Source organism: Marinobacter sp. UBA3604 (genome assembly GCF_002375325.1).
Taxonomy (GTDB): domain Bacteria; phylum Pseudomonadota; class Gammaproteobacteria; order Pseudomonadales; family Oleiphilaceae; genus Marinobacter; species Marinobacter salarius.
Genome location: NZ_DFMB01000013.1, coordinates 57672 through 114470, shown reverse-complemented (window position 1 = coordinate 114470; position 56799 = coordinate 57672). Strand labels below are relative to the sequence as shown.

The 56799-nt window shown below is 57.6% G+C and carries 58 protein-coding genes and 1 tRNA gene (1 of these 59 cut by a window edge); 40 read left to right on the top strand and 19 right to left on the bottom strand.

The window, feature by feature from the left end; genetic code table 11:
* The 11 genes from B2590_RS03605 to B2590_RS03555 form a co-directional block, all read left to right on the top strand.
* On the top strand, positions 1-698 hold the 3' portion of the coding sequence (locus B2590_RS03605; RefSeq protein WP_041332574.1) for an ABC transporter permease. The gene continues 232 nt to the left of window position 1, outside the view; only the last 698 of its 930 coding nucleotides appear in the window; the start codon falls outside the window, past its left edge; the stop codon is at positions 696-698.
* 62 nt (positions 699-760) lie between these two features.
* Positions 761-1537, top strand: coding sequence for an outer membrane protein OmpK (locus tag B2590_RS03600; RefSeq protein WP_041332575.1), 777 nt, complete (start codon positions 761-763; stop codon positions 1535-1537).
* 69 nt (positions 1538-1606) lie between these two features.
* Entirely contained in the window at positions 1607-2296 is a 690-nt protein-coding gene (locus tag B2590_RS03595) for a TetR/AcrR family transcriptional regulator (protein WP_041332576.1), read from the top strand.
* Positions 2293-3225 (top strand): allantoinase PuuE, encoded by a 933-nt coding sequence (gene puuE / locus B2590_RS03590; RefSeq protein WP_041332577.1) that lies wholly within the window; start codon positions 2293-2295, stop codon positions 3223-3225. The genes B2590_RS03595 and puuE overlap by 4 nt, the downstream gene beginning before the upstream one ends.
* Positions 3226-3240: 15 nt before the next feature.
* Positions 3241-4266 (top strand): allantoicase, encoded by a 1026-nt coding sequence (gene alc / locus B2590_RS03585; RefSeq protein ID WP_041332579.1) that lies wholly within the window; start codon positions 3241-3243, stop codon positions 4264-4266.
* Positions 4263-4766, top strand: a complete 504-nt coding sequence (locus B2590_RS03580; protein WP_041332580.1) for an ureidoglycolate lyase — start codon at positions 4263-4265, stop codon at positions 4764-4766. The genes alc and B2590_RS03580 overlap by 4 nt, the downstream gene beginning before the upstream one ends.
* Before the next feature lie 9 nt (positions 4767-4775).
* On the top strand, positions 4776-5609 hold the full coding sequence (locus B2590_RS03575) for an FAD binding domain-containing protein (protein WP_082040492.1): 834 nt from the start codon (positions 4776-4778) through the stop codon (positions 5607-5609).
* The gene (locus tag B2590_RS03570) at positions 5599-7842 is read left to right on the top strand and encodes a xanthine dehydrogenase family protein molybdopterin-binding subunit (protein ID WP_143071183.1); all 2244 of its coding nucleotides are present in this window, start codon (positions 5599-5601) and stop codon (positions 7840-7842) included. The genes B2590_RS03575 and B2590_RS03570 overlap by 11 nt, the downstream gene beginning before the upstream one ends.
* Complete coding sequence (locus tag B2590_RS03565) at positions 7839-8342, top strand: (2Fe-2S)-binding protein (protein ID WP_052479366.1); 504 nt, start codon at positions 7839-7841, stop codon at positions 8340-8342. Before B2590_RS03570 ends, B2590_RS03565 begins: the two co-directional genes overlap by 4 nt.
* Before the next feature lie 8 nt (positions 8343-8350).
* Positions 8351-9697, top strand: a complete 1347-nt coding sequence (locus B2590_RS03560; protein ID WP_041332582.1) for an amidohydrolase family protein — start codon at positions 8351-8353, stop codon at positions 9695-9697.
* Between the two features lie 25 nt (positions 9698-9722).
* A complete protein-coding gene (locus B2590_RS03555) occupies positions 9723-10670 on the top strand; it encodes an isopenicillin N synthase family dioxygenase (protein ID WP_041332583.1) in 948 nt (315 codons plus the stop codon).
* A gap of 243 nt (positions 10671-10913) precedes the next feature.
* On the opposite strand, the gene B2590_RS03550 is transcribed toward B2590_RS03555, so the two are convergent.
* The 9 genes from B2590_RS03550 to rutR form a co-directional block, all read right to left on the bottom strand.
* Complete coding sequence (locus B2590_RS03550) at positions 10914-11555, bottom strand: isochorismatase family protein (RefSeq protein WP_041332584.1); 642 nt, start codon at positions 11553-11555, stop codon at positions 10914-10916.
* Between the two features lie 2 nt (positions 11556-11557).
* Positions 11558-12343 (bottom strand): SDR family NAD(P)-dependent oxidoreductase, encoded by a 786-nt coding sequence (locus tag B2590_RS03545; RefSeq protein WP_041332585.1) that lies wholly within the window; start codon positions 12341-12343, stop codon positions 11558-11560.
* Positions 12344-12386: 43 nt separating this feature from the next.
* A complete protein-coding gene (locus tag B2590_RS03540) occupies positions 12387-13313 on the bottom strand; it encodes an ABC transporter permease (RefSeq protein WP_091644521.1) in 927 nt (308 codons plus the stop codon).
* Positions 13314-13315: 2 nt separating this feature from the next.
* Complete coding sequence (locus B2590_RS03535; protein WP_091644518.1) at positions 13316-14407, bottom strand: ABC transporter permease; 1092 nt, start codon at positions 14405-14407, stop codon at positions 13316-13318.
* Positions 14400-15920 (bottom strand): ABC transporter ATP-binding protein, encoded by a 1521-nt coding sequence (locus B2590_RS03530; protein ID WP_091644515.1) that lies wholly within the window; start codon positions 15918-15920, stop codon positions 14400-14402. The genes B2590_RS03535 and B2590_RS03530 overlap by 8 nt, the downstream gene beginning before the upstream one ends.
* Entirely contained in the window at positions 15917-17005 is a 1089-nt protein-coding gene (locus B2590_RS03525; protein WP_091644512.1) for a BMP family ABC transporter substrate-binding protein, read from the bottom strand. The genes B2590_RS03530 and B2590_RS03525 overlap by 4 nt, the downstream gene beginning before the upstream one ends.
* Positions 17006-17037: 32 nt before the next feature.
* Complete coding sequence (locus tag B2590_RS03520) at positions 17038-17424, bottom strand: VOC family protein (protein ID WP_041332587.1); 387 nt, start codon at positions 17422-17424, stop codon at positions 17038-17040.
* A 1-nt stretch (position 17425) separates the two neighbouring features.
* The gene (locus B2590_RS03515) at positions 17426-18436 is read right to left on the bottom strand and encodes an isopenicillin N synthase family dioxygenase (protein WP_091644509.1); all 1011 of its coding nucleotides are present in this window, start codon (positions 18434-18436) and stop codon (positions 17426-17428) included.
* Positions 18437-18674: 238 nt separating this feature from the next.
* A complete protein-coding gene (gene rutR / locus B2590_RS03510; protein WP_041332588.1) occupies positions 18675-19367 on the bottom strand; it encodes an HTH-type transcriptional regulator RutR in 693 nt (230 codons plus the stop codon).
* Between the two features lie 299 nt (positions 19368-19666).
* Between rutR and rutA the strand changes: the two genes are divergently transcribed.
* From rutA to rutF, 6 genes are read left to right on the top strand one after another with little or no spacing between them, the layout of a single operon-like run.
* Positions 19667-20758, top strand: coding sequence for a pyrimidine utilization protein A (gene rutA, locus B2590_RS03505; RefSeq protein ID WP_041336425.1), 1092 nt, complete (start codon positions 19667-19669; stop codon positions 20756-20758).
* A complete protein-coding gene (gene rutB / locus B2590_RS03500) occupies positions 20755-21525 on the top strand; it encodes a pyrimidine utilization protein B (RefSeq protein WP_052479367.1) in 771 nt (256 codons plus the stop codon). The genes rutA and rutB overlap by 4 nt, the downstream gene beginning before the upstream one ends.
* 16 nt (positions 21526-21541) lie before the next feature.
* Positions 21542-21928: a pyrimidine utilization protein C gene (gene rutC / locus B2590_RS03495; RefSeq protein ID WP_041332589.1), complete on the top strand. Its 387-nt coding sequence runs from the start codon at positions 21542-21544 to the stop codon at positions 21926-21928.
* The gene (rutD, locus tag B2590_RS03490) at positions 21928-22761 is read left to right on the top strand and encodes a pyrimidine utilization protein D (protein ID WP_091644507.1); all 834 of its coding nucleotides are present in this window, start codon (positions 21928-21930) and stop codon (positions 22759-22761) included. Before rutC ends, rutD begins: the two co-directional genes overlap by 1 nt.
* The gene (locus B2590_RS03485) at positions 22758-23348 is read left to right on the top strand and encodes a malonic semialdehyde reductase (protein WP_041332590.1); all 591 of its coding nucleotides are present in this window, start codon (positions 22758-22760) and stop codon (positions 23346-23348) included. Before rutD ends, B2590_RS03485 begins: the two co-directional genes overlap by 4 nt.
* 10 nt (positions 23349-23358) lie before the next feature.
* Positions 23359-23886, top strand: coding sequence for an NADH-dependent FMN reductase RutF (gene rutF, locus B2590_RS03480; protein WP_091644504.1), 528 nt, complete (start codon positions 23359-23361; stop codon positions 23884-23886).
* A 48-nt stretch (positions 23887-23934) separates the two neighbouring features.
* Here rutF and B2590_RS03475 read toward each other — a convergent pair whose 3' ends face one another.
* Entirely contained in the window at positions 23935-25296 is a 1362-nt protein-coding gene (locus B2590_RS03475) for an 8-oxoguanine deaminase (RefSeq protein ID WP_091644502.1), read from the bottom strand.
* A gap of 236 nt (positions 25297-25532) precedes the next feature.
* Here B2590_RS03475 and B2590_RS03470 point away from each other — a divergent pair, with 236 nt between their 5' ends.
* Positions 25533-26492, top strand: a complete 960-nt coding sequence (locus tag B2590_RS03470) for an isopenicillin N synthase family dioxygenase (protein WP_041332591.1) — start codon at positions 25533-25535, stop codon at positions 26490-26492.
* 9 nt (positions 26493-26501) lie between these two features.
* Positions 26502-27488 carry an ABC transporter substrate-binding protein gene (locus tag B2590_RS03465; RefSeq protein ID WP_213479946.1) on the top strand — a complete coding sequence of 329 codons (987 nt, stop codon included), beginning with the start codon at positions 26502-26504 and terminating at the stop codon, positions 27486-27488.
* A 53-nt stretch (positions 27489-27541) separates the two neighbouring features.
* Here the strand turns inward: B2590_RS03465 and B2590_RS03460 are convergent, their stop codons facing one another.
* Positions 27542-28297: an alpha/beta fold hydrolase gene (locus B2590_RS03460; protein ID WP_213479984.1), complete on the bottom strand. Its 756-nt coding sequence runs from the start codon at positions 28295-28297 to the stop codon at positions 27542-27544.
* On the bottom strand, positions 28290-29255 hold the full coding sequence (locus B2590_RS03455) for an isopenicillin N synthase family dioxygenase (RefSeq protein ID WP_041332592.1): 966 nt from the start codon (positions 29253-29255) through the stop codon (positions 28290-28292). The genes B2590_RS03460 and B2590_RS03455 overlap by 8 nt, the downstream gene beginning before the upstream one ends.
* 424 nt (positions 29256-29679) lie before the next feature.
* On the opposite strand from B2590_RS03455, the gene B2590_RS03450 reads away from it, so the two are divergent.
* From B2590_RS03450 to B2590_RS03410, 9 genes are all read left to right on the top strand, one after another.
* Positions 29680-30684, top strand: a complete 1005-nt coding sequence (locus B2590_RS03450) for an ABC transporter substrate-binding protein (protein ID WP_041332593.1) — start codon at positions 29680-29682, stop codon at positions 30682-30684.
* Between the two features lie 2 nt (positions 30685-30686).
* Positions 30687-31472: an ABC transporter ATP-binding protein gene (locus tag B2590_RS03445; protein ID WP_091642182.1), complete on the top strand. Its 786-nt coding sequence runs from the start codon at positions 30687-30689 to the stop codon at positions 31470-31472.
* A complete protein-coding gene (locus B2590_RS03440) occupies positions 31456-32244 on the top strand; it encodes an ABC transporter permease (RefSeq protein WP_041332594.1) in 789 nt (262 codons plus the stop codon). Before B2590_RS03445 ends, B2590_RS03440 begins: the two co-directional genes overlap by 17 nt.
* A gap of 62 nt (positions 32245-32306) precedes the next feature.
* Positions 32307-32771 carry a nucleoside deaminase gene (locus tag B2590_RS03435; RefSeq protein WP_213479986.1) on the top strand — a complete coding sequence of 155 codons (465 nt, stop codon included), beginning with the start codon at positions 32307-32309 and terminating at the stop codon, positions 32769-32771.
* An 11-nt stretch (positions 32772-32782) separates the two neighbouring features.
* Positions 32783-33436 (top strand): NAD(P)H:quinone oxidoreductase, encoded by a 654-nt coding sequence (wrbA, locus tag B2590_RS03430; protein ID WP_091642187.1) that lies wholly within the window; start codon positions 32783-32785, stop codon positions 33434-33436.
* Between the two features lie 257 nt (positions 33437-33693).
* Positions 33694-34689: an ABC transporter substrate-binding protein gene (locus B2590_RS03425; protein ID WP_041332596.1), complete on the top strand. Its 996-nt coding sequence runs from the start codon at positions 33694-33696 to the stop codon at positions 34687-34689.
* 61 nt (positions 34690-34750) lie between these two features.
* Entirely contained in the window at positions 34751-35629 is an 879-nt protein-coding gene (locus B2590_RS03420; protein ID WP_213479983.1) for an ABC transporter ATP-binding protein, read from the top strand.
* The gene (locus B2590_RS03415) at positions 35626-36429 is read left to right on the top strand and encodes an ABC transporter permease (RefSeq protein WP_041332598.1); all 804 of its coding nucleotides are present in this window, start codon (positions 35626-35628) and stop codon (positions 36427-36429) included. Before B2590_RS03420 ends, B2590_RS03415 begins: the two co-directional genes overlap by 4 nt.
* 2 nt (positions 36430-36431) lie before the next feature.
* Complete coding sequence (locus B2590_RS03410) at positions 36432-37397, top strand: DMT family transporter (RefSeq protein ID WP_082040495.1); 966 nt, start codon at positions 36432-36434, stop codon at positions 37395-37397.
* A 153-nt stretch (positions 37398-37550) separates the two neighbouring features.
* Here the strand turns inward: B2590_RS03410 and B2590_RS03405 are convergent, their stop codons facing one another.
* From B2590_RS03405 to B2590_RS03375, 7 genes are all read right to left on the bottom strand, one after another.
* Positions 37551-38252 (bottom strand): 2-hydroxychromene-2-carboxylate isomerase, encoded by a 702-nt coding sequence (locus tag B2590_RS03405; RefSeq protein ID WP_258955194.1) that lies wholly within the window; start codon positions 38250-38252, stop codon positions 37551-37553.
* 334 nt (positions 38253-38586) lie between these two features.
* Positions 38587-38663: transfer RNA gene (locus B2590_RS03400), tRNA-Arg, on the bottom strand.
* Between the two features lie 197 nt (positions 38664-38860).
* Entirely contained in the window at positions 38861-40699 is a 1839-nt protein-coding gene (locus tag B2590_RS03395) for a protein kinase domain-containing protein (protein ID WP_286811059.1), read from the bottom strand.
* A gap of 9 nt (positions 40700-40708) precedes the next feature.
* A complete protein-coding gene (locus tag B2590_RS03390; RefSeq protein WP_286811060.1) occupies positions 40709-42319 on the bottom strand; it encodes a dihydrolipoyllysine-residue acetyltransferase in 1611 nt (536 codons plus the stop codon).
* Positions 42320-42345: 26 nt separating this feature from the next.
* A complete protein-coding gene (locus tag B2590_RS03385) occupies positions 42346-43323 on the bottom strand; it encodes an alpha-ketoacid dehydrogenase subunit beta (protein WP_286811061.1) in 978 nt (325 codons plus the stop codon).
* Position 43324: 1 nt separating this feature from the next.
* Complete coding sequence (locus B2590_RS03380; RefSeq protein ID WP_286811062.1) at positions 43325-44509, bottom strand: thiamine pyrophosphate-dependent dehydrogenase E1 component subunit alpha; 1185 nt, start codon at positions 44507-44509, stop codon at positions 43325-43327.
* Positions 44510-44681: 172 nt separating this feature from the next.
* Positions 44682-45224: a YaeQ family protein gene (locus B2590_RS03375; protein ID WP_286811063.1), complete on the bottom strand. Its 543-nt coding sequence runs from the start codon at positions 45222-45224 to the stop codon at positions 44682-44684.
* Between the two features lie 75 nt (positions 45225-45299).
* Between B2590_RS03375 and B2590_RS03370 the strand changes: the two genes are divergently transcribed.
* From B2590_RS03370 to B2590_RS03315, 12 genes are all read left to right on the top strand, one after another.
* Positions 45300-45665 (top strand): CidA/LrgA family protein, encoded by a 366-nt coding sequence (locus B2590_RS03370; protein ID WP_286811064.1) that lies wholly within the window; start codon positions 45300-45302, stop codon positions 45663-45665.
* Positions 45658-46383: an LrgB family protein gene (locus tag B2590_RS03365; protein WP_286811065.1), complete on the top strand. Its 726-nt coding sequence runs from the start codon at positions 45658-45660 to the stop codon at positions 46381-46383. The genes B2590_RS03370 and B2590_RS03365 overlap by 8 nt, the downstream gene beginning before the upstream one ends.
* A 154-nt stretch (positions 46384-46537) precedes the next feature.
* A complete protein-coding gene (locus B2590_RS03360) occupies positions 46538-48100 on the top strand; it encodes an ABC transporter substrate-binding protein (protein ID WP_286811067.1) in 1563 nt (520 codons plus the stop codon).
* Positions 48101-48175: 75 nt separating this feature from the next.
* Complete coding sequence (locus tag B2590_RS03355; RefSeq protein ID WP_286811068.1) at positions 48176-49225, top strand: ABC transporter permease; 1050 nt, start codon at positions 48176-48178, stop codon at positions 49223-49225.
* Positions 49222-50154: an ABC transporter permease gene (locus B2590_RS03350; protein WP_286811069.1), complete on the top strand. Its 933-nt coding sequence runs from the start codon at positions 49222-49224 to the stop codon at positions 50152-50154. The genes B2590_RS03355 and B2590_RS03350 overlap by 4 nt, the downstream gene beginning before the upstream one ends.
* A 4-nt stretch (positions 50155-50158) precedes the next feature.
* On the top strand, positions 50159-51157 hold the full coding sequence (locus B2590_RS03345) for an ABC transporter ATP-binding protein (protein WP_286811070.1): 999 nt from the start codon (positions 50159-50161) through the stop codon (positions 51155-51157).
* The gene (locus tag B2590_RS03340) at positions 51154-52173 is read left to right on the top strand and encodes an ABC transporter ATP-binding protein (protein ID WP_286811071.1); all 1020 of its coding nucleotides are present in this window, start codon (positions 51154-51156) and stop codon (positions 52171-52173) included. The genes B2590_RS03345 and B2590_RS03340 overlap by 4 nt, the downstream gene beginning before the upstream one ends.
* Positions 52174-52230: 57 nt before the next feature.
* Positions 52231-53145 (top strand): LysR family transcriptional regulator, encoded by a 915-nt coding sequence (locus B2590_RS03335; protein ID WP_286811072.1) that lies wholly within the window; start codon positions 52231-52233, stop codon positions 53143-53145.
* On the top strand, positions 53138-54430 hold the full coding sequence (pepQ, locus tag B2590_RS03330; RefSeq protein ID WP_286811073.1) for a Xaa-Pro dipeptidase: 1293 nt from the start codon (positions 53138-53140) through the stop codon (positions 54428-54430). Before B2590_RS03335 ends, pepQ begins: the two co-directional genes overlap by 8 nt.
* Positions 54431-54526: 96 nt before the next feature.
* Positions 54527-54733 carry a bacterioferritin-associated ferredoxin gene (locus tag B2590_RS03325; RefSeq protein ID WP_007153573.1) on the top strand — a complete coding sequence of 69 codons (207 nt, stop codon included), beginning with the start codon at positions 54527-54529 and terminating at the stop codon, positions 54731-54733.
* A 121-nt stretch (positions 54734-54854) separates the two neighbouring features.
* Positions 54855-55331 (top strand): bacterioferritin, encoded by a 477-nt coding sequence (gene bfr / locus B2590_RS03320; RefSeq protein ID WP_286811074.1) that lies wholly within the window; start codon positions 54855-54857, stop codon positions 55329-55331.
* Between the two features lie 12 nt (positions 55332-55343).
* Positions 55344-56696: a phosphomannomutase gene (locus B2590_RS03315; RefSeq protein WP_286811096.1), complete on the top strand. Its 1353-nt coding sequence runs from the start codon at positions 55344-55346 to the stop codon at positions 56694-56696.
* Positions 56697-56799 lie beyond the last annotated feature (103 nt).

Here is a 56799-nt window from a genome sequence, read left to right as displayed (position 1 = left end):
TGTTGTTCGCGTTTATGGCGGTGTCCCTGGCTGCAAACCAGTACGCTGCAGGATTGGCACTGACCATTTTCGGGACCGGCTTAAGTGCCTTCCTCGGAGCAGGCTTTGTGGGACAATCCATCGATGGCTTCACGCGTGTCGCAATTCCCTTCCTGAGCGATATCCCGGTGCTGGGGCGTGTTCTGTTTGATCAGGATCCATTAGTGTACCTGTCCCTGATGGCCTTTGCCGGTGTGGCCATTTTCCTCCGTCAAACCCGTGGTGGCCTGTTGTTGCGCGCGGTTGGGGAAGACCCGGAAGCGGCCAACGCCAACGGCCTGAACGTGTTGGTTTTACGGTATCTCGCGGTGGCGTTCGGCGGCGGCATGGCCGGCTTGGCTGGTGCGTACCTGTCACTTGCCTATACCCCACTCTGGACCGAGAACATGACGGCCGGGCGGGGCTGGATAGCCCTGGCGCTGGTCGTTTTCGCTACCTGGCGCCCTGAGCGGGTAGTTCTCGGCGCCTACCTGTTCGGGGCAGCCAGTATTCTGCACCTGGTTCTACAGGGTCTTGGTTGGAAGAGCTCCACGGAACTGCTGGCGATGTTGCCCTACGTCGTCACTATTCTGATGCTGGTTCTGTTGTCCTGGAATCCTGGCCGAACCCGATTGAATACCCCCCTTTCCCTAGGCCAGCCCTATCGGCCGGGACGCTAACAATAACCATCAAATGTGCACCAACAATGACTCAAAAAGAACGTAAACTGAGAGGTAAATCCATGAAAGCATTTAGTAAAATACTGATCGCCGGCTGTGTGGCCGCAGCGTCTTTTGCCCCAGCAGCCCAGGCGGAGAAATTCTTCGGCTCATCGAGCATCTCCATTCTGCACAGTGACCAGTACCAGGGTGTTCAGTTCGACGCCGGCGGTAACGGCGGCTTTGAATACGAAGCCACCTATTTCACCTTCGAGAACGCGACGGCTCACAACTGGGGAAGCACCTTCTTCTTCATCGACCGTGATCAGGGACAGGGCGATGTTGAAGGCTCTGACAATGTGTACGGCGAATTTGCGCCCACCCTGAGCACAAGCTGGTTAACCGGTGCTGACATGAGCTTTGGTCCGGTCAAGGACGTCACTTTGGGCGCTCAATACGAATTCGGCGGAAGCACGCAGGTCAACAACTACATGGGTGGTTTGGGGCTGGCCTGGGATCTGCCTGGCTTCATGTATTTCAACACCTCCGTTTACTACGTCGATAACGATCAGGTCAGTGATGATTATCAGTTGACCGTTACCTGGGGTGCTCCGTTAGAGATGGGTTCGGCCCTCTTTCTGATTGACGGCTACATTGACTGGTCCACAGCAGAATCTGACCACAAGTCGGAATTTCAGTTCGTGCCTCAGATCAAGCTGGATGTGAGTAACTTCTGGGGAGCTCCGGGGGTTCTCTACGCTGGTGTTGAATACCAGTACTGGAACAACAAGTACGGTCTTGGCGATACGCTGATCGATGATCAGAGCTCCGTCAGTGCACTGGTGAAATTTCACTTTTGATCCTGAACAGGAGTCCGGCAGAATCTTATTGCCGGATTCCTGAACAACTGGACAACAAGTGAGAGGCTCATGACCAACATTTCTGTTGCAGAAAGCTCCGTTGCCGTAAAAAAAGACAGCAAAGGAAAGAACCGGACGTATCGCCCGGGAAGGATACGGGAGCGTAACCGGGAAAGAATACTGATTGCCGCCGAGGAAGAGTTCGCTCTGAACGGCTACAAAGGTACGACGATCCAGAATATCGCCGAGCGGGCCGGGCTGCCAAAGTCCAACGTACTGTACTACTTCAGCAACAAGAAGCGCATGTACGGGGCTATGTTTGACGACATTCTCGCGCGCTGGAACAAGGTGTTCACGGAGATCAGTCCGCAAGACGACCCGTCGGAAGCCCTGGCGACGTTTATCCGGAACAAGGTGGAGATGTCCCGCAAGTACCCGCTGGCGTCCCGATTGTTTGCCATGGAAATTATCCAGGGTGCACCGTTCCTGCTTGAGCACCTGCGCACGAATATGCGCGAGTGGGTCCGGGGCCGGGCGGAGGTTATCCAGTCCTGGATCGACGACGGGCGCATGGCTCCGGTCGACCCAGTGCAGCTGATTTTTCTGATCTGGTCTTCAACCCAACATTACGCCGACTTCCAGGTGCAGATCCTGATGGTGGAAAACAAAGCCGAATACGAGAAGCGCGACTTCGACCATGCGGCGGATTTTCTGACCGGTGTGATCCTCCGGGGGTGTGGTCTTGAGAGTCCGAGATGAAAAAATGTGTTTCATATCCAAGGGATATGCGGGGCTATGGTGAACACCCTCCTCATGCCCAGTGGCCCGGAAATGCCCGGGTTGCGGTCCAGTTTGTACTGAATTACGAAGAGGGTGGGGAAAACTGTGTGCTTCACGGTGATGAGCACTCAGAAACCTTTCTCTCTGACATCATTGGCGCGGTTGCCTACCAGGACCGGCACATGAGTATGGAATCCCTCTATGAGTACGGATCCCGTGCCGGTGTCTGGCGTATTCTGAAAGAATTCCGGAAGCGGGAACTGCCGTTGACTGTTTTCGGGGTCACCATGGCGTTGGCCCGTCATCCGGATGTTGTTCAGGCGTTCCTGGACGACGGCCATGAAATTGCCTGCCACGGTCAGCGCTGGATCCATTACCAGGACATGAGCGAATCGGAAGAGCGCCGGTACCTCGAACGGGCAATCGAGCAGCATGCCGAACTCACCGGAGAGCCTCCTCTGGGCTGGTATACCGGTCGGGACAGCCCGAATACCCGTCGACTTGTCGTGGAGCAGGGCGGCCTGGAATACGACAGCGACTACTACGGTGATGACCTGCCATTCTGGACCACCGTCGAGACCAGCACGGGCGAACAGAAGCCCCATCTCGTGGTGCCCTATACGCTGGAGGCGAACGACATGCGTTTTTGTTCACCCCAGGGGTTTAATTCCGGAGAGCAGTTCTTCCAGTACCTGAAAGACAGCTTTGACGTGCTTTATGAGGAAGGTGCGGAGGCTCCGAAAATGATGTCTGTTGGCCTGCATTGTCGGGTTGTCGGGCGTCCGGGCCGGTTCCGTGCGTTGCAGCGATTCCTTGATTATATCCAGCAACAGGACCGGGTCTGGGTATGCCGGCGTATCGATATCGCCCGCCACTGGAAGCAAGTGCACCCTTACCAACCCGATTGATACCGGAGTGTTCGAATGACCGATGCAGTTGTGGCCCCTGTTGTGGATGGGCCGGAGTTTACCCGCTTGGGCCTGAATCTGGCAGATCGCAGTCTGGGAGCGGAAGTGACCCGGGTGACGGATGAGTTTTTTGCACCCAGGGATCGCATGCTGAACCCGGCACAGCCTGTATTCTATCCCGACCGCTACGACGACCATGGCAAGTGGATGGACGGCTGGGAAACACGTCGCCGAAGGACAACCGGCCACGACTGGTGCATCGTGCGTCTGGCCATGCCGGGCGTTCTGATGGGCGTTGATTTTGATACCAGCTTTTTTACCGGAAACTTTCCTCCGGCGGCCTCTCTGGAAGCCTGTTTCAGTCCGGACGGCGATCCGGATGAACACGCAGGCTGGCAAGTTTTGGTGCCCGCTACCGGGCTGAGCGGTAATGATCACCGGTTTTGCGCCATTGAATCCGGTCAGCCATGGACGCACCTGCGCATGCATATCTATCCGGATGGCGGACTGGCGCGCCTGCGAGTCTATGGCAAACCCTTCTGTGACTGGGAAATAATGCTGGCGGCCGGTGAGAGCCGAAATCTTCTGGCACTGGAACATGGCGCAGATCAGGTGGCCTGGAGCGACGCCCACTACGGCGAGCCGCGCAAATTACTGAGACCGGGACGAGGCCTTAATATGGGCGATGGCTGGGAAACCCGCCGGCGGCGCGAACCCGGTAACGACTGGTGCATTCTGGCCCTTGGTCACAAGGGGGTTGCTGAACGCATAGAGGTGGATACAGCGCATTTTAAAGGCAACTTTCCGGCCGCCTGCTCCATTCAGGCGGCCTGCGTGGAGGATGGAGCCAGCACGGCACAGTCTCTGATTACCCAAAGCATGTTCTGGCCGACCTTGATGGATCAGCAGCCGTTGACGGCTGACCGTATCCATCAGTTCCAGGCGCTGGAGGACCTCGGGCCGATTACCCACATCCGGTTCAATAGCATTCCTGACGGTGGCGTCAGCCGCGTTCGCCTGTGCGGAACACCCGTGTCATGAAACAGTTCCGACGTCTTGTTGCCGAGCCTTTGACCCGCGAAGCTTTCGCTCCGTTCGGAGATGTGATTGATACCGATGGTGCCGAGTCTTTTCCCATTAACCAGGGGCGTACCGAGCGTTTTCATGCCTTGTCCACTGTGGCTCTATCGGGTGCTACAGATCGGGGCATTCTTTCGATTTTTCGTGGCCAGCCTCTTGTTCCTCTCGAACTAGATCTGATGGAACGTCACCCGTTGGGGAGTCAGTCATTCATACCCATGAACAACGTCGACTTTCTGGCAGTCGTTGCACTGCCAGGTGATTTCGACGAAACCGCCGTCCGGGTATTTCTGGTCAAAGGCCATCAAGGCGTCACATACCACGCCGGCACATGGCACGCACCGTTGCTACCTCTGAAAGCCGATGCCGATTATCTGGTGGTTGACCGTAAGGGGCCGGGTCAGAATTGTGATGAGATCAACCTGCAGCAAGTCATCAGACCCATTCTGGCTGCTGTTTAGGGTTTCCCCATGTCAGACCCTCTATCCGAACTGAACCCGGTGACCGAAAGGCGAGCGATTCGGGTTCTACGCCCCGATTCTCCCAGTGAAGCAGTCAGTCTGGCCCGGCGATTCAAGGTGCCATACATGGCGGGCGGGACATGGCTTCAGCCGACCCATGAGCGGGATCAGTGCTGGCCGGAAAAACTGGTGGCCCTGAATGCTGCCTGGCCTGCTTTCCGGGGGCTGGAAGATGATTCACGGGGGCTCACCGTGGGTGCGCTGACGTCTTTGTCGGAGATGGCTCGGCATCCTCTGGTCCGAGAATATCTGCCTCCGCTGGCCTTGTTTCTGAATCGGGTGGCAGGGCCGGGTGTCCGGGCCCTGGGAACCGTTGGCGGCAATCTGGCTGTGGGTGGAGATCTGTCTGCCCTGGCCATGGCGCTTGATGTTCGGGTGGACGTCCTCAACCGCACCGGAGAGCGGACACTGCCACTTTCCCGGTGGTTGAGGGAGCGGGCATCGGACGATCTGTTGCGTGGCTTTACGATTCCGGATTGCAGGGGTTGGCGGATCTCGCTGGAAAAACTCGGCTATCGGGAAAGGTTCAGTCCGACTCGCGCTACTCTGGTTTGTGTTCATGATGGTGATCGGGTGCGCCTTGCGGTGTGTGGCGAGGGCGGCCTGCTTCGCCTGGTGGCGCCGGAAACGTTTGTTAATGATCGGGCTGATCTGGCATCGGGTGATGTCGGGGCGGTGATCGACCGCGAATTGGCTGCTCATGGTTGGCAGGACGCCCATCTGCGGATGGCGTTGCGACGAATGACAACGGGGCTTCTGTCGGAGGTGGCTCTTGGAACTTAAACCCCAACCCGGTATGGCGGAAACCAGTGTTCTTGAACGTATAGAGGGGCGGTTTGGCTACGCCACGGATCAGCAGCACCTTCCCGGTTTATTGCACGGGGCCATCTTGCGCAGTCGGCATGCGCACGCCCGTTTGCTGCGGGTAGATACCTCCCGGGCCCGATTGATGTCCGGCGTCAGAGCGGTGGTGACGGCAGCAGATGTGCCGGGCCTCAACCGCCTTGGCATTGTTGTGCGTGATCAGCCTGTGTTGTGTGAAGACCGCGTCCGCTATGAGGGCGATGCCATTGCGGCGGTGGCCGCCGATACGGTGGAGCAGGCCCGGGCGGCGTTGGAGGTGATTGATGTCGACTACGCGCCCCTGGCGGTCGTCGATCAGGCTGAAACGGCAGAACAGATGTCGCCCCTGCATGGCGAGAGCAACCTTCTGGCCCGGGAGGCCTTTGAGCGGGGCGATACCGACGCAGCCTTTGCCCGATGTGCCGTGATCGTGGAGCATCACTACCAGACGCCCCGGCAAATGCACGCTTTCATGGAGACCGAGGGCGGTGTGGCCATTCCGGATAACAACGGTGGTGTGATCTTTCGGGTCGGTTGTCAGTCAGGCCACCGTGATGCCGAACAGCTGGCCGACATTCTCGGACTCAAACCCTCTCAGGTGACGGTGGAGGCAACCCCGACGGGGGGCGCATTTGGTGGTAAGGATGAGCTGACCATTCAGCCGGCGGCCGGCATCCTGGCCTTACAGACCGGTTCCCCGGTTCTGATTCATCTGGATCGTTTCGAGTCCTGTCGCACCGGAATCAAGAGACACCCTGTGTCGATGATCATGACCACCGGGTGTGACCGCCAGGGCCGGATTCTGGCCCACCGTGTCGACGCGCTGCTCGATACCGGTGCCTACGCAAGCCTGGGGCCGGCGGTGCTGGAAAACTTCCTGGATCATGCCACGGCGCCCCTGTACCGGATCGAGGCGTATTCGGTTTCCGGACGGTTGGTTTACACTAACAATGGCGTTTCCGGAGCCTTTCGGGGGTTTGGCGGAAATCAGGCAACGTTTGCCGTGGAATCACAACTCGACGCCCTGGCCGAAAAGCTGGCTATGTGCCCGTTGGCGCTTCGCAGAATCAATCTGCGCACGGTTGATGAACCCGGCAGCCGGGGCCAGGTGGTGCGCTGGAGTGCACCGCCGACCGATGTTCTGGCCGAGGCTGGCGCCTCACCCCTCTGGGCGCCCGCGGTTTCGGATGCCCGTAGGCGTTGGCTGACCGGTACCGGCATGGCGATGGGGGCTCAGGGTAACGGACTTGGCGACGGCTTGCCCGACAGAGGCGGCGGTCGGGTGAGTTTGAGCGCTGAAGGCCGGATCCGCCTGGAATTTGGCTTCTCCGACTATGGCCAGAACCTTGCCGAAGCGATCACCTGCCTCGTTTGTGAGACCCTGGGTTGCGTGGCCGGCGATATCGACGTGGTGCTGGGGAACTCGCGGGGGCCGGATTCCGGTCCCACCAGTGCTTCACGCAGCTCTGTTCTGATTCATGGTGTTCTGGCCGACATTCTCCCCCGCTGGAAAGACCGCGTGCGGGATCAGGCTGCAGTGCTGACCGGCCTGCCTTGTGATCAACTGTACAGCGGCCCGGGAGGCTTGTTCGCCGGGGGGCGCCAGGTGCTGAGCTACAGGGAACTGGCTGAAAAAGGGCAACCTGAACAGACTCGGGTTGATGCCAGTCAGGCCTTTCCTGTTGCTCCGGAAGGAAATCAACTCGTGGGTCGTTACCTTCAGTTGCAGATTGCGACGGTGGCCAGGGTTGCCGTAGACCGCCTGACCGGTCGGGTCCGGGTGACTGATCTTCACCACATAACCGCGGCGGGCCGTGTTATCTATCCTCCCGGCTATCTCGGCCAGATTGAGGGAGCAGCCATCATGGGGCTGGGCATGGCGCTCAGCGAGGACATGCCGACCCGGCAAGGACGCTACCTGGCTGACAATCTGGACCAGTACATAATCCCCACCCTGCAGGATGTGCCTGACCAACGTGTGGATGTTCTGGATAACACACCGACGACTGATCGCTTTCCGGTTCGAGGAGTTGGAGAACTGGGTATTGAGGCGGTGGCGCCGGCCATCTGCTCGGCGATTGAGGCGGCCACCGGTATCCGGGTCCGGCACCTTCCGGTGGATGCCGGATACCTGTTGGCCGAGCTTTGTGCCCAAGAGGAAACCTGTTCATGACCAGACAGACTCAGCCGGAACCCTGCGCGCCGGAACACGTGACGTTTGAACTGAACGGCGACGTTATTTCACAGTGGGTATCGCCGGCAACCACGTTGCTGGACATCCTGAGGGGCTCCGGGCGGATCACCTCTGCCCGGGCCGGTTGCCGTATCGGCCGGTGCGGGGCCTGCACGGTGTTGTTGAACGGTCAGGCGGTTCCCGGGTGTCTGGTGATGGCCTGGCAGGTCTCGGGATGCACGGTGGAAACGGCTGAAGGTTTGGCCGAAGCCTCTGATTTTGCTCAGGTAAGAGACGCCCTGGCGACCGAAAGCGCGTTGCAGTGTGGCTATTGTACGCCGGGTGTCGCGGTATCGCTGGTTTCAGGTTTGCGTCAGCAGCAGAACGGTGATGTCGTTGATCTTGAAGAGGCGGTGGCCGGCAACCTATGCCGATGCACCGGATACGGTGGTCTGAAACGTGCCATTGCTGTGCTCACAGAGACGAGTTCTGAAACCTAGGGGGAGCTATGTCCAGTTTTGCAATCCGTCACGCCGCGATCTTCACTGTGGACCCGGACAATCGGGTGATTGCCGATGGTGCACTGGTGGTCGAAGACGGGATGATTCGCCAGGTTGGCGATGTCAGGGAAGTGACTATCCCGGAAGGCGTAGAGGTGATCGATGCCGGCGGCCACGCCTTGCTGCCCGGCCTGATCGACTGTCATTCCCACTCCAGCCTGATGCGTGGTGTGACCGAAAACATGCCTCTGATGGACTGGTTGCCCTGGTACCAACTGGAACACCGGGCCATGACCGAGGAGTACGCTTACCATTCCGCCCGCCTCTGCTACCTCGAGGCTCTGCAGTCCGGCATTACCTGCGTGATGGATATGTTCCGGTACATGGATCGCTGCGCCGACGCTGCGGCTGACCTAGGGCTGCGGGTGCAGTTGGCACCATATGTGGCCGACCGGCCCGGCAAGGATTTCTTCTCGACCCGGGAGGAGAACCGGCAACTGATCCGGTCTCACCATGAAAGCCAGAATGGCCGCATTCGTGTCTGGATGGGGCTGGAACATCTGTTTTACTGCACGGAAGATGCCTACCGGGACGCCGCCCGATTAAGTCGTGAGTATGGCGTGGGCATCCATACCCACTGCAGTGAGCAGAAGGAAGAAGAGCAGGCAGTCACGGCCGAGTTTGGCCGTCGATCCCTGGCGATGCTGGATCACTACGGCATTCTTGGGGAGCGGACCCTGCTGGCCCACTGCGTGTGGCTCAATAATGAGGAGATCGCCCGGGTGGCGGATACCGGCACCAGCATCGCTCACTGTCCGGTAAGTAACGCCAAACTGGCCAGCGGTGTGGCCCGTGTGCCGGAAATGCTGGCGGCAGGTGTCACCGTGGGCCTGGGTACCGATGGGCCGGTCTGTAACAACAGCCTCAGCCTGTTTGAGGAGATGAAGTTTGCCTCCCTGATTCAGAAGGCAACGCGGCTGGATGCCACGGTACTTCCTGCCGAGCAGATTCTGAGGATGGCAACGATCAACGGAGCCAGGGCACTGGGCCTGGATCGGGAAATCGGCTCCCTTGAAGTGGGCAAGAAAGCCGATTTGCTGTTGCTGGATCTGGGTGGCGCCAATATGGCACCGGTGTCGGTGAACGAGCAGGGAGGAAACCTGATCTGGAACCTGGTGTTTGCGGCCGGTCCGGGCAATGTGTCCGGTGTCTGGGTGGACGGGCGGCAGTTGCTTCGCCGTGGTGAAGCGGTGCAGGTCAGCCAGCAGGCGGTCATTGCCGATGCCCAGCGGCAGGGGCTTGCTCTGCATGAGGCCTGTCGGAAACTGGCCCACACACGAATGTCCATGGTCTGACAGCGAGCATATTCAGGAGATCACGATGTCTGCATTACCCATTATTTCCCTGGCCGGCCTGCGCAGCGACGTCCCGGCTCAGCGTCGGGCCACCGCCGCTGAGCTGGGGCGGGCCTGCAGGGAAGTCGGCTTTTTCTACGCTACGGATCACGGAATCCCCCAGGCGGTCTGCGAGGATGCGTTTACCCTGGCAAAGGAACTCTTTGCGCTGCCGATCGCCGAGAAAGAAGTGCTGTCGATCAAGCGCTCGCCCCACAACCGCGGATACGTGGCGATGGCGGATGAGAAGCTGAATCCGGAGTCTGGTGCGGATATGAAGGAAGCCTTCAATATCGGAACGGACTTTCCGGAGGATCACCCGGATGTCCTGGCAGGAAAACCGTTTCGCGGCGTCAACTTCTGGCCCCCGATCGACGGCTGGCGTCAGCGTGCACTGGACTATTTCAACCACTGCCTGGAGCTGGGAAGAACTATTCATCGTGGTTTCAGTATGGATCTGGGGCTGGATGAAGAGTTTTTTGCCCGGCATCTGTCATCGCCGATTGCCACCCTGCGCATGCTGCGCTATCCACCGAGCGCCGGCACCAACACCCGGGAAGACGGTGGTGCTGGAACCCACAGTGATTACGGCAACATCACCATTTTGGCGACAGACAAGGTTGCCGGGCTGGAAGTGCTGAACCGACAGGGCGAGTGGATTCAGGCCCCCCACGTGCCGGGAGCCTTTGTCTGTAACATCGGTGATTGTCTGATGCGCTGGAGTAACGACGTTTACGTCTCCACCCCGCACCGGGTCAGGCCGCCTGCGCAGGAGCGGTACTCTATCGCGCACTTTCTGGAAGTAAACCCGGACTCGGTTGTGGATCCCCGGGATGTCGTACCGGACCAGGCGCCAAAGTATCAGCCGATTACCTGTGCGGATTATCTTGCGTCACGGTTGAACGCAACGTACGACCACCGGGAACCGGAGTGATCAGGATGCTGTCCGCATCACGCTGACGTGGGCAGCGACAACCTTCCAGCCATCCGGGAACCGTGCCAGGTTTGCATCTGTAAGCCCAGACCCGCCGGGTATGTGAGCTGGTGGGGAAAGACCGTCGGCAGTCTCCGGTGATGGATCTGGTGGACGGCCGGGACTTTGGTTTCGACCCTCCCGAGCGCAAGTATGAGTCCGGTCAGGAGTAGTCTCTGATTTGATGTCCTGACGGGCCGGGAGTTACTCCCGGCTCTGCAGCCTCTGCACAATATCGTCCGTGCTTGTCACCTCACCGAATTCGTAGGCAAAGGTGGTCAGGGCGACCTTTTGAACCTCGTCTGCAGTAACGGCCCCCCAGCCAAGATCGGGATAGGGCATGGCGGCGCTGGCATCGCTCAGCGCGATAACCTTGTATTCCCGGTGAACGGCGTCGCGAATGGTGGTGTCACAGCAAACATTGGTGACGGTGCCACAAACGATCAGGGTATCCACATCCCGGGAACGTAGTATGGTGTCCAGGTCGGTGCCGTGAAAGCCGCTGTAGAAGAGTTTGTCCACCACCACATCTCCGGTCAGCGGCGCAAGCTGCTCGATAATCTCAACCATGGGATTGTCACGCGCCAGAACCTCGTCGACATCCGGATACATATCGCTCATGCGCCCGGTGTCAGTGCCGTCACCGCGAACGATGTGACGCAGATAGATAACGGGGACTCCGTTCTTCCGGCAAACGTCGGCCAGTTGCTGAATTCGTGGCGTGATTGCTGTGGTCGATGGAACGTAAAGATCTCCCTCGGGCTCACAGAAGACTCGCTGCATGTCCACCACAATCAGGGCGGTACGACCCGTGACGACCGGCCAGGCATATCTGAGTTTCGGCATGTTCAGGCGTCCTGTTCGTGGCTCGGGCTCTGTTCGCGATGAATGGCATAGGGCCCCCAGGCTTGCCGTACCGGTACCATTTCCACACGATTGATATTGATGTGGTCGGGCAGGTTGGCGATGTGGGCAATCTGCTCGGCAATGTCTTCGGCAGACAACGGCACGGTTCCCTCGTAAACAGAATTTGCTGCGGCCTTGTTGCCGCTGTTACGAACTACCGAAAACTCGGTTTCGGCAATGCCGGGTGCCAGATCGGTGACGCGCACCCCGGTGCCCAGGAGGTCACAGCGGAGGTTGTAGGAGAACTGTTTGATAAACGCCTTGCTGGCACCGTATACATGGCTGCCAGGATACGGCCACTCACCGGCAGTGGAGCCGATGTTGATGATGTTGGTGCCGGCCCCGGTCTCAATCAGTGTGGGCAGCAGGGCATGGGTCACATTGACCACCCCGGTAATGTTGGTGTTGATCATGGTGTGCAGGTCGGCAAGCTGAACATCCTGCATGGCAGCCGGTGCCAGTGCCAGGCCGGCGTTGTTGACCAGGGTATGAATCCGACGAAAGCCTGAAGGCAGCGAGGCGATCGCCTGTGTCACCGCTTCGGCGTCCTGGACATCCAGTTTCAGAGGATGCACCGGTGTCAGGCATCCAAGCTCATCGGCCAGAGCGTAAAGGCGTTCTTCCCGGCGGCCGCAGATAACAATGGACCAGCCGTCGGCGGCAAACCGCCGGGCCGTGGCGGCGCCAAAGCCGGAGGTTGCACCGGTGATAAACAGAGTCTTGCTCAAGGTACTCTCCTGGTGATCGGTAGGGTGTCTGTTCTGCGCCGGATCAGGTGCGCTCTTCCCGGATAAAGGGTGCCCCCAGGGCGCCGGGCTGACTGTTGCTGTCCCTTTTTGATGCGGCCACCCAGATCATGACACCGAGGGTGATGGCGTAAGGGGCCATGAACACAAAGTATTGCGATAGCTTGATGCCGGAAGCGGCCAACTGAGGAATTAGTGCTTCAATGCAGCCGAACAGAATGGCCCCGGCCAGTGCTTTCCAGGGTGACCAGCGAGCGAAAATAACCAGTGCGACGGCAATCCATCCCCTGCCTGCGGTCATGTTTGAAATCCAGAGTTTGGTGCTCAGAACGGCAATGAATGCACCGGCCAGACCAATCAACGCGGCGCCGATCACAATGGCCGCCAACCGGTAGCTCAGTACCGGGATGCCGGCAGCGTCCGCTGCCTGTGGATTTTCGCCAACGGCGCGCATGCGCAGTCCGGGCGTAGTGCGATTGAGGGCCCAGACGGAAACCAGAAAAATCACAGGGATTAGATAGACCACGGGATTCTGAATGAAAAACCGGCCCAGGTAGGGCAACTCGGAGAGTGGCCAGAATGCGATGGTCTCCAGTCCGGGCACAGGCTGGTTGGTCCAGCCCATCAGTGTTCCGGTCAGGGTTGTCAGTCCCTGGCAGAAGAACACCAGTACCAGACCCGAGATTACCTGGTTCATGCGCATGACCAGAACCATCAGGGCAAACAGCAGGGAAACCACGCTGGCGGCAAACATGGCCATGATCAGCGCGAGCGCGGTGTGTTCGAAGGTCAGGTAGGCACCTATCCCGGCAACGGCCCCAACAAGCATCAGCCCCTCGGCACCCAGTGCCAGAACACCGGATTTCTCGGTGATGATCAGTCCCAGAGCCGCGAGGGCAAAAGGCACGGCAAACTCAGGGATGTTACCCATCCAGCTCGTAATCAGGTCCATGATCAGTCTTCCCCTTGCACGCGGCGAATACGATGTCGAATAAAGAAATCTGAAGAGGCGACGCAGATCACCAGTACGGCCTGGATCAGTTGCACCATGGCAAACGGGATTTGATAGAACACCTGAAGGCTTCTACCCGCAACGAACAGGGTGGCAATCAGCAACGCGGCGCAGGTGGCCGCAATGGGATTATTTCGGGCCAGAAACGCGATCAGAATGCCTGAAAACCCATAGCCCACGTAGAAGGAATGTGTGAGGCGACCCTCCTGGCCCGCGGCGACCATAAGGCCAGCCAGTCCCGCCAGGGCGCCGGAAAAGAGCACTGCCATCAGGATGGTTTTGGCAACAGGAACCCCAACGGCACTGGCGACTTTCGGGCTCTTGTCCACGAACCGTAGATAGAGACCGGCGCGGGAGATGTTGACGAACCAGAGTACGAGTAGGGCAATGACAATGGCGATGGGGATCGACAGGCTGAGGCCATTTCCCAACTCCGGCAGAAGCTCGAAGCTTTCATACTTGGGAGAGTATGGGAACGCGTCTTTGGGGTCTTTCCAGGCCCCGTACATCAGGTGCAGCAATACGTTAATCGCAATGTAATTGAGCATCAGGGTCGAAACAATTTCATTAACCTGAAGCTTGAGCCGAAGAAGTACCGGGGCAACCGCCCACAATAATCCGCAGGCCATGGCGGCGGCGATCATCAGTGGAAGACGCATGCCCGGAGCACCGATGTCCCACATGGTGATGGCAGTGGCGCCAATGGCCCCGAAGATCATCTGGCCTTCCAGGCCGAGGTTCCAGAACTTGGCCCGGAACGCCAGGCAACCAGCCAGGCCCACCATAATCAGCGGTGAGGCCTGAAAGAGCACCGATGTCAGGCTCTGGCTATCAAACAGAGTGAGGATCACAAACTCGTTCAGCAGTTCGCCTGCCGGAACTCCCGCGACCACGAGGATGGTGCCGGAAATCAGCAGGCCTAGGATCATGGACCCGGCCAGAATCAGTGCCTGCCAGTGCCAGGCCATCTGCTGGCGGACTTCCAGGGTATATCTGCGCTTTATGAGCGGGCGTTGTAATGCAAATTCAGACATGGTTCACCATTGCTTGGCCAATGGCCTGACGATCGGCAGGCTGTGAAAACTCGTTCACGATACGTCCAGCGGACATGACGCCTATCCGGTCGGCCATGGCCATGACTTCGTCCAGATCCTCACTGATAAGGAGAACCGCTGCGCCATTATCCCGGGCTGCACGCAGCCGTTTCCTGACAGCTTCGGTCGCTTTGACGTCGAGGCCCCGGCTGGGGCTGTGGGCGAGGACAAGTTTAGGGGGATGACTGAACTCCCGGGCGATGACCAGCTTTTGTGCGTTCCCTCCGGAGAGCAGTGCCGATTTCTGTTTCAGCGAACGAACACCCTGGACATCGAATTGTCGAACGGCTTCCGCCGCGTCTGCTTCGATGGCTCCGGTTTTGAGATACCAGAACGGGCCATATCGTCCGGAATGGATGTCGCCCAAGGCAAAGTTGTCAGCGATAGAGAGCGGGCCGGCAAGAGCAGAACCATAACGGTCTGCAGGGATGGCGGCGACGCCGATGGCGCGGCGCCGGGCTGCATCGAAGTCGGCCAGATCGCCTTCGCCGATCAGCTTCATGGTGCCTTCGACACCCTCTGGAATGCCCATCAGGGCGTTGGCCAGTTCGCTCTGGCCGTTCCCGCCGACGCCGGCGATACCGTATATTTCCCCCTTGTTCAGGGTCAGGTCCAGGCCATTCAGGGCCCGGTGGTCACCGGTGCTGGTGAGACCCTTGACGTTCAAATAAGGCTCACCAGATGTCCGTTCCTCTACAGGAATCCTCTGCTCCGGTGCTGATTCGCCGACGGTCAGCTTCACCAGTTCATCCACGGATACCGAATCCGGCTTCAGGCTTTTGATGGTTCGGCCCGAACGCATAATGGTGACCTGATCGGCATAGCGCAGCACGTCGTTCATTTTGTGGGTTACAAGGATGACAGCAGCGCCCTCATGGGCGAATCCCCGCACGGTCGTGAGCAGGTTTTCGGCTTCTTCTTCGGTAAGCACGGCGGTAGGCTCATCCAGAATCAGTATCTTGGCGCCGGCCAGAAGTACTTTAAGAATTTCCACGCGTTGCTGTTCTGCGATGGAGAGTTGATCAATGCGGGCGTCGGGATCAATCCTGAACCCGATGCGCTCGGCCATGGCACGGATGTCGTCAGACACCCGGCGTAGGCGTTCCCGATAAAGCCCGCTGGCCTGGATATGACCCAGGTTCAGCAGGATATTCTCGGCAACGGTGAAGGGAGTCACCAGTTTGAAGTGCTGGTGAACCATTCCGATGCCGAGTTTGGCGGCTTCTTTCGGGCCTTTCAGTTTTACTGGGTTGTCGTCGATGAACAGCGATCCGCCTTCGGGACCATAGAGGCCGGCCACGATGTTCATCAGGGACGACTTGCCGGCTCCGTTTTCGCCGAGCAGGGCGTGAACTTCGCCCCACCTGGCGGTGAAGTCAGCGTCGGACAGGGCCTTGAAACCGTCGAAGGTCTTGCTGACGCCGCTCAGCTGGATCGCGTTCTGTGTACTCATTGCTGGGTAATCACTCCGTCAACAAACCAGTCCATCTGCCACAGGGCGCCATCGGATACGACTTCGCCTTCTGCTGCGCGAACGGTGCCGTTCTGGTCTTTCAGCGGGCCGGCATAGACCTGTAGTTCACCATTCATCAGCTTCTCGCGGGCCGCCATAATCTTGGCTTCTTCTTCCTCATCAACGTTCGGCCCACAGCAGGCGATGTCGGTACCGCCTTCTTTCATGGACAGCAGCGCTCCATGGGGGGCTGGTACCCAGTTGCCGGCGATGATTTTTTCCAGTTCGTTCTTCAGGAAGCGATCCCAGACCCAGACTGACGAACAAACCGTAGCCTTCGGTGCGAACTCGCGGAAATCACGATGGTGACCTGTGCCGTAGACGCCATTTTCCTGGGCAACCAGTTGCGGTGTCGGGGTGTCTACGTGCTGGCCGATGACATCGGCGCCCTGATCGATCAGGGCCTTGGTTGCGGAGCGCTCTTTGGTGGGGTCATTCCAGGCGCCGGTATAGACCACGGTGACGGTTGCATCGGGGTTCATTTCACGGGCACCCATGGCGTAAGCATTGATGGTCCAGTTCACAACACCGAACGGGTTGGCAGCGACGAAACCGAGCTTGCCGGATTCAGACGCTGCGCCGGCTGCCATGCCACAAAGGTACTGGCTCTCGTAGGTACGGCCGTAGTAAGACAGCAGGTTGGGGCCGTTGGTGGTGCCAGAACCGTTCAGGAAGGCGACGTCCGGATAGTCTTCAGACAATGATTTGAATGTATCGGAGTAACCGAAAGCGGTACCGATAATAATGTTGGCGCCACGTTTGATAAAACGCTCGACGGCCGGCCGGATGGCCGAGGCAGATTCAGGAACGCTTTCCACGTACTGAATCTTGATGTCCAGTTCATCCTCCAGGCGCTGACGGGCTTCATCAAAAGCCTGAGTCCAGCCGCCGTCATTGGTCGGAGAGATATAGAGCATGGCGATCTTTGGGTCACTCTTGAGAGTGAAGCCTTCGGCGTGAGCGGTGTTCAATAGGCCCAGGAAACCGGCCAGTGCAAAGCAGGCACTGAATATGAGTTTTTTCATGTTGGTACTTCCTTTGGTTGGGAGAAACGGCTCTACATCATGTGATTGATTCGGAAAACGTTACCTTCCGGGTCCAGCATTACAGCCTGGTACCAGTTGTAATAGGTGGTGTAGGGCTCTTTGATGAGCGTTGCACCAGAGGTGAGAGCTTTGGGAACGTACTCGTCCACCTCTTCCTTGCTGTCCACATCAATGTTCAACAGGAACTTGCAGCCTTTTGTGTCCGAGTAATCATCGAGCTTGAGCAGTTCGTAGGCATCCAGCGCATTGAAACCGATGCAGGAGCGCCCCGTGTCCAGGCCGCGGAAGATGGGTGAACGGATCTCCGGAATTTCCTTGAATCCGAACAGATCCCGGTAAAAAACACTGAGGGCTTCTATATCTTTGGCGAAAACATTGACGTAAGAGAGCGTCCCCATATCAAGCCACCTCCTGGGTGCCACCAAAGGTTGTCTGTTTGACGAATTTGGATTTCAGGTGGTCACCGGAGCTGACAGCCGGGTATTTGCCTTTGCCAGCTTCGTCCAGACAACTGGGCAGACATTCGATCATGGCGTCGTAGTTTGGCTGGTGGAAAAAGACAATGGACTGGCGCGGCTCGGCGGTCTTGGCGTCCAGCGGCGGATTGACAACACGGTGGAGGGTCGAGATCCACTGGTCATTGGTCCATCGCATCATGAGGTCGCCAATATTGACCGCGAAACTGCCCTCCACATAGGGCACGCTGACCCACTCCCCGTTCTGGTTGCATACCTGCAAACCACCCGGTGAGTTGTCGGGTTTGACAATGGTCAGGCTGCCATAGTCGGTATGGGCCCCTGCACGCATCTGGCCAGCTTCAATGTTTGTCCCCATGTTGGGGTAGCTGAGGGTGCGCAGCATGCTGATTTCTTTGTCGATCTTGTCGTCGAAGAAATGCTCGTCCAGCTTGAGGGAGAGGGCAAAAATACGCATCAGCGAACGGGCCAGGTCGCTCATGGCATCGAAATAGTCTGAGTAGGCTTCTTTGAAGCCTTCAATGGTTTCCGGCCACACATTCGGCGCAAAGTGAGGGCCTGCGGCGGCGCCCCGGTGGTACTCGTCGTCCGGTACGTCTGTGGGCCCGATGGAAAAGGATTCTTTCAGGTCTCCCGGCGCGGCTTCTTCCATCGAATAGGACAGGCTTTCTTCGGCAATGGCACTATAACCGCGCACCATATCAGGGCTGGGACGATCCACTTTCCGCTTTTCGATCATGGGCTGGTTGAAAAACTTGCGGCTCAGTGAATAGACGCGATCCACCAGTTCGCTGGGAATTCCGTGGTTGGTGATGACCAGGAAACCAATATCCTTACAGGCCCTGTCGACCTCCTTCGCCACCTGGGCCTTCCCTTCAGGGGTGCCTTCGAAGTAAGGGGCAAGGTCGATCGTTGGTACGTGTTGCAACTGCATGGCACAACCTCCTTCAATTCAGTTTTGCGAGAAGGGCCCGGATAAAAAACAAAGGAGTCGTTCTCGCTCGCTGATTGACGTAGCAGCAAGCGTGCCATTTTTCGATTTTGTTAAAAAACAATCAGTTAGTGGTTTATGAAAAATTGACCCGGATCAAATGGTCTAAATTAGAGCGTATGGTTCTACTTTGAGCCCAAATTAGGGGCAGGAGAGTTTCGGGGAACGAGCTGCTCTCCGATCAGCGGGGGCGGACGCCGTTAAGAATGATGGTTTCGAGGCTACTGAGGGTTTCCTGAAAGAAGCCCGGATCTTCCAGCGTTTTCCCGGCAACGGCTTCTACCTGTACGCGAAAGTCGGCGTAGTGCTGGGTGGTCGCCCATAGCGAAAAAACCAGGTGGTAAGGCTCTACGGGCGCCAGTTTGCCCTGATCAATCCAGGTCTGGATAACCTCTATTTTGTTCTCGACCAGATCGTGCAGTGGCTGTTGCAGTTCGGTCAGCATTAACGGCGCGCCCTGCATGACTTCCATGCAGAACAGTCGGGATTCGGCGGGGTGGTCCCTCGAAAACTCCAGCTTGACCCGAACGTAGTCCCTGATGGCCTCTATAGGATCCTGCTCGACCGTGAATGCCCGCAGCGGTTTGAGCCATAAATCCAGAAGCTCTCGAAGTACGCTGACGTAGAGCTCTTCTTTACTGCTGAAGTAATAGAAGAGGTTGGTTTTGGATACATCGGCCTGAAGTGCAATCTGGTCGATACTGGCGCCGTGCAATCCGTATTTCGAGAAGGTGCTTAGCGCAGCATCCAGAATAGTTGCCCGTTTCTTCTCGCTATTGCGCATTCTTCTATTGAGCGCCGCAGCGGAGGGAACCCGCTGTGGCTTCCGTTTGCCCTCGCTGGCTGTTTCCTTGCCCTTTCTGATGACGCTCACGTAGTTCTCCGCTGGATTGACCGGACGCTCATTCTAGCACCGGATTTCTCGGTGAATAGGTCTTTTAGATGCGATCAGCCGGTTTGCCCCAAAAACGCCCGCAGTGCACAAACCGAGTGCTCTATTTCAGACCAAATGGTCTGAAATTATTAAGTGAAAAGTTGCAGGTAATTGATTTGTAATAATAAAAAGCATTATGGCCGACATTATGCGTTGCTGTTGGGGAACGTGAGTCACAGGTGGTGGCCCGAGTGCGCCATCAGACCGGAAACATCAAGGAGAACCCCATGAGCGAACAGATGAATATCGGCGTCTTCATTCCCATCGGCAACAATGGTTGGCTGATCTCGAAGAACGCGCCTCAGTACATGCCGACGTTCGAGTTGAACAGGGAGATTACCCAGAAAGCAGAGGGCTACGGCTTCGACTTCGCGCTGTCGATGATCAAGCTGCGCGGGTTCGGCGGTGAAACTGAATTCTGGGAGCACAATCTGGAGTCGTTCACCTTGATGGCGGGCCTTGCTGCAGTCACCAGCAAAATCCAGTTATTCGCCACTGCGGCAACACTGACCATGCCGCCGGCCATCGTTGCTCGTATGGCCTCCACCATTGATTCCATCTCCAATGGTCGTTTCGGGGTGAACCTGGTGACGGGCTGGCAGAAACCGGAATACTCCCAGATGGGGCTATGGCCGGGCGATGAATTCTTCGGCTCCCGCTATGAGTATCTTGGTGAATATGCCCAGGTGCTGCGGGATCTCTGGGCGACTGGCCACAGTGATTTCAAAGGCGAGCACTTCCAGATGGATGATTGTCGTGTTAGCCCCGTACCGCAGGCCGACATGAAAGTTATTTGTGCCGGGCAGAGTGAGGCCGGGATGGCGTTTACCGCCAAATATGCCGATTACAACTTCTGCTTTGGTAAAGGGGTGAACACGCCAACTGCCTTTGCGCCAACCGTTGAGCGCCTGGTTAAGGCTACCGAAGAAGCCCAGCGGGAGGTCAGTTCCGTCGCCCTGTTCATGCTGATTGCCGACAAAACTGATGAAGCGGCGCGGGCCAAGTGGGAATCCTACAAGGAAGGTGTCGATGAAGAGGCGGTGGCCTGGCTCGGTGAACAGGGTGCCGCGGACAAGAAGTCCAAATCCGATACCAACATCCGTCAGATGGCAGATCCGACGTCCGCAGTGAACATCAATATGGGCACCCTGGTAGGTTCCTACGAGAGTGTCGCTCGGATGCTGGATGAAGTAGGTACGGTTGAGGGTGTCAGTGGCGTAATGCTGACCTTTGACGATTTCGTTCAGGGCATTGAGGACTTCGGCAAGTACATTCAGCCGCTGATGAAAACGCGGGTACATATCAACCAGGAACTGGAGCAGGCCGTATGAACATCGAAACGGAGCAATCGGGCTACATCCTGAATACCGGCGCGGAACCTGTTCTGGAATTGCCGGGAAAACCGGAAGCCCTGAATGTCCGCGCCAGTGAGTCGGCGCTGGTCGTGGTGGATATGCAGAACGCGTATTCCACGATCGGAGGTTATCTGGACCGGGCCGGCTTCGACGTTTCCACAACCGGACCTGTCATCCAGCAGATCAAAAAGGCGATCGCTGTGGCGCGGGCGGCAGGCATTCCGGTGATTTTCTTCCAGAACGGCTGGGACCCAGAGTACGTTGAAGCTGGTGGCCCCGGTTCCCCGAACTGGTACAAATCCAATGCCCTGAAAACCATGCGTAAGAAACCGGAACTCAATGGCAGCCTTCTTGCCAAGGGTACCTGGGACTATGATCTGGTGGAGGAACTTCAGCCACAGCCCGGCGATATAGTCATACCCAAGCCCCGTTACAGCGGTTTCTTCAACACCTCGTTTGACAGCATTCTGCGCAGTCGGGGTATTCGCAACCTGATCTTTACCGGCATCGCGACCAACGTCTGTGTTGAATCGACCCTGAGAGACGGCTTTTTCCTGGAGTACTTCGGGGTGGTTCTGGCCGATGCCACGCACCAGGCTGGCCCGGAGTTCATCCAGCAGGCCGCGTTGTACAACATTGAAACGTTCTTCGGCTGGGTGTCCAGCACAGAAGATTTCTGCCAGACCTTCGGCGGCGCTACAGGCGACGCAGAAACAGCTCAAACTGAATCCACAGCTGCATAAAAGACGGAGATACACCATGCCAAAGACTTCCATTATTCCCGCAGGTTCAGGAAAACCGCTGGCTCCTTACGTCCCCGGCTCCATGGCCGATGGCGTTGTGTACGTTTCCGGGACTTTGCCGTTTGACAAGGACACCAACGTGGTTCACGTCGGCGACGCAGAAGCCCAGACCCGGCACGTACTGGAGATCATCAAAGGCGTTGTTGAAGCGGCGGGCGGAACCATGGACGACGTTACCTTCAACATGATCATGGTCACCGACTGGGACAACTACGCGGCGGTCAACAAGGTGTATGCCGAGTACTTTCCGGGAGAGAAACCGGCCCGTTATTGCATTCAATGTGGCCTGGTGAAGCCGGATGCATTGGTTGAAATCGCCAGTATTGCGCACGTAGGTAAATGATGACTGGTGCCGTAAGCTCACTTTATTGGGAAATCCATGGCCCGGCCGACGGTGAGCTCGTCGTGCTCAGTGCCGGGCTCGGTGGGTCAAGGAATTACTGGGCGGCTCAGTTGCCCGCTCTAACCAAGTATTATCGGGTGCTGGTCTATGACCATTTCGGCACCGGGCGCAGCCGGGGTGAAATCCCGGAGCTCTACACGGTTGAAGCGATGGCGGCAGAGCTTGGCGGGTTGCTGGAGGATCAGGTGTCCGGGCCGGTGCATTTCATTGGTCATGCACTGGGCGGGCTGATCGGTCTGGAGTTGGCGCGACGGTCGCCGGAGTTGGTTGCCAGCCTGCTGTTAATCAACGCCTGGTCAGAACCCAATGCGCATTCCCGGCGATGCTTCTCGGTGCGCAGGAAGTTACTGCTGAATTCCGGGCCTGAGGCGTATCTCGAAGCCCAGCCTCTGTTCCTGTACACGCCGGTATGGATAGCCGCCAACACTGAGTGGCTGGAGCAGGAGTCTTCTCATGCGTTGGCCAGTTTCCCGCCTCCGGCAAATGTTCTAAGGCGCATCGCGGCGCTTCTGGCCTGGCAACCGGCTGCGCAGGAGCTGGCCAAAGTGCGTGCAGAGACGCTCGTGCTTGCGACCCGTGATGACTCATTGGTGCCTTGGACCTGTTCCCAGAAGCTGGCGGCCCGTCTGCCAAATTCCAGCATTCGGCTTCTGCCCGAAGGTGGTCATGGGGTCAATGTCACAGAGGTTGAACGGTTCAATGAACTGATGCTCGATCACCTCAGGAAACATCGTTTGCCCGCAGCGGCGTTAACCACCCAGGAGGCCCTATGAGCCAACAACTTGATGAAAAGGCCCTCGGTCAACTGTTTACCGAGGCGCGCACCCACAATGGCTGGTTGGATCAGTCCATCCCGGAAGACACGCTCCGGGCGTTATACGACCTGGTGAAAATGGGCCCGACATCTGCCAACTGCAGCCCGGCTCGATTTGTGTTTGTCAGAAGTGCCGCTGGAAAGGAGAAACTGGCGCCCTGTCTGTCCAGCGGTAACCTGGACAAGACAATGAGTGCTCCGGTCACGGTGATCGTGGCTTATGACGAAGAGTTTTACGAGCGACTGCCCGAGTTGTTTCCCCATGGCGATGCTCGAAGCTGGTTTACCAGCAGCCCCGAAATGGCTTACGAAACTGCATTTCGTAACAGTTCAATGCAGGCTGCCTACCTGATACTGGCTGCCCGGTCGCTGGGCCTGGATACCGGGCCAATGTCCGGCTTTGATCCTGGCAAGGTCAATGAGGCGTTCTTCGCTGGGAATACGTGGAAAGTCAATCTTCTGATCAACCTTGGCCACGGCAATCCGGACAAGGTCTATGGCAGATTGCCTCGCCTGGAATTCGACAACGCTTGCCGACTGGCATAAGGAGAGAATGATGAAATCTCAACCGCAACTTCGTGAGGTGCTCACCATGCCGCCGCTCGTGGACAAGCAGTCGTTCCGCAATGCCATGTCCACCCTGGCCGCAGCCGTCAATGTTGTCACTACCGATGGGCCGGGTGGTCGAGCGGGATTCACTGCTACGGCTGTCTGCAGCGTTTGCGACGAGCCGCCTACCCTGTTGGTGTGCCTGAACCGTGGCGCATCGGTGTACGACGCCTTCCGGCAGAATGACAGCATCTGCGTCAACACGCTGGCTGATCACCAATCCGATTTATCGAATCTGTTCGGCAGCAAAACGACCATGGAACAGCGCTTTGCCGGCGCAACCTGGAGCACCGCGGTCACCGGCGCACCGGTATTGGAAGAGGCGCTGGTGAGCTTCGACTGCACCGTGAGCAAGCGGGTAAGTGTGGGTACTCACGACATTCTGTTCTGTGAGGTCGCGAACGTCCGCCATCAGGATGATATCGGTGGTCTGGTCTACTTTGATCGGGGTTACCACCGTCTGAAAAGCGAGTGACGGGGTCTCTTGCTGTCCGGTAACCGACCGCCCGGACAGCATGGAACGTTAAGCCATCAGTTGTTCCGCCATCCGGTTCTGTTCTTCAATGATGTGAGGCAGGGAACGGGTCAGCAGGTGGCCCTCTTCTATCACCACACGACCATTGATGATGCTCCATTGCACGCGCGGTGGTGTGCAGAACACCAGCGAGGCCAGTGGATCGCTCTGGCCGCCGGCCATGGCAATATCATCGGTGCGAAAAGCCACGATGTCCGCGCAGTAGCCCGGCTGAATTCTGCCCAGGGCATCCCCCCGGCCGAGCACTTCCGCGCCACCACGGGTAGCGATCCGCAGCGCTTCCCGGGCGGTCATGGCGCCGGGCTCCTGATCCCTCACGCGGGCTGACAACATGGCCAGGCGTGCCTCATCCAGCAGGTTGCCACTATCATTTGAGGAGCTGCCGTCCACGCCGAGTCCCACCTTTACCCCGGCATCCACCATTTTCCGGACCGGGGCAATGCCTGAGGCTAATCGCATGTTTGAGCAGGGGCAGTGAGCGACGCCAGTACCGGTTCGAGCGAACAGAGCAATGCCGGGGTCATCCAGGTGTACGCAGTGGGCGTGCCAGACATCCTCTCCGACCCACCCGACCTCTTCCGTATATTCGGTCGGCGTCATGCCATAGCGTTCCTGGCTGAAGGCCAGATCCTTCCAGTTTTCCGCCGTGTGGGTATGTAAGCCTACCTTCAATGACCGGGCCATGGTGGCGGCGTCGCGCATCAGGTCGGTTGTTACGGTAAATGGCGAACAGGGTGCCAGCGCCACCCGAGCCATGGCGTCCGGGCTGTGATCATGGTGTGTTTCCACGACTCGCAACATGTCCTTGAGGATCGCACTTTCATCCTGCTCCACCAGTTCATCCGGTGGCAACCCACCCTTGCTCTGGCCCAGGCTCATGGCGCCCCGAGCGCCATGGAAACGGATGCCCATTTCTGCGGCCGCCTGGAAACTGTCGTCCAGAGTGATGCCGTTGACATGCAGATAGGCGTGGTCGGCGGCGGTGGTGCATCCCGATAGCATCAGCTCCGCCATGGCGGTTCGGCTGGCAGCTCGTTGCATGGCCGGGGTGATGTTTCGCCAGACTGGAAACAGGGCGCTCAGCCAGTCGAACAGCTCGCCATTCTGTGCAGCGGGCAGCGCACGAGTCAGAGACTGGAACATGTGGTGATGGGTATTGATCAGCCCCGGACTCACCACATGACCCTTCAGGTCGATGGTGCGATCTGCAGTATCGGGGCAGTCGTCGGCAGCGCCGACCGCTTCAATACGGTTGTTGCGGACCAGAATGTAACCATTCTCGATCTCTCTGTCGTTGTCGTCCATGGTGGCGATAACGCGAGCATTTTTAAGTAGCAGAGTTTCTGTCATTGCTGAAATCGTCTTGGTGGTAAATGGGGCTGATTACTATGCAAGAGCAATGCCTGTCTGGTTTTCGGTAAAAGCCTGACCTTATGGTCAATTAAATAGCAGTGTGCACTTTTTTGAGGCGGAATATCTGTTAAAGAGTCCGATAATGGGGCTTTTAAGGCGGATTTTTATGGCATGTCATTTGCAAATTATCTGACCAACTGGATAACAAAGCATGGAGTGATGCAGGAGAAAACATGCCGAACGAGACACAGGAAATACCCGTAATTCATTTTGAGCGGTTCTTGAACGGAACCAGTGCGGAACGTAAATCGGTGGCGGACCAGATGCGTCGGGCCAGTCAGGATTGGGGGTTTTTCTATCTGTCGGGTTGTGGAATGCCAGATGAGCAGCTGGAAGCGGCATTCTCCGGTTCGAAAGCGTTTTTTGCTCTGCCACAGAAGGATAAGCAAGGGGTCGCCTGGCAGAACCCGGAGAGTAATCGAGGTTATGTTGGGATCAAGCGGGAAAAGCTTGATCCCACCCGTCCGGGTGACTTGAAAGAGGCTTTCAATCTAGCGCCGGAAGGCCCCGGTCCGGACACCCATAAAAACCTCTGGCCCGCCGGCTATCCCCGTTTCGAGACTGTTATGACCCGGTTTCTCGGGGAGTGCATTCTAACCGCCGACCGGGTGCTACAAGCTTTCGCCCTCGCGCTGGGGCAGCCGGAAGATTTCTTCAAGAATGCCCACAACGAACACGACCATACCCTGCGGCTGTTGCATTACCCGCCATTACCCGAAGGATTTGAGCCGGAAGACGGTGAAAGTCGTGCCGGAGCCCATACCGATTACGGCAGTATCACCCTCTTGTTCCAGGATGATGTTGGCGGTCTTGAGGTCTGCACCCGCTCGGGAGAATGGATCCGGGCGACGCCGATACCCGGCACCGTTGTGGTCAATACCGGGGACCTGATGCATCGCTGGACCAACCATGTGTTCTGTTCGACGCCGCATCGGGTGAACGTCGCACCAGAGCATCGTCATCGTGATCGTTATTCCATTGCCTTTTTCTGCCACCCCAACAAAACATCGGAAATAGCCTGCATCGAGAGTTGCGCCACCGCAGACAACCCTGCGATTTATGGGCCTATCTCGGCAGGGCAGCACCTGAATGAAAAACTCACCAACACCTACGGGGCCCAGGCCCAGAACTGAGGAATGACAATGAAACAACTGAAGAACATTGCGGCGGGTCTCACGCTGTCGTTCGGTGCTGCCGCCGGTTTCGTCCAGGCAGAGGAACTGACCCCGGTAACCGTTGCCACAACCTGGTATGCCCAGGCCGAACACGGTGGTTTCTATGCCGCAAAGGCCATGGGGATTTATGAAAAGCACGGACTGGATGTCACCATCAAGATGGGTGGCCCCCAGGTGAACAATGTGCAGTTGCTCATGGGTGGGTCGGTGGATTTCATCATGGGCTACAGCCTGCAGTCGCTCAACGCCGTTAACCAGGGAATCCCTCTGGTAACAGTCGCCGCATTCTTCCAGAAAGATCCGCAGTCGTTAGTGGTTCATGAGGGTGTTGGCAATGACTCTCTGGAAGCCATGAAGGGCAAATCCATGCGTGTTCCTACCGCAGGACGGGTTGCCTACTGGCCGTGGCTGAAAACTGAATATGGTTACACCGATGACCAGTTGCAGGCCTACGACTACAGCTTCGCTCCGTTCATCCAGGATGATCAGACGATTCAGCAGGGCTACGTAACCAATGATGGTTTCTTCCTGGATCAGGCCGGGGTCAAGGGAAAAAGCCTGCTACTGGCCAACTATGGCTGGGAGGCCTATGCGGCCACGCTGGATACCACGGCTGACAGGATCGAAGAGAATCCGGAGGTTGTGCAGAAGATGGTTGCCGCAACAGCGGAGGGCTGGAAGGCCTATTTCGAGAATCCGGCCCCGGCGAATGCCCTGATCAAGGAAGACAACCCCGAAATGCAGGATGCGTTGCTGGCCTACAGCCATGCGAAAATGCAGGAGGAGGGTATTCTTCTGTCCGGCGCTGCCGAGGACGGTCGTTACGGGATGATGACCCTGGAACGTTGGCAGGCATTCTTTGAGGATATGGTTGAAGCAGGCACCCTGCCGGAGGATCTGGACTGGAAAAAGGCGTTTGATCTGTCCTATATACAATCGGTCTACGCCGACTGATCAGCGTACCCGATAGTATGAATCAGAAGGACGGCCCGAAAGGCCGTCCTTTTTTACATCTGGCTGGCTACAAATTCCGCCAGGGCAAGGGCAACACAACCAGGTGCTGCGACCTGGGGAACGTGACCGGTATCCAGAGAAACGATCGATGCGCCCGGGACCAGCTGCTGCATTCGCCGTTGCACCGGCAAGATCACAGAGCGGTCTTGCCTCGCCTCGATGTACAGCCTTGGCAGCTTTCCAAAACGGGCGTCAGTCCAGTGAGGCACCAGCATCCGGCTGCCCTCGGCCTGTGGATTGAAGCGGGGAATTGCCTGCTCGGCAATGGACTCACTGACGTCTTGCAGGAAAATCTGACGTATGGCATCTGCCGGTACGCGGGAAACCTGCCCGTTGTCTTCCCAGGTCAGAAACGGGCCAATGCCGGAGGCTTCGGGGTACTGTTCCCGCATGTCGCTGACGATTTGGCCAAAACCCGTACCGGAAGGCAGCATCATGCCCGCCAGGTAGGCAACGCCAATGACTCGTTCAGGAATGGCTTCTGCCAGTTGGGTTGCAACGGCACCGCCCCCGGAATGCCCCACCAGTAGCAGTGGGCCTTCGACCTTCTGAAGCATCTTTTCCAGGTCGTCGACGCATTGGCTGAGAGAGGCGTCGGCCGGGTTGCCCAGGCGGCTTCCGCACCCCGGGAGATCCGGTGCCATAACGTTGAAGCCCTGCTCTTTGAGATAAGGGGTGATGGTTTCCCATACCCAGCCGCCGGCCCAGGCGCCATGGATCAGAACGGCGGTCGTCATTTGTTCAGGCATAGGTTCTCCGGTACATCTCCATCAGGTGGGCTTCAACCGTTGTGGACGGGTAGTGAGGTTGCTCACCCTCGGAAAGGCAGGTAGGCAGGCAGGTGACGGTGTGGTCGGGGTTGCCGCTGAAGAAAAACGGCACCGAGTAGCGTTCGGCGCCCGACGTATTGACGACCCTGTGCAGGGTTGAGCGGTAACAGTCGTTGGTCCAGCGGGCGATCATGTCGCCAAGGTTGACCACAAAAGTGCCGGGGATGGGTTTTGCTTCGATCCACTGCTCACAACGGACATCCCACACCTGAAGCCCCGGCTTGTCGTCTAACAGCAAGACGGTGATGCCGCCAAAATCTGTGTGGGCTCCGCACCCTTTTTCCCCGGGAGCCGGCTGGGCGGGTTGAGGTGGGTAGTGCAGCAATCTCAGGGTGGATAATGGTTGGTGGCAGAAGTCCGTAAAAAAGTCCGGTTTCAGATCCAGGGTTAGGGCCAGAGCCTCCATTATGCGGGTGCTGAGCTGGTTCATGGCGTTGAAGTATGAGGTCATGGTGTTGCGGAAGCCGGGCAGTGTTTCTGGCCATTGGTTTCCACCCTGGTTGAATCGGCCGGCCTGTACGCGGGGGTCGGTTTCGTCCAGCTCTTCGCCTATGTAGAACCCTTCTTTCAAGTCTGGGGGCGCGCCGGTCTCCAAAGTCTGCCCCCTCATTGATTCATAGCCTCGGTTCGCTCGGGAGTGAGCCTTGTGGATCGCCTGTTTGTGTTCTTTTGGCAGGTTGAACAGAGCCTGTGACTCCCTGAATACCTGATCGATCAGCTCTGGGGGGATGCCATGTTCGCGGATATAGAAGAACCCCGTATGCAGACAGGCTTCGGTCAGCGAGCTCGTCAGCGCCTGCCTTTGTTGCTCGGTTCCCGAGAGTAACGACAGGTCAATGATGGGTAATGAACCGCCTGTTTCATTCGTGCTGCTCATGCTTTAACTCCGGTTTACGATTCTAAAACTGTCCATGTGGTCAGTAATTCACAAAGCGTGCCAATCAAGAAATATCGTTGGTCGGGCGGATGGCCGGAAATACCACGGTTTTCGAGGGTTCAGTGGCGTTGCAGCGGATTTCGTAAAGGCTTCATATCAGGGCGGCTCCCCATTTAATGCACCAGATTCGCGCGCCATAAAACGCGGTCCAGCGCTTGTTTGGGCTTACATGTAGAGATGTGTGGGCTGGCCTTCCACACGCAACACAGGCCCGGAAACTGGAGTGTTTTCAGCGGTAAAGGTGAGGTTTCCAACGAATTGTGCGGTAACAGACATATTCTGGCCTGTCCTTTGCAGTTCAGTTTTAAAACCTGACCGAATGATCAATAAAGCTCGGAAAGATTAAACCCGAAGGAGAATACTCATGCACAAAGGTTTCAAACGCTCGATTCTGATCGCTGCCTCACTGGCTGGCGGGTTGATGGCTCAGGCAGCATTGGCGGCCGACAAAGTGGTTTACCAACTGGATTGGCTGCCAGGGGGGGATAAGTCACCGGTGTATGTAGGTGTACAGGAGGGATTCTTTGAAGCCGAAGGCCTGGAAGTCAAAATCGCCAGTGGCCGGGGTTCGACCGACGCGATTACCAAGATTGCCACCGGACAAGCCGACATCGGCAGCGCAGACATCGGGGCGCTGATGGCAGCCAAGGTCCAGGACAATAGTCTGCCGGTGACAGCCGTCTATAGCATCTTCAACCAGGCACCTCATGCGTTCTTTACCTTGCAGAAGGCCGACATCAGCGAGATGACGGATATCGAGGGCAAGAAAGTCGCTACATCACCGTTCACATCCTCCAATGCGTTCCTGCCGCTGGTGCTAAAAGAGAACGGCATGGCTGAGGATGCGGTGAGTTTGACCAAGGCTGACCCAGGTGCCCTGGGGCCGATGCTGATGAACGGTGGAACCGACGCCATCATTGCCTGGGTCACGAATATCGCCCTGTTTGCAGATCAGGCCAAAGCCACCGGTAACGAGCTGGTGGTACTGCCATGGTCCGATGCCGGACTGGAACTTTACTCGGCATCCGTGGTGGCCAGCGAGGCCTTCCTGAGTGAGCGTCCGGACGTGGCCAAGCGCTTCTTGCGGGCTTTTGACAAGTCTCTCAAGTTCACCAGCGAGAATCCGCGCAAGGCAGCCGAAGCTCTGAACAGCATGGTGCCGGAAGTGGATGTCGATGTAGCAACCGGCCAGATTGGCGACACCATGAAGTTGGTTATGAACGACGTCAGCGACCGGGATGGCCTGGGAGCCCTCACTGAGGAACGTGTGGCGCTGACCTGGAGCTGGGTGGCGCAAGCCGAGAAACTGGCCGGTGATGCACTGGACCCGGAAATCATCATCGACCGGACCCTTTTTGAGGCGCTGTAAGCATGACTGAGCCCGCCACTAATCGTCCGTTTGTGCGGCTCTCCGGAGTCGGGCACCGTTACGATCCCAACCCGGCAATCCCGCCCGCGGTCACCGGTATTGAACTGGACATCCGCCGTCACGAGTTCGTGGCGGTGGTGGGACCTTCCGGCTGCGGAAAATCCACCTTGCTGCGGATGATTGCCGGGCTGTTGACCCCAACAGAGGGACAGGTCTCGGTATTTGGAAAGCAGGTCTCCGGACCCCGGGACGACGTTGGTATCGTGTTTCAGAAACCAACGCTGTTGCCTTGGCTGACTGTCCGAAAGAACGTGCTTTTCCCGCTCAAGCACAAGTTCGGCCGTTACGGTCGTGACGATGAAAAGCGTGCGGACGCCTTGCTGGCCATGGCGGGCCTGGAAAGTTTTGCCAACAAGATGCCGAATGAGCTCTCTGGCGGCATGCAGCAACGGGTCGGAATCGTTCGGGCGCTGTTGCTGAACCCGGATATTCTGTTGATGGATGAACCTTTCTCGGCACTCGATGCAATGACTCGGGAGCAGATCGGGTTCGATCTTCTGAAAATCTGGCAGGAAAACCCCAAGACCGTGCTATTCATTACCCATTCCATCGCCGAAGCCGTGCTGCTGGCAGACCGGGTGCTGGTGATGAGCAAGCGCCCCGGTACCGTGTTGGAGATGGTGGATGTGGACCTGCCTAGGCCACGCACGACCCAAACCATATCCGAACCCAGATTCGGCCAGTTAACTGAGCGACTGAGGAAGCATATCTATGAGCCTGAAGCTTGAGAATAGGGCCGGCCGCTCCCTGTTGACGGCGGCGCCCTGGTTGTTCTTTGTGGCGCTGGTTCTGCTATGGGAACTGGTTTGTCAGGGGTTCTCTTTGCCGGCCTATGTATTGCCAGCCCCCTCGGCCATCGTCGAGGCTTTTTTCAATGTGGAGATGAGCCGCTGGTTTACCCATCTGTGGGCGACCCTGCGGGTGGCTTTGATGGGGTTCGCGGCGTCCATCCTGGTGGCGATTCCCATTGCCATCGCCATGATGCGATCGGAGCTGCTGTCGCGCACTCTCTTTCCGTTACTGGTGGTGGTTCAATCCACCCCGGTGGTGGCGGTTGCGCCACTGATCATCGTATTGATGGGGTCCGATGACCCATCACGGGTATTGATTACCTGCCTGCTGACGTTCTTCCCGCTGGTGGTTTCGACTGCGACCGGGATCAACGAAACCCCCGATGAACTGGTTGAATTGAGTCGTTCGCTGGATGCCCCGCTGCGTAGGGAAACCTGGCAGATCCGGATTCCTTACGCCATTCCGCATATTTTCAGCGGCCTGCGCGTGGCCATCACTCTGGCCATTATCGGCGCCGTGGTGGCGGAATTTGTTGCCGCCGAAGAGGGACTGGGTTACTTCATTCAGTTCTCGACGTCGTTTTTCCGGATTCCGCAGGCCTTCGCGGGGCTGTTCTTTCTGGCAGTGGTCAGCCTGTTGCTGTTCAAGTCGGTGCACTGGGCGCAGCAGATCTTTTTCCCATGGAGCCTGCCCAAAAAACAGGGCTAAGCATGTCATAAGAGGTTAACGAATTGTCTGAACAGGAAAGATTGAACAATACCGATCTGGCAATGATGCAAAAGGTCATCGCCATGGCAAACGGGCTGGCGGAAGACGGAGTACATCCGTTTGCCGCCTTGTTGGTCGACAGTGAAGGCTCTGTCTTGATGGAGCAGGGCAACGCTTACCTCCCGGACCGTGATATGACAGGTCATGCCGAGCGCGTTCTGATGACTCGGGCCAGCAAGGCCTGGCGTCCAGACTTTCTGGCCGGTTGCACCATGTACGTATCCGCAGAGCCTTGTTGCATGTGTGCCGGTTCGGCCTACTGGGCCGGTTTGGGGAGAATAGTCTACGGGCTCAGTGAACACCGGCTGAAGAACATTACCGGCAACCATCCCGAAAATCCGACGCTCGATCTGCCCTGCCGGCAGGTGTTTGATTCCGGACAGCGCGAAGTCGAGGTGATCGGGCCGGTCCTGGAGGACGATGCAGCAAAAGTGCATGAAGTATTTTGGCAGAAGCACGGACAATGAAGGAGGGCGTCATGACAGCAAGCCGTGTCACCGTGGTTGTTGATTCCCGATACGGCAGCACACTGGCGCTCGCCCGAGCAGTGGCGTCAGGCGCATTGTCGGAAGGTGCGGAAGTTCGTCTTTGCCGAGTGGCCATAGATGAGCCCGAATTCAGTGTGGACTCGGAACGGGCTGATTTTATTGCGGCCCAGGCAGAATTCCGTGCGCTACCCAGAGCCACTGCCGATGATCTTGACTGGGCAAAAGGAATTGTCTGGGGGTCTCCCACCCGATATGGGTTGATGAGTACACCGCTTAGGGCGTTTATCGATGAAGTGGCACCTCTTTGGCGGCAAGGTGCCTTGATCGGCAAAGTGGGGGCTGCGTTTACCTCCACGGGAGGTATGCATTCTGGAAACGAGATGACGTTGCTCTCTCTTTTATTGCCCTTCATGCAGCATGGGATGGTGTTGGCCGGTGTTCCCCACAGTGTTCCGGAGTTGGTGCGGACCGAAAAAGGAGGTTCGCCCTATGGGGCGACAACGGTTACTGGATTCGATGGAAACAGGGGAGTTGACGAGAACGAACTTGCCATTGCCCGTGCATTGGGGGCAAGGGTGGCGAGACTGTCAGGCTGGGTAACACTCGAGCCATCGTCGGTTGAACTTGCGGCATACGCCACCTAGGTCGAGGGAATGGTGTAAGCGTGACGTTGTGTAGTCCTTTTGCCGCCTTCGGGCGGTTTTTTTTGGCTTGTTCAAAAGTAGAGCAGTTGGCCAGAGTTTGTTTAAAACTGGTGCGTTTTTCTGTGTTCTATATTTTTTAAGCTAATGATATTAAATAATAAAAACTTATTTCTTATATGGCATGAAGGTTGCCTTATAAAACCTGAGCAATTGGTCAATTAAAAGAGGCGTAAACCGCCTGGTCTAGGAGAGTATCCATGAAGATGAAGCTAAGCACCGTTCTGGGTGGTTCGATCATGATGGCCGGCCTGGTCGCTTTTTCGCCGGTAAATGCGGACGAGTTGGATAAGGTCGTATTTGGAACCAACTGGTATGCCCAAGCTGAGCATGGTGGCTTTTATCAAGCACTGGCAACAGGCCTTTACGAGGGGCACGGGCTGGATGTAGAAATCAGAATGGGTGGCCCGCAGGTAAACGGAACCCAGTTGTTGGTAACTGGGCGCTATGACCTGCTCATGGGCTATCCCATTGGCAACATTAACGCGGTCGAGAAGGGCTTGCCCGTTATGACCGTGGCTGCCTCCATGCAGGGAGATCCTCAGTCATTGGTTGCGCATCCCCACGTTGAATCCATTGAGCAGATCAAGGAAGAGGGCCTGCCCATTTATCTGGCAACCCATGCCCATTCCACCTTTTGGCCATGGCTGAAGGCAGAGTACGGGTTCGAAGACGATGTTGTGCACGCCTATACCTTCAGTGTTGCGCCATTTCTGACCGATGAAAGCATTGTTCAGCAGGGCTACCTCTCGTCGGAGCCTTTTGCAATCCAGAAAGGGGGAATTGAGCCGAACGTCTTCCTGTTGTCGGACTACGGTTACCCTCCGTACGCCACCACCATCGAAACCACAACCGACATGATTGAAGAGCGGCCAGACGTGGTCAAACGGTTTGTGCAGGCAAGCATGGAAGGCTGGCAAAGCTACCTGGAGAACCCGGAGCCCGGGAACAAGCTCATCATGCAGGAAAACCCTGAGATGACGCCTGAGCAAATTGCCTATGGCATCGAAAAGATCAAGGACTACGAACTGGTGACTGGCGGCGACGCGGGAACCCAGGGAATTGGAGTGATGACCGAAGAACGTTGGACGAAGATCAAGGATTTCATGGTTGGCGCAGGCCTTGCGTCGGCAGATCTTGATCTCAGCAAGGTTTTCACCCTGGAATTTCTGCCCGAAGAGCCGGTGCTGCCGTAAGCATCGAACCCTATCCTGATGCCGGTCGGTGACGCCATTGATCGGCCCTGGAGATATCATTATGACAGCGGACAAAGTAACACCCCTGAATCCGGCCCGGGAGCCGAATGTTATGGCTCCAGCGCCAGAGGCGCTCGCCCCGGGCAGACCGGTCCTGCAGGTGGACGGGGTTAACAAAATCTACAGCAATGGCACGGTCGCTCTGAAAGGAGCCGATCTGACTATAAAACAGGGGGAGTTCGTCAGCCTCCTGGGGCCTTCCGGGTGCGGCAAGAGTACCTTACTCCGGATTATGGCGGGCCTGGGTGAAGTGACCACCGGTACGGTCAAATGGTGGGAGCAGGATTACGGAGTGGTTGGCAGCAAGGGCCGGAAGCTGGCCTTCGTGTTTCAGAATGCCACGCTGATGCCCTGGGCTCGGGTACGTAAAAATATTCGTCTCCCGCTGGATCTGGACCACGCTGGTAATGCACCGGAAGTCGAGAAAAAGATTGATGACGCCCTCGATATGGTGGGCCTGACGGGGTTTGATGAGAGCTTCCCGAGAGAGCTTTCCGGCGGCATGCAAATGCGAGCGTCCATCGCCCGGGCCATGGTAACCGAACCTAACCTGTTGTTGATGGATGAACCTTTCGGAGCCCTCGACGAGATGACCCGCAACAAGCTGAATGACGATGTTCTGAAGCTCTGGCGAGAAAAGGGCTGGACCATTGTCTTCGTGACTCACAGTGTTTACGAGGCGGTCTATCTGTCCAGTCGGGTGGTTGTCATGGCGGCTCGCCCCGGACGGATCGTGGATGACATCGAAATCAAAGAACCCTATCCCCGTTCCCCTGATTTCCGGGTATCCACCGAATTTGCCGGATATTGTCGGCAGGTGTCGATGGCTCTTGAGCGAGCCAGTGCCATGGGAGAAAGCAAAGAGGGGAGTGATTCATGAAAACACCATTGATCCAGAACGAGCGCTTTGTTCAGGTCGCTGCCCCTTTGCTTGTGGGAGTCTTGGTGCTTCTGATGTGGCAATTGACGGTGGTGGCGTTTGAAGTACCGAAATACATTGTGCCCAGCCCCGTGGATATCGGGCAGTCGCTGGTGTCTGATTTCAATTCGCTGTTTAATGCCTTGATGATGACCCTCAAGGTAACCTTCCTGGCCTTTGCTATTTCGGTGGTTCTGGGAGTGGCGGCCTCGTTGCTGTTCGTGCAGAGCAAGTGGATTGAGATCAGTCTGTTCCCCTATGCGGTGCTGATGCAGGTAACACCGATTGTGGCCATTGCGCCATTGATCATCATCTGGGTAAACGACACCACGTGGGCTCTGACCATCTGTGCGGTGATCGTAGCTATTTTCCCGATTATCTCCAACACCACACTGGGGCTGCGAAGTGTCGATCCGAACCTGTTGAGCATGTTCCGGATGTATCGCACCAGCCGCTGGCAGGAATTGGTGCGTTTACGTGTTCCGAGCGCCCTGCCTTACTTCTTCGGAGGCTTGCGCATCAGTTCCGGGCTGGCTTTGATCGGTGCGGTGGTGGCCGAGTTCGTTGCTGGTACCGGGGGAGCCAAGGCCGGCCTGGCCTACATGATCCTGCAATCCGGCTACAATCTGCAGATTCCCAAAATGTTTGCGGCGCTGATTCTGATCACCGTAACGGGAATCCTGTTGTTCGCACTGATGGTCTGGATGTCCGACCGGGCACTGCGTAACTGGCATGAGAGTGCATTGAAGGTCGAGCACTGACCATGTCGCGGTCTACTTCGGTAATGCCTGCATCGGGTGCCGGCTATGCTTGGCGCAACGGGTACCTGCTGGTGGCCTTTACCGCACTGGCCTGGGGGATTAATTTCCCCATCATGAAGATAGGCCTGGCCTACAGCCCGCCGCTGTTGTACACGACCTTGAGGATGGTCCTCGGGACCCTCACCATGTTCTTGATTGCGCGAATGATGGGCATTCTCCGGATGCCGCACCGGGCGGACATACCGGTGGTTTTCTCCGTGGGCATTCTTCAGAACATGGGGTTTATCACCTTGGTGACCTTTGGCATGCAGTATATGCCCGCCGGTCGGGCGGCGATTCTGGCCTATACTTCACCAATCTGGGTGGTGCCGGCAGCCGCCTTGTTCCTCGGCGAGCGCTTAACCTTGTTCAGGGCATTGGGTGCCGGATTTGGACTCGCTGGACTGCTGGCTATATTTAATCCACTGACCGTCGACTGGCACGCTGAAGGGATGGTGACCGGGGGCGGATTGATCGTTCTGGCGACGATTGTCTGGACGGCAGGACTGATTCATGTCCGTCGGCATCAGTGGCGCGGGGATGTGCTGTCGCTGATACCCTGGCAACTGCTTTCGTCATTGCTGCTATTGGTACCCTTGGCCCTTTTCGTGGAAGACCTTGCTACCATCCGATGGGAGCCAGCTTTTCTGGTGAACATCTTCTTCAGCGGCGCCATTGCATCGGGCCTTTGCGTTGCAGCTCAGGTCGGTGCCATCCGGTCTTTACCCGCAGTGACCATGTCGCTGAGTTCCGCCGCGGTTCCAGCGGTTGGGCTGCTCTCATCTGCCGTTGTTCTGAATGAACAGCCGAGCGGCTCGGATATTTTCGGGTTCTGCTTGGTTGGTCTGGGAATTCTGGTGGTCGGGCTAGCGGATCGACGACAGGCTCAGCGCGCGCGGAATATTGCTTATCAGAATGGAATTAATTAAAAAAGTCTGGGTACCCCCCCAGCGTCGCTGAGGGGCCGATCGACCCAATCCCGACGTTCGGAAATTTTGTCGCGATCGTCGTTGGATACCTCTGGCGCGGAACGTCGTTATTGGCTCCGGCCCGCCAGAGGATGGTAATAGGCGGTCGCGCAATTAGGCTTTTGAAGCCATGGTTTCGGACAATAGTTCAACTCGATCCTGGCCCCAGAACTGTTCGCCATCCAACACATAGGCCGGAGCTCCGAGAATCCCATCGCCAATCGCTTCGTCGGTATGACGGTCGTACTGTTCAGTAACGTCTGATGACCGGGCCGCTTCAAGCAGGCCTTCTGCATCCAGTTCAAGGGTGTTCAGGATGTCACGAATTACCGCTTCATCCGCGATGTTCTTCTCCTCTGCCCAACAGGCTGCCAGCACTCTCTGCACAAAATTTCCAGGATTCTGGCCTGTCGCTTGGAGGGCAATGACACAACCGTCAGCCAGACTCGGGTCTGCGGGAAAATACGCTGGTTTGAGGTTGACGGACAAGCCGCGTTTTTTTGCCCATCGTTGGATTTCAAGCAGGCGGTACTCTTGGCGGCATGCCGGGCGTTCGGGTAGCGGTTTCGCGCCCGAGTTGGCGAACACCTTTGGCAGCCTTATTGGCTTGAAGTTGATGCTGGCTTTCGCCTGTTCTGCGGTTTCAAGGAAAGCCTTATGTCCCAGGTAGGTAAACGGTGAAAGGCAGCTGAAGTAATAATCAATGGTGGGGCTCATTGCTGTTGACTCCTGATCAGTGATTCTTGGATTTTTATGACTGCCCGGTACTTTAGCTTTTATTGAGTGGTCACTCAATAAAGTTCGGCCGTCATCCACGAGGGCATCATAGGGGCTCTTTTGCACCAAACAGTTCGCTACCAAGCACCCAAAACATTTGCACCACTGATAAGAGTTTTTCGTCTGTTGCGGACAGTCTTGAAATACTTTCCGAAATTAGTTGACCACTACACAGAGTTTTCTTGCTGAAAGGAGCTTCTTCAATTGAGTGGATGCACCATGGACACAATTTGGCCATAGAATCAGTTTCTGGGGGTATTACACCAGAACCAGGATGAATGTCATTGCCTAGGTTGAAATTTGAAAGGGAGTAAATTTGAATCTTGAAGATGATTAAAGGCGGGAGGTGTAACTTACTGATTTTTCATGAAAATGGCCCGCCCGTCAGGATTCGAACCTGAGACCTTTGCCTCCGGAGGGCAACGCTCTATCCAGCTGAGCTACGGGCGGATTAAACTTTGTTCGAGAGGTTGAGAGGCCATGCTTCGCATGACTCAGCTGTACTGTCTCGCTTCGCTCCCAGCATAAAAGCTACGGGCGGATGAAATCCAACGCTTTGGCGTCAATTTCGAGTGCGCAATCTTACGTGTGATGGGGGGCTCTGTCCAGTCCTGTTGGTATTGATATATGCAGCGGCAAGCTTTCGATTAACCGCTCTTCGCCCTTGGATTTTTGGGGTAGTAACGCTCCGGCAGACGTTCGATATGAGGGAAGAAGCGGGTGTCCTTGTAGGGCATTTTCATAAAGCCCGAGACACCCAAGCCAGTGATTTGATTCACAGCGGACAGTATCTCGCCCAGAAGGCGGCTGAATTCACTCTCCCGGTCCGGGTCCAGCAGGCGGTAGTGGCTGTGGATCTTGAGGTGGCGGGGCAGGGCTTCGAAGATGATCATGCCGGTGTGATGGATGTCGTTGAGAGATTCCAGCGCGGTGATGATGGTTTGCGGTAGTACCAGGAATTCTTCCGGGTCGGGGCCGTCTTCAAAGTAGGAGTGCACCCGGGATTCGTCTTCCACTTCCGGCGCGGCGCTGACTTCGTATTTCAGCTGCATGCCGCGCTCGGGCGTGAAAGGCTGGTCGGGTTCGGCACGGTCGATGTGCAGGGTGTTACGGGCGTTGAACAGGCAGCTCTTGAAAATTCCCTGGCGGTAAATGGCCTGGGCCAGGTAGACCATGTTGTTGACGGCGCGGATGAACGCGGTTTTCAGTGTCGGGTCATGCAGGTTCAGGGAGGTGTCGATATACACGCCATCGGTTTCCCAGCGCACGGCCAGGCCGCCTTCGACAGGGTAGCGCCCCAGCCGGCTGACGGCGGCCAGGAAGGCTTTTTCGGTTTCTCCCATGCCTTGCATGAAATTTTTATAGTAGCGGTCCAGCTGCACATCGTTCACATCATTTAGGGTTTCCGGCGCGCCTTCCTGGCGGAGGAAAGATTTCCGGGAGCTGTAGACGACGGTGTCGATTTCGTGGTCTGAGGGCCGGGTCCACACCGGGACCATGGGGGCCAGCGGTGGTTCCTTGAGGTCGATCATCACCGTGCGTGCCATTCGCGGCATTTCGTTCAGGTAGTGGTCACCGGCTTTTCTGCGCATTTGTGGGTCCGGGGATAGCATGCCGTCGAGCATGCGGGCGAACTCCATGGGCAGCCCGAGGGACGCAGCGGGAATGGCCTGATGACCAAACCGGCACGATTGACCGGATGCCAGCGCATACAATGTGCCCGCTGCACCCTGTTCATCAAAGCGGGGGGAAGACAGCCCACCGTTCAGTTGTTCATCGCCGATGAAGTAGACATCCCCCAGCCGGGCATTGGTCTGTTGCAGGTTGTCTGACATCAGTTCCATCACGTTGGTGGTGAGGAACTGCTGGTTGGCGTCCAGTTGGGCGAACACCGACGAGCCCCAGTCGATCAGGGCGATGTTCTCGGTGCTGGCATCGAACACCAGATTCGACGGTTTGATGTCCCCGTGCACGATGGGGCGCCCCGAGGGGCCGTTCTCGCGGCGCAGGTTGCGCAGGATATCGGCAATCTGGTCGGCAATCCGCATGACCAGCCGGGGCTTCAGCCGGCCCTCCCGCAGGGACACCTCTTCCAGGTTCAGGCCCGCCGCACGCTCCATTACCAGGATGGGCTGGTTATGGGCCCGTTGATAGGCAACCAGGCGAGGAACCCTTGGATGCCGGACCTGCTCGAGGATGTAGGCTTCATCCTCCAGGCGGTCCTGCAGGTGTTGGGGAAGGTTGATGCGGGTGAATTTGAAGACGTGTTCGGGGCTGGTGCTGTCCTGGTGTGGCAGGCGCCCGGCGAATACAAAGCCGTAGGCGCCTTTACCGATCAGTTCGATGTCCTGGTAGCCCAGTTGGCGAAGCTGGGCGGCGCAGAGCGCCACCCAGTCCTTGAGCTTCTTGGCATCGTCATGGCTGAGCAGATAGATCGACTGCTCTTCAGGGATGTAGAACTGCTGCAGTTGCGTCTTCTGCGCCATAATGCTCCGTCAGCCCAGATGCAGCAGCATCGACTGCGGCGATTCCAGGTAGCCTTTCCAGCGATTGCAGAAGCGCGCAATGGTGCCGCCATCGATGATGCGGTGGTCGCCTGCCCAGCTCACGGTCATGATGGCCCGCTCCACCACCTGGCCATTGCTGTCAAAGCGCGGCAGTTTCTGGGTACGGCCAAGGGCCACAATCGCCACTTCCGGCGGGTTGATGATGGGTGCGGCGTAGGTGCCACCCAAAGCGCCAATGTTGGAAATGGTAATGGTGCCGCCCTTGAGATCTTCCTGGCTGACACGACCCGAGCGAGCTGCCTCGGTCAGGCGTGCGACTTCGTCGGCAATGCCCAGCAGGGTCAGGTCTTCCACGCCCTTGATATTGGGAACCATCAGCCCGGCCTTGCCGTCCACGGCCATGCCGATATTGCACTGTGGCTGGTAGTGGATCTCGGTGACATCATCGTTGAGGCGGCTGTTGAGCACCGGGTATTCCTGCACTGCCAGGGCCATGGCCTTCATAAAGAAAGGCATCAGCGTGAGCCTTGACCCGCTGGCTTCGGCCTCTGGTTTCAACTGTTCCCGCAGGCGGAGCAGATCGGTGACATCAATGTCCTCACTGTAGATGAAGTGCGGAATGGTGGTCGCCGACGTCACCATGCTGCGTGCCATGGCGGCTTTCATGCCGCGGATTGGCTCAACGCGTACTTCCTGCTCCCGGGACGGCCGCCGGCGCTCACCGCCTGAGCTTGCCGGTTGCGACTCGCCTGCGTTCTGCTGTGCCGGTGAGGTTGTGGCGGGTTCGTCGAGATGAGCCAGTACGTCGGCTTTCAGTACCCGGCCATCCTTGCCGGAACCGGTGATGTCCGCCAGGTCCAGATCGTGCTCGCGAACAATCCGGCGGACAGCCGGGCTGGCCGGCGTCCGCGATTGGTTGCGGGATACGACGGGTTGCGCGGTGGTCGGCGTTGGTTTCGATTCCGCTTCCGGGGCTGTTTGTGACGTTTTCCTGGCCTGAGCCGGCTCGTCACGCTCACGGGGAACGAACGCAAACAGCGGTGAATGCACCCGCGCCATTTCCTGCTGCTTATGGTAAAGCTTCGTGACACGGCCGGCCTCGGGTGCGGTGATCTCGACCATGGCCTTGTCGGTCATGACATCCACCACCGGCTGGTCTTCTTCGATCTCGTCGCCCTCGGCCACGCGCCATTCCACCACTTCGCATTCGACGATGCCTTCGCCGATGTCCGGAAGGATGAAGTCCTCCGTTGGGTCATCGCCATCGGCTTCGCCGGAGCTGGCTTGTGCCTGGGTTGCCGGCGTTTCTTTGGCGGTTTCCGGGGCTTTGGGCTCAGGCGTTGAATCTTCCTGGCTGTCGCCGCCTTCCTCCACCAGCTCAAACAGTGGGGCGTGCACTTTCGCGATGTCCCCTTCCTTGTGATAGAGGCGCGTTACCTTGCCTTTATAGGGCGCAGGGATTTCCACCAACGCCTTGTCGGTCATCACTTCGGCCACTGGCTGGTCTTCTTCGATGATGTCACCTTCGCTGACCAGCCATTTAACCAGTTCGCACTCCACGATACCTTCGCCGATATCGGGCAGTATAAAATCACTCATGATTGCTCTCCTGTCCTGATATCAACCTAGAAATCCACGCTCGATCTGATGGCCTCGTAGACCTTCAGGTGATTGGGCAGGTGCTCTTTTTCCAGCACCAGCGGGAAGGGGGTGTCCATCCCGGTCACGCGAGCGATCGGGGATTCCAGGTACAGGAAGCAACGCTCCTGTATGGTCGCCGCGATTTCACCGGCAAAACCACCGGTCAGTGGCGCTTCGTGTGTGACCACCAGGCGCCCGGTCTTGAGCACCGATTTGGCCACGGTTTCCACATCCCAGGGCAGGATGGTTCTCAGGTCAATGACCTCACAGGAAATGCCCTCTTTCTCCGCCCTTTCGACGGCGTGCTCAATCACTTCCATCTGCGCACCCCAGCCCAGCACGGTGATGTCGGTGCCTTCCTTGATCACTTCGGCTTCGCCCAGCGGCAGCCGGTAATCTTCGTCGGGCACTTCCCCGACCGAGGCGCGGTAGAGGCGCTTGGGTTCGAAGAACAGGGTCGGGTTGGGATCGTGGATGGCGCCCAGTAGCAGGCCCTTGGCTTGGTGCGGGTTGCGTGGCACCACGATCTTCAGGCCCGGGGTGTGGGCAAAGTAGGCTTCCGGTGACTGTGAGTGATAAAGACCGCCGGCGATGCCGCCGCCGTAGGGCGCACGAATCGTCAGCCCACCGACATCGAACAAGCTGCCCGAGCGGTAGCGGAACTTGGCCGACTCGTTCACGATCTGGTCGAAGGCCGGGAAAATGTAATCGGCAAACTGAATCTCGGCTACGGGCACGGAGCCCTGTGCGGCCAGGCCGTTGGCAAAGCCGACGATACCCTGCTCGACCAGGGGCGTGTTGAAACAGCGGGCCTTGCCGTATTTCTGTTGCAGGTTGCTGGTGGCGCGGAACACACCACCGAAAATGCCCACGTCTTCACCGAAACACAGCACCCGCTCGTTAGCGGCCATGGCAGTGTCGAGGGCGTTGTTGATGGCCTGGAGCATATTCATCTGGGGCATCTCACGCGCCTCCCTTTGCTTGTTCTGCGGTTTTCGGGTATTCGTCCGGATACCGGCGGATATGCGCCTTGAGTTTGTCGAACTGCTCGGCCAGGCCCGGTGGTACTTCGTCGTAGACGTCGCTCACCAGGGTATCGAGCGCGGGTGGCGGCCGCTTTTGTGCCCGTTTCATGGTTTCGAGCACTTCCCGGCGCATGTTTTCCTGCAGTTGCTTCTCATCGTCCTCGCCCCACCACTTCTTGCGTTCGAGCCAGAGGCGCATGCGCAGGATCGGGTCTTTCTCGCGCCATACCGCTTCCTCGTCTTTGCTGCGGTAGCCGGAGGGGTCGTCAGAGGAGGAATGCGCTGCCAAGCGGTAAGTCATGGTTTCAATCAAAACTGGCCGGTTGTGTTCCACCGCCAGCTTGCGGGCCTCTTTGGTGGCCTCATGCACGGCCAGGATGTCGTTACCATCGACACGGATCACGTCCATCTTGTAGCCATAGGCCCTGGGTGCCACGCCGTCTGCGGCAAACTGCTCGGCGGCAGGGGTGGAAATGGCGTAGCCGTTGTTCCGACACAGGAAAATAACCGGAACGCGGTGGACGGCGGCCATGTTCAGGGCGGCATGGAAGTCCCCTTCGGAGGCGGCACCTTCACCGAAGTAGGTGATGGTGCAATGGCCTTCGCCCGCCAGCTTCTGACCGTAGGCGTAGCCCGTGGCCTGGGGGATCTGTGTGGCCAATGGCGACGAGATGGTCATGTAGTTCAGCTTGCGGGAACCGTAATGAACCGGCATCTGGCGACCTTTGCCGTAGTCCAGTTCGTTGCCGAACAGCTGGTTCATGAACTCATCGATGGAGAAGTCGCGATAAGTCAGTGCGCCCTGTTCACGGTACTGAGCCATGATCATGTCGGCGTCATCCAGTGCGGCGGTACTGCCGATCACCGCGGCTTCCTCGCCGGTGCACTGCATGTAAAAGCTCAGGCGCCCCTGCCGTTGGGCCGCGAGCATACGTTCGTCGAGAATCCGGGTGGTGACCATCGCCCGGTAGATGCGCAGGGCTTTGTCTTTGTCGAGCTCAGGAGCCTTGGCGCCTTTGTAGAGCGAGCCGTCCTGCTTGAGTAACTTGAAGGTGGGAATTCGGAACTCCGCACCGTCGGTAAAAACCGGGTTATAAACAACTTTGGATTTTGTTGTTGTCATAATCCTCTTCCTGGGGTAGTGGCCTGAGGAACAAAACACCCCTTGTGAGGGTGTCGATGCTTGCTTTGAGTATAGCCAAACTGACGGAACCTGGTGCGGCCCGGGTCAATAGCGGCTAAAGTTTACCTTAACGTAAACTGGATCATTCTGGTAGACCCCGGCGGGGGATTTTTTACTCAGGGTAGAGCGGGTCGGGTGTCACACTGACGAGCGTGTCGTCATTGCCAATATTGACGGAGCCGTCCTGGACGGTGCATTGCAGGTTCATGCCGCGCTCAGCGAGGGCAGCCAGCGACTCGGTGTCATCTGCAGGCAGGTCGATGATGGTGAGGTTGTCGAAGCGAGTCAGCTTGCCCTGGTGTTTTTCCCACCACAGCGGCACGGCGCGGCCACCGTAAGTGTAGAGAATCACTTTATCGGCGCGGTTGCAGGCCTTGCGCAGGCGGCTCTCGTCGGGCAGGCCGAGCTCGATCCACAGTTCGATTTCGTCGCTCAGGCTTTTTTGCCACAGATCCGGCTCGTCGTCCGTGCTGATCCCTTTGGTGAATTCCAGGTTCTCACTGGCGTTCAGTATGAAAGCCAGCAGGCGTATCATCATGCGTTCGTCGGTTTCCGAGGGATGACGGGCGATGGTGAGGTGGTGGTCACCGTAATAGTGCCGGTCCATATCCGCGATGTTCAGTGTTGCTTTAAAGATGGTTGCCTTGAGCGCCATGGGGTATCCGAACTGGTGTCAAACTTTGGGTATGGGCTAGTGTAGAGCAATTCGTTACTTGATGAGCATGACAATATGTCGATGTTGCGGGGTTTCCTGACTCTGGTTTTATGTTTCATGCTTGGCGAAGCCTTGCGACTGGTTTTCCTTATTCCGGTCAGTGGCGGTGTACTGGGCATGATTCTGATGACGATCACGCTGATGTTGAAGGGCAGTGTCAGTGACGATCTGGCAACGGCGAGCCAGGGGCTGATTTCGGTGCTGGTGCTGCTGATCATGCCAGGCGTGGTGGGTGTGTTCTTCTCTGCTGATCAGTTCAGCGGGCAGTGGCTGGCGGTGGCGGGGGCGCTGTTGGTTGGCACCTTTTTGAGTGTACTGACCACACTGCTGCTGATGGCGTCGCTGGTCAGGGCAGGGCAGCGGAGAGCGTCGGATGACTGACCTCCCGGAGCGTTTTCTCGCACTTCCCAATACCCTGTCTGCGAGCCCGATACTGGCGATTGGGTTAACCCTGGGCGCGTTCTTTGCGGGCAACTGGCTTTTCCGGCGGATGGGACGCCCGCTTTGGCTGCCTCCGGTGGTGCTTTCCGCCTTCCTGCTGTCGGCCACCATCGCGCTACTGTCTCTCGATTACAACCGGTATCAGCAGGGTGCTCAGTGGCTGATGCTGCTGCTCGGGCCAGCCACCGTCGCGCTGGGCATACCGTTGTACCAGCAAATGCACCACGTGCGGGCGTTGTGGCGTCCGATTCTGTGCACCCTGCCAGTGGCGGCCACCCTGGCGGCCGTGTATGCGGTCGTGATCGCCTGGGCCCTGGGGGCGACGCCTCTGGTGCTGGCGTCCCTGGCGCCGAAGTCGGTGACCGCACCCATTGCCATCGGTATTACCGAACAACTGGGCGGTTCGGTGCCCCTGATGATGGGCGGACTGCTGGTGACCGGTGTTGTCGCAACGCTCTTTGTCGACCTGCTTTCCAGGGTGTTGTCGATCACCGATGACCGCATTCTGGGTTTTGCGCTCGGGCTGAACGGCCATGCGGTGGGAACGGCACGAGCGTTCGAGATCAGTCGCACAGCCGGTGCGTTTGCCTCGCTGGGAATGGGGCTCACGGGGGTGTTCACCGCGCTGATTCTTCCGCTGGCGTTCCGTCTTTGGTGAGCGCCCCAAGCAGGGTCATTCACTTCACGAATAACGCCAAGTCGCAATTTCGATTGCTGTTCGGGTTTTCCACGACTAGTTTTTAGCGCAGACATCTGGCGAGAAATTGCGCCGATGTGCCGCAAAAACTCTTAAAACAGCGACGGAAAACGCGATGAAAACACTACTGACTGCTTTTGTTGGTTCCATGGCCCTGGCAACCGCCCCTATGGCGATGTCTGCCGAGGCGAACAAGGAACTGAAAATGGCGTACGACGCCGATCCTGTAAGCCTGGATATTCACGAACAGCTCTCTGGCGGCATGTTGCAGTTAAGCCACATGACCTTTGATCCCCTGATCCGCTGGACCAAGGACCTCGGCTTCGAGCCGCGCCTGGCAAAAAGCTGGGAGCGTATTGATGAGAACACCATGCGCTTCGAGCTGCGTGAAGGTGTGAACTTTCACTCTGGCAACGAGCTGACCGCCAAAGACGTCAAATTCACCTTTGACCGCCTGAAGCAGAGCCAGGACTACAAAGCGATCTTCAAACCGTTCAGCGAACTCAAGGTCATTGACGACTACACCTTTGAGCTGGTGACCACCGAGCCATACCCGCTGCTGCTGAACACCGCGACTTACATCTTCCCGCTGGACAGCGAGTTTTACACCGGTAAGACCGAAAGCGGGAAAGACAAGAGCGCCATCACCAAGCACGGCAATTCTTTTGCTTCCGAGAATCTGTCCGGCACAGGCCCTTATGTCATTACCGGTCGTCAGCAGGGCGTGCGTGTCGAGTTTGAGCGCTTCGACGATTACTGGGATACCGAGTCACCGGGTAACGTCGGCAAGATCGTGCTGACTCCGATCAAGGAAAATAACACCCGTGTTTCTGCGCTGCTATCTGGTGGTGTGGATTTCATTGCGCCGGTGCCGCCCACGGATTTGGAGCGAATCCGTCGTGACAAAAACTCTGACCTGGTCACTATGAGCGGTACCCGCATCATCCTGTTCCACATGAACCAGGACCGGGTGGAAGCGTTCAAGAACCCGAAAGTGCGCGAGGCCATTGCCTATGCCATCAATCAGGAAGGCATCGCTGCCAAGATCATGAAGGGCTTCGCCACCCCGGCTGCTCAGATGTCTCCGGACGGTTACCAGGGCCACAACGACTCCCTGGCGCCCCGGTTTGATGTCGAAAAAGCCCAGCAATTGATGAAGGAAGCCGGTTACGAAGACGGTTTCACCATCTCCATGATGGCGCCGAATAACCGTTACGTGAATGACGACAAGATCGCCCAGGCGGTGGCCGCCATGCTGGCGCGCATCAATATCAAGGTGGATCTGAAGACGCTGCCGAAAGCTCAATACTGGCCGGAGTACGACGCCCGCGCCGCTGACATGATGATGATCGGCTGGCACGCAGACACCGAGGACTCCGCCAACTTCTTCGAGTTCCTGACCTTCTGCCCCGATGCGGAGAGCGGTGACGGCCAGTACAACGCCGGCAACTACTGCAACCCGGACATCGACGAGCTGGTCAACAAAGCCAACGTAGAGACGGATCTGGACAAGCGCACCGCCATGCTGAAAGAGGTGGAGCAGCGCCTGTACGACGATGCCGCGTTCGTTCCCCTGCATTGGCAGGACCTGGCCTGGGCCAGCAAGAAGAATGTGAAGATCGAGCCGATCCTCAATGTGATGAACTTCCCGTACCTGGGCGACCTGGTCGTGGAGTAACAGCATTTATGGGCGGGCCGGCTTCGGAACAGCCTGGAGCCGGCCTTTTGTTTGCAGCTTGACCCGGAATTTTTCATGTTAGCGTTTTTGGTTCAGCGGATTTCCCAGGCCGTACTGGTCATGTTCGTGATCAGTGTGATTGCTTTCGCCATTCAGGATGGCCTGGGCGACCCGCTTCAACAGATGGTGGGCATGTCCGTCTCGCAGGATGAGCGGGAAGCGATCCGTGAAGAAATGGGACTGAATGACCCATTGGTTGTGCAATACGTCCGATTCGCCGGTAACGCCCTGCAGGGCGACCTGGGTATTTCCTATTTTTACGGAAAACCCACCATGGACGTCATCCTCGAGCACTTGCCTGCCACCCTGGAGCTGGTAATCGGGGCCAGTCTGATTATCGTCATTTTCTCGGTGCCTATCGGGGTGTTCGCCGCGATTCGGCCTCAGGCCTGGCTGTCCAAATTCTTCATGGGGGTCAGTACCGTCGGGATTTCCATCCCGGTATTCCTGACCGCCATCGTACTGATTCAGATTTTCTCTATCGGTGTCACCGTTGACTGGTTCCCGCAGGATGCTGGCTGGGGGCAGTGGCTGAACGCCGCACTATCCACCGAAGGCGGTTTGCCGTCCTATGGCCGGGGCGATGACCTGACGCCGCTGTTCGGCACCTGGGAATCGGGGTTTTTCTCCCAAGGCGGCATCCTTCATCTGATCCTGCCGTCGGTGTCGCTGGCGTCCATCATGCTGCCGCTGTTCATTCGCCTGATCCGTGCGGAAATGATGGAAGTGCTACAAAGCGACTACATCCGCTACGCCCGGGCAAAGGGCCTGAGCTCTTCCCGGGTCTATTTCCTGCACGCGCTCAAGAACACCATGCTGCCGGTGATTACCGTGGGCGGTGTGCAGATCGGCATCATGGTGGCCTACACCATCCTCACGGAAACCGTGTTCCAGTGGCCCGGTGTCGGGCTGATGTTCCTGGAGGCCATCACCCGCAGCGATATTCCACTGATCGTGGCGTACCTGATGGTGGTAGGTCTGATCTTCGTGATTACCAATACCGTGGTGGATCTGATCTACGGTCTGGTGAATCCCACCGTAAAACTGACAGGTAAGAAAGCATGACGACGGCGACTCTTTCACGCTGGGATCGCTTTCGCGAGTCCTTCCTCTGGTACAGCTTCAAGCGCGACAAGGTGGCGATTGCCAGTTTTATCGTACTGGTGTCTATGGTGCTGGCCGCCATCTTTGCGCCTTTGCTGGCGCCGGCCGACCCCTACGACCTGGCGCAGATTAATATCATGAACTCCGAGCTGCCGCCGGTCGGCCTGGATGGCTCCGATCCGGCCTTCCCGCTGGGCACCGACGCCCAGGGCAGGGATCTGCTCTCTACCATTCTGTACGGCACCCGAGTGTCGCTGCTGATCGGGTTTGGCGCGGTTGTTCTGCAAGCGGCGCTGGGCATCCTGTTTGGCCTGCTGGCGGGCTATCTGGGCGGTCGGGTCGACTCCATTCTGATGCGGATTGCCGATGTGCAACTGTCGTTTTCCACCCTGATGGTCGCGATCATCGTCGGTGCCGTGTTCAAGGCCAGTTTCGGCAACCTGATGTTTGGCGAGATCGCTATCTACATGCTGATCTTTATCATCGGTGTTTCGGAATGGCCCCAGATTGCCCGCACGGTGCGGGCCTCGGTGCTGGCGGAGAAGAAAAAGGAATACGTGGATGCGGCGAAGGTGATGGGGTTTCGCACCCGCCGGATCATGTTTCGCCACATTCTGCCCAATACCCTGTCACCGATTTTCGTCATTGCCACGGTACAGATCGCCAATGCGATCATTTCCGAGGCGGCGTTGTCGTTCCTCGGTCTTGGCATGCCGGAAACCCAGCCGTCGCTGGGCTCGCTGATCAAATCCGGTTTTGACTACATCCAGAGTGGCTCCTGGTGGATCACCCTGATCCCCGGCCTGGTGCTGGTGGTGCTCGTACTGGTCATCAACCTGTTAGGTGACTGGCTGCGGGATGTCATGAACCCACGGCTGTACAAGGGGTAACGCCATGCCATTACTGGAAGTAAACGATCTTGTTGCCCGCTTCGCCGTGCGAGGTGGGGACCTTACCGCCCTGCGAGGCATCAGTTTCAGTCTCGACAAGGGCGAGCGCCTGGGGCTGGTGGGGGAATCCGGCGCGGGTAAATCCGTGGCGGCTTTCTCGATTCTCAACCTGATTGCCCGGCCCGGTTTTATCGCCTCAGGACAGATCCTGTTCGAGGGCAAGGACCTGGCAGCGATGAGCGAGCGGGAGCTGCGCAAGATTCGCGGCAACCGCATCGCCATGATTTTCCAGGACCCGATGATGACCCTGAACCCGGTGCTGACCATTGGCACCCAGATGGTGGAAGCGCTCAAGGCACACCGCCGGATCAGCACCAGGGCGGCCCGGGATATCGCCCTGACCAAACTGCGCAAGGTGCAGATTCCGTCGCCGGACAAACGCCTGGATCAATACCCCCATGAACTGTCCGGCGGCATGCGCCAACGGGTGATCATCGCCATCGCATTGCTGCTGGACCCGGAAATCATCATCGCGGATGAGCCGACGACGGCCCTGGATGTGACAATTCAGGCGGAGATCATGGCGTTGCTGTTGGAGTTGTGTGAGCAGGACAACGTGGCGCTGATGCTGATCACCCACGATCTGGGCGTGGTTTCCCAGGTCACCCAGCGCATGTTGGTGATGTATTCCGGTCGGATCATTGAGCAGGGGCCCACCCGCGAAATCATCAACGACGCCCAGCATCCCTATACCCAGGGGCTGATCAATGCGCTGCCCCAGATGGGCGAGCCCGGAGAGCGGCTGTTCCAGATCCCGGGTTCGATGCCGTCCCTGAAGAACGTGCCCACAGGCTGCCCCTTCCATCCGCGCTGTGCCTTCGCCACCGATCAGTGCACTCGCCTGATGCCCGAGTATGTCCGCTCGGGTAACGTGGATGTCGCCTGTTACGAAGTCAGCAACCTTATTGAGCAGGAGAAACGCATGCAGGAGGTGGAATCGTGACCTCCCCATCATCCACACTGGTCGATATTCGAGGCCTGGAGAAGAAGTTTGATCTTTCCGGTGGCCTGCTGGAGCAGATCTCATTCAAAGGCGGTCGTTTCCACCGCAAACAGGAAGCCGTGTACGCGATCAATGGCGTTGATCTGCAGGTCCAGAAAGGCGAAGCGCTGTGTGTTGTGGGCGAGTCCGGCTGTGGTAAATCGACCGTGGCCCGTACCGTTATGGGGTTGTTGTCTCCCAGCGCTGGTGAGATCCACTACGACGGCCAGCGTATCGACAATCTTGACGGTAAAGAGGTGCTGCCGTACCGCCGCAAGATGCAGATGATATTCCAGAACCCCTACGCCTCGCTGAACCCGAGGATGACCATCCAGCAAACCCTGGAAGAGCCAATTCGCTTTCATCAGCCGGATGCCTCGGAGTCCCAGATCCGTGACAAGGTGCAGGATGTTATGGAGTCGGTGGGGATCGACCCGGACTGGGGTAGCCGTTTTGGTCATGAATTTTCCGGCGGTCAGCGCCAGCGCATTGCCATTGCCCGGGCGCTGGCGGTGGACCCCGAGTTCATCGTTGCGGACGAACCGATTTCGGCGCTGGACGTCTCTATTCAGGCGCAGGTGCTCAACCTGCTGATGGAAGCTCAGGAAAGCCGCAACCTGACCTATCTTTTTATTACTCATGATCTGGCCGTGGTAGAGCATTTTGGTACCCGGGTCGCGGTCATGTACCTTGGCCGGGTATGCGAGTTGGCAGACACCAGAACGCTGTTCAATACCCCGAGGCATCCATATACCCAGGCGTTGCTGTCGGCCATTCCAAAGCTGGAGGACGACCGGCCCAACCATATCCGGTTACAGGGCGAGGTTCCGACACCAGTGCAGTTGCCGTCAGGTTGCGTCTTCCATGGTCGCTGCCCGTATGCCGACGATCGATGCCGGCAGGAAATACCTCAGTTGATAGCGACGGATGGCGGCGCCCAGGTTGCGTGTCATGCGGTGGAGGAAGGGCGGCTATAGCCAGTTCCCCACGATGGGCTATGATGCCTGACAACCATTCCCGACGCTGGTAACACCATGGAAATACGCTGGCTTGAAGACTTCATGGCGCTGGCCCGAACGCGTCATTTCTCACGTGCCGCTGAACTGCAGCATGTGAGCCAGCCGACGTTCAGCCGCCGCATCAAGCTTCTTGAGGAAGCCATGGGAGCGACACTGATCAACCGCCAGACACTGCCGCTGTCTTTGACTCCGGCAGGGGAGGCGTTTGTTGAGCTGTGCGAGCGCGTAACGCGGGACGTTCGTGAAACCAAAGACCGGATCAGTGACATGGAGTCCGAGGCGTCTGCCCGGATCAGCGTGGGGTCAACCCAGGGGCTGTTTTCCCATTTCTATCAGGGGTGGGCACAGCAGGAGGGATTGGCTGAGCGGCTGCAGCTGAACCTGAAAGCCACCAGCTGGGTGGGAGAGCAGTTTCTGGATGCGCTGGATAATGGCGAATGTGACCTGGTGTTGTGCTACTGGCACGAGGATCTGCCCTGGAAAGATCATCTGAGCGAGGACCACTACGAGTGGGTGACGCTGGCCAGGGAGTTTCTGGTGCCTGTAAGTGTGGCCGATGAAAACGGGCAACCACGATTTGCGCTGCCGGGCACGCCAGAGCAGCCCGTTCCGCTGATTGCCTATCACTCCCGGGGTTTTCTACAGTCTGCCATTGAGGGGCACCTGAACAGGCGCAAGCTGCCAGCCAACCTGCTGCCACTGAATGAAAATACCCAGTCGGCCAGTATCAAGGCGCTGGTAAAACAGGGCTTTGGCATGGGGTGGCTGCCGCAACGAATGACGGAAAAGAGCGAGCGTTTTGGCAGCCTCACCCGGGCCGGGGACAAGCGTTGCGACGTGCCATTGGAGATCCGCTTGATCCGCCTGCGTGAGCCCCGTTCCGACGATCTGCTAACCCTCTGGAAAAAACTGGAAAACAAGCATGTCTGACACCGAGTTACTGTCACTGCAGACGGATCATATCCGCACGCTTCAGCAGCGTTACGAACAGGCTATCGCCGAGCAGGGCTATGACGGTCTGCTGATCAGTTCCGGTGCTGCCCCCGTGCGTTACGGTGACGACCAGGGGTGGCATTTTCAGGGTTTTGGCCCCTTCCTGCACTGGACCGGGCTGACCGGGCAGGAACACAGCTGGTTACTTGTTCGGCCCGGGCAAAAGCCGATACTCAGCCTTTATCAGCCCGTGGACTTCTGGCATGCCACCCCGGAGTTGCCGGACGAGCCCTGGCTGCAGTCGATGGAGGTATGTTTCAGCGATCGTCGGGAACCGCCCGTTATGGACTTCAACGGCCGGCTTGCCGTTGTGGGCGATCCGTCCCAGTTGTCCGGGGTTGATGGTGAGCATAATCCGGAGGGCCTGTTGTCCGCTCTGGACGAAACCCGGGTGCATAAGACCCTTTATGAAATAGCCTGCCTGGCCCGTGCCAACCTCATTGCTATGCAGGGCCACCGGGCGGCCCGGGAGACGTTTCTGGACGGAGGCAGTGAGTTTGAAATAAACCTGGCCTACCAGCAGGCGACTGGGCAACGTGAAGCCCAGGCGCCGTACCATAGTATCATCGGCGTGAATGAACACGCCGGCACCCTGCATTACCAATACTATGACACCGAAGCGCCTGTGCGCCCCCGCAGCCTTCTTATAGACGCCGGTGTGCGTTTCCGCGGTTACTGTTCCGACATTACCCGCACCACGCCCGGGGCAGGGGAAAGGCGTTTCGCCGCGTTGATTCAGGGGTTGGAGCAATTGCAGCAGCGGCTATGCGGAATGGTTGCACCTGGCGTGGATTATGTGGCGATCCATCGCAAGACCCACCAAGGCATTGCGGCTCTGTTGAATGCCGCCGGAGTCGTTCAGGGGGTGGACGACGAAACCCTGGTGGAGCAGGGCGTTACCCGGGCGTTTTTCCCGCACGGTATTGGCCATTTCCTGGGAGTTCAGGTGCATGACGTCGCTGGCAAGAAAGCGTCGTCGCCATCAGACGCCCCATTCCTGCGCCTGACCAGGACCCTGGAGGCAGGCATGGTCGTAACCATCGAACCGGGGTTCTATATCATTCCTTCATTGCTGGACCCGGTATTGAACGGTCCACTTGGCAAGAATTTTAATCGTTCAGCGATTGATGAGTTGCGAGGCTGCGGTGGTATCCGCATTGAGGATAATGTCGTTGTCACACCCGATGGAGCCCGGAACCTGACCCGTGAGGCGGACGGTTAAAAAGATTTTGCACAAAAATCGCTCTTTGGGCTTGCAAAGCCGCATGCAAATGACAATAATTATCACTAGCTTTGTTATCGTTAGTGAGATGATCCTATGTACGTATGCCTTTGCCATGGTGTGACAGACCGAGAAATCCGTGAAGCCGCCGACAATGGCGTCAGTTCCATGCGTCAGCTTGGCAAGGAGCTCGGTGTTGGCACGCAATGTGGTCGCTGTGCCTGCACAGCACGGGAAATTCTCCGCGAAAGCCGAACTCCAGACTACCTGGCCATGGCTGACATGTTAGCCCAGCCCGCCTGAAGGACAGGTTTGATGGAGCGGAATCCGTTCTTGCCTGCATCTGATTCCTAAATGTGATTTTTTCTCCCCGTGTGAAAGACTATCCTTGTAAGGATCGCACACTCACGAAAGGAGATCCGTCATGAAAGGCGACAAGAAAGTCATCCAGTTCCTGAATAAAGTGCTCGCCAACGAGCTGACCGCCATCAACCAGTACTTCCTCCATTCCCGCATGTACAAAGACTGGGGCATCATCAAACTGGCGGAAAAGGAATACGAAGAGTCCATCGACGAAATGAAGCATGCGGATCTGCTGATCGAACGCATCCTGTTTCTGGAAGGGCTGCCTAATCTCCAGGATCTTAATAAGCTGCTGATCGGTGAAAACGTCGAAGAAATGCTGTCCTGCGACCTCAAGCTGGAGATGATTGCCCATCAGGATCTGAAGGATGCGGTTGTTCATTGTGAGCAAGTGAAGGACTACACCAGTCGTGAACTGTTCCGTGGCATTCTCGACAGCGAAGAAGATCACATTGACTGGCTTGAAACCCAGCTCGACATGATCGGCAAGATGGGCATCCAGAACTACATCCAGCTTCAGTCGTCCGCCGCGGAGTAAACATCAGTGACAATGGATCTGTCCTGCTTTAAAGCCTATGACCTTCGCGGCCGTGTGCCGGATCAGCTTAATCCGACACTGGCCGAGCGCATCGGTCGCGCGTATGTGGAAGTGACCGGCGCCAAGCGGGTCATCGTTGGCTACGACATTCGATTGTCCAGTCGAGACATTGCCGACGCCCTCTGCTCCGGCCTGATGGCCGCCGGAGCCGACGTTTTCGACATCGGCCTGTGTGGTACCGAGCTTGTCTACTTCGCCACCAGCCATTACAAAATGGACGGCGGCATCATGGTCACCGCCAGCCACAATCCGCGGGATCACAATGGCATGAAGATGGTGGGGCCGGACTCGCGCCCTATCAGTTCCGACAACGGCCTGAATGATATCCGCGACCGTGTGCTTGAGCCTTTCGGCGATGCCCCGGAACAGGGACGGTATGAGCCGCTGGAAGTGGTGACCGCCTATATCGATCACCTGTTGGGTTATATAACGACAGGATCGCTCAAGCCCAAAACCATCGTGGTCAACGCCGGCAACGGCGGGGCAGGGTTGATGATCGACGAGCTGGAGCAACACCTGCCGTTCGATTTCATCAAAGTGCACCACCAGGCCGACGGTCATTTCCCCAATGGCGTTCCCAACCCCATTCTGGAAGAAAACCGCGCCGCCACTGCGGATGCGGTTGTTGAGTACGGTGCTGCCATGGGCATTGCCTGGGACGGCGACTACGATCGCTGCTTCTTCTTCGACGAAAACGGCCGCTTTATCGAGGGCTACTACATTGTCGGCCTGCTGGCAGACCAGTTCCTTCGAAAAACCGGCGGCGGCAAAGTCATCCACGACCCAAGACTGACGTGGAACACCATCGACCTGGTCAACGCGGCGGGTGGCAAAGCCATCGAAAGCAAAACCGGCCACGCCTTCATCAAGCAACGCATGCGCGACGAAGATGCGGTCTACGGCGGCGAAATGAGCGCCCACCACTATTTCCGCGACTTCGCCTACTGCGACAGCGGCATGATCCCCTGGTTGCTCGTCGCCGAACGCCTGTGCCAGTCCGGCCAGACCCTGTCCTCCCTCATCGACGCCCGCATCGAGGCCTATCCGGCCAGCGGCGAAATCAACCGCACGATCGATGATCCCCCCAAGGTCATTGCCGCCATCGAGGCCAAATACAGCCCGGGCGCCAAAAGTGTCAGCCACGTCGACGGCGCCAGCATCGAATTCGACGACTGGCGGTTCAACCTGCGGATGTCCAACACTGAACCGGTTGTGCGCCTGAACGTGGAATCCCGTGGTGATATTTCGTTGATGAAGGAAAAGACCGCAGAGTTATTGGCAGAAATGGAGCGTTTGAACAAGTAAGGCTGCCATAGAAATATGGGGCCAATCAGGCGGATAGTAAGGCCAGGAACTGTGCGGAGCCATGGATGGCGGAGCCCAAGCGTACAGGGACGTATTTACAGCG

Coding starts and splice junctions, on each gene's coding strand:
- B2590_RS03600 (WP_041332575.1), top strand. CDS start 761: ATGAAAGCATTTAGTAAAATACTGATCGCCGGCTGTGTGGCCGCAGCG.
- B2590_RS03595 (WP_041332576.1), top strand. CDS start 1,607: ATGACCAACATTTCTGTTGCAGAAAGCTCCGTTGCCGTAAAAAAAGAC.
- puuE (WP_041332577.1), top strand. CDS start 2,293: ATGAAAAAATGTGTTTCATATCCAAGGGATATGCGGGGCTATGGTGAA.
- alc (WP_041332579.1), top strand. CDS start 3,241: ATGACCGATGCAGTTGTGGCCCCTGTTGTGGATGGGCCGGAGTTTACC.
- B2590_RS03580 (WP_041332580.1), top strand. CDS start 4,263: ATGAAACAGTTCCGACGTCTTGTTGCCGAGCCTTTGACCCGCGAAGCT.
- B2590_RS03575 (WP_082040492.1), top strand. CDS start 4,776: ATGTCAGACCCTCTATCCGAACTGAACCCGGTGACCGAAAGGCGAGCG.
- B2590_RS03565 (WP_052479366.1), top strand. CDS start 7,839: ATGACCAGACAGACTCAGCCGGAACCCTGCGCGCCGGAACACGTGACG.
- B2590_RS03560 (WP_041332582.1), top strand. CDS start 8,351: ATGTCCAGTTTTGCAATCCGTCACGCCGCGATCTTCACTGTGGACCCG.
- B2590_RS03555 (WP_041332583.1), top strand. CDS start 9,723: ATGTCTGCATTACCCATTATTTCCCTGGCCGGCCTGCGCAGCGACGTC.
- B2590_RS03550 (WP_041332584.1), bottom strand. CDS start 11,555: ATGCCGAAACTCAGATATGCCTGGCCGGTCGTCACGGGTCGTACCGCC.
- B2590_RS03540 (WP_091644521.1), bottom strand. CDS start 13,313: ATGGACCTGATTACGAGCTGGATGGGTAACATCCCTGAGTTTGCCGTG.
- B2590_RS03535 (WP_091644518.1), bottom strand. CDS start 14,407: ATGTCTGAATTTGCATTACAACGCCCGCTCATAAAGCGCAGATATACC.
- B2590_RS03530 (WP_091644515.1), bottom strand. CDS start 15,920: ATGAGTACACAGAACGCGATCCAGCTGAGCGGCGTCAGCAAGACCTTC.
- B2590_RS03525 (WP_091644512.1), bottom strand. CDS start 17,005: ATGAAAAAACTCATATTCAGTGCCTGCTTTGCACTGGCCGGTTTCCTG.
- B2590_RS03520 (WP_041332587.1), bottom strand. CDS start 17,424: ATGGGGACGCTCTCTTACGTCAATGTTTTCGCCAAAGATATAGAAGCC.
- B2590_RS03515 (WP_091644509.1), bottom strand. CDS start 18,436: ATGCAGTTGCAACACGTACCAACGATCGACCTTGCCCCTTACTTCGAA.
- rutA (WP_041336425.1), top strand. CDS start 19,667: ATGAATATCGGCGTCTTCATTCCCATCGGCAACAATGGTTGGCTGATC.
- rutB (WP_052479367.1), top strand. CDS start 20,755: ATGAACATCGAAACGGAGCAATCGGGCTACATCCTGAATACCGGCGCG.
- rutC (WP_041332589.1), top strand. CDS start 21,542: ATGCCAAAGACTTCCATTATTCCCGCAGGTTCAGGAAAACCGCTGGCT.
- rutD (WP_091644507.1), top strand. CDS start 21,928: ATGACTGGTGCCGTAAGCTCACTTTATTGGGAAATCCATGGCCCGGCC.
- B2590_RS03485 (WP_041332590.1), top strand. CDS start 22,758: ATGAGCCAACAACTTGATGAAAAGGCCCTCGGTCAACTGTTTACCGAG.
- rutF (WP_091644504.1), top strand. CDS start 23,359: ATGAAATCTCAACCGCAACTTCGTGAGGTGCTCACCATGCCGCCGCTC.
- B2590_RS03475 (WP_091644502.1), bottom strand. CDS start 25,296: ATGACAGAAACTCTGCTACTTAAAAATGCTCGCGTTATCGCCACCATG.
- B2590_RS03470 (WP_041332591.1), top strand. CDS start 25,533: ATGCCGAACGAGACACAGGAAATACCCGTAATTCATTTTGAGCGGTTC.
- B2590_RS03465 (WP_213479946.1), top strand. CDS start 26,502: ATGAAACAACTGAAGAACATTGCGGCGGGTCTCACGCTGTCGTTCGGT.
- B2590_RS03460 (WP_213479984.1), bottom strand. CDS start 28,297: ATGCCTGAACAAATGACGACCGCCGTTCTGATCCATGGCGCCTGGGCC.
- B2590_RS03455 (WP_041332592.1), bottom strand. CDS start 29,255: ATGAGCAGCACGAATGAAACAGGCGGTTCATTACCCATCATTGACCTG.
- B2590_RS03450 (WP_041332593.1), top strand. CDS start 29,680: ATGCACAAAGGTTTCAAACGCTCGATTCTGATCGCTGCCTCACTGGCT.
- B2590_RS03445 (WP_091642182.1), top strand. CDS start 30,687: ATGACTGAGCCCGCCACTAATCGTCCGTTTGTGCGGCTCTCCGGAGTC.
- B2590_RS03440 (WP_041332594.1), top strand. CDS start 31,456: ATGAGCCTGAAGCTTGAGAATAGGGCCGGCCGCTCCCTGTTGACGGCG.
- B2590_RS03435 (WP_213479986.1), top strand. CDS start 32,307: ATGATGCAAAAGGTCATCGCCATGGCAAACGGGCTGGCGGAAGACGGA.
- wrbA (WP_091642187.1), top strand. CDS start 32,783: ATGACAGCAAGCCGTGTCACCGTGGTTGTTGATTCCCGATACGGCAGC.
- B2590_RS03425 (WP_041332596.1), top strand. CDS start 33,694: ATGAAGATGAAGCTAAGCACCGTTCTGGGTGGTTCGATCATGATGGCC.
- B2590_RS03420 (WP_213479983.1), top strand. CDS start 34,751: ATGACAGCGGACAAAGTAACACCCCTGAATCCGGCCCGGGAGCCGAAT.
- B2590_RS03415 (WP_041332598.1), top strand. CDS start 35,626: ATGAAAACACCATTGATCCAGAACGAGCGCTTTGTTCAGGTCGCTGCC.
- B2590_RS03410 (WP_082040495.1), top strand. CDS start 36,432: ATGTCGCGGTCTACTTCGGTAATGCCTGCATCGGGTGCCGGCTATGCT.
- B2590_RS03395 (WP_286811059.1), bottom strand. CDS start 40,699: ATGGCGCAGAAGACGCAACTGCAGCAGTTCTACATCCCTGAAGAGCAG.
- B2590_RS03390 (WP_286811060.1), bottom strand. CDS start 42,319: ATGAGTGATTTTATACTGCCCGATATCGGCGAAGGTATCGTGGAGTGC.
- B2590_RS03385 (WP_286811061.1), bottom strand. CDS start 43,323: ATGCCCCAGATGAATATGCTCCAGGCCATCAACAACGCCCTCGACACT.
- B2590_RS03380 (WP_286811062.1), bottom strand. CDS start 44,509: ATGACAACAACAAAATCCAAAGTTGTTTATAACCCGGTTTTTACCGAC.
- B2590_RS03375 (WP_286811063.1), bottom strand. CDS start 45,224: ATGGCGCTCAAGGCAACCATCTTTAAAGCAACACTGAACATCGCGGAT.
- B2590_RS03370 (WP_286811064.1), top strand. CDS start 45,300: ATGTCGATGTTGCGGGGTTTCCTGACTCTGGTTTTATGTTTCATGCTT.
- B2590_RS03365 (WP_286811065.1), top strand. CDS start 45,658: ATGACTGACCTCCCGGAGCGTTTTCTCGCACTTCCCAATACCCTGTCT.
- B2590_RS03360 (WP_286811067.1), top strand. CDS start 46,538: ATGAAAACACTACTGACTGCTTTTGTTGGTTCCATGGCCCTGGCAACC.
- B2590_RS03355 (WP_286811068.1), top strand. CDS start 48,176: ATGTTAGCGTTTTTGGTTCAGCGGATTTCCCAGGCCGTACTGGTCATG.
- B2590_RS03350 (WP_286811069.1), top strand. CDS start 49,222: ATGACGACGGCGACTCTTTCACGCTGGGATCGCTTTCGCGAGTCCTTC.
- B2590_RS03345 (WP_286811070.1), top strand. CDS start 50,159: ATGCCATTACTGGAAGTAAACGATCTTGTTGCCCGCTTCGCCGTGCGA.
- B2590_RS03335 (WP_286811072.1), top strand. CDS start 52,231: ATGGAAATACGCTGGCTTGAAGACTTCATGGCGCTGGCCCGAACGCGT.
- pepQ (WP_286811073.1), top strand. CDS start 53,138: ATGTCTGACACCGAGTTACTGTCACTGCAGACGGATCATATCCGCACG.
- B2590_RS03325 (WP_007153573.1), top strand. CDS start 54,527: ATGTACGTATGCCTTTGCCATGGTGTGACAGACCGAGAAATCCGTGAA.
- bfr (WP_286811074.1), top strand. CDS start 54,855: ATGAAAGGCGACAAGAAAGTCATCCAGTTCCTGAATAAAGTGCTCGCC.
- B2590_RS03315 (WP_286811096.1), top strand. CDS start 55,344: ATGGATCTGTCCTGCTTTAAAGCCTATGACCTTCGCGGCCGTGTGCCG.